Genomic DNA, 56,583 nt, shown 5'->3' with positions numbered 1-56,583 from the left:
TGAGCGCCGACCCGGAAGCAGACGGCAGATAAAACAAAAGCGGGCCGAAGCCCGCTTTTGCTCTGTGCTGCAGCCGATCACTGCCTGCCAGCCCTCGCGAGGGCTGAAAGAGCCTTAACGCGGCAGCGTGGTGGTGCCCATCAGGAACTGGTCAACTTCGCGCGCGCACTGACGGCCCTCGCGAATCGCCCACACCACCAGCGACTGACCGCGGCGCATGTCGCCGGCGGCGAACACCTTGGCGACATTGGTGGCGTAGCAGCCTTCACCGTCGGTGGTGGCCTTGGCGTTGCCGCGACCGTCCTTCTCGACGCCGAAGCTGTCGATGATGCTGGCGGCCGGGCTGACGAAGCCCATGGCGAGCAGCACGAGATCGGCCTTGAGCAGCTGCTCGGAGCCGGCCACTTCCTGCATGCGGCCGTCCTTCCACTCGACGCGCACGGTCTTCACCTGCGTGACCTTGCCGTTCTCGCCGATGAATTCCTTGGTGGCGATCGCCCAGTCACGCTCGCAGCCTTCTTCGTGGCTGGACGAGGTGCGCAGCTTGATCGGCCAGTACGGCCACACCAGCGGCTTGTTCTCGGCTTCCGGCGGCTGCGGCATCAGTTCGAACTGGACGACGCTGGCTGCGCCATGGCGGTTCGAGGTGCCGACGCAGTCGGAGCCGGTGTCGCCGCCACCGATCACGACCACGTGCTTGCCGGTGGCCATGATCTGGCCCGGCACGGCGTCGCCGGCGACCACGCGGTTCTGCTGCGGCAGGAAGTCCATCGCGAAATGCACGCCGGCCAGTTCGCGGCCCGGCACCGGCAGATCGCGCGGCTGTTCCGCGCCACCGGCCAGGATGACCGCGTCGAACTCGGCCTTCAGCTGGTCCGGGCTGACGACGGTGGTGCCGTCGCTGTGCACCGGCGAACCTTCGGGCAGCGGGCCGACCTGCACGCCGGTGCGGAAGGTGACGCCTTCGGCCTGCATCTGCTCGACACGACGGTCGATGTGCGACTTTTCCATCTTGAAGTCGGGGATGCCGTAGCGCAGCAGACCGCCGATGCGGCTGTTCTTCTCGAACACGGTCACGTCATGACCGGCGCGCGCCAGCTGCTGGGCGGCGGCCATGCCGGCCGGGCCGGAACCGACCACGGCCACCTTCTTGCCGGTCTTCTGCGCCGGCGGCTGCGGCACGACCCAGCCGTTTTCCCAGGCCTTGTCGATGATGGCGTGCTCGATCGACTTGATGCCCACCGCGTCGCTGTTGATGTTCAGCGTACAGGCGGCTTCACACGGCGCCGGACAGATGCGGCCGGTGAATTCCGGGAAGTTGTTGGTCGAGTGCAGCACATCGATCGCCTGCTTCCAGTCCTGGCGGAAAACCAGGTCGTTGAAGTCGGGAATGATGTTGTTGACCGGGCAGCCGTTGTTGCAGAACGGAATGCCGCAGTCCATGCAGCGCGCGCCCTGCACCTTCGCTTCTTCGTCGCTCAGGTGCAGCACGAACTCCTTGTAGTTGCGGACGCGCTCGGCGACCGGCAGCGACGCCTCGGACAGGCGCTGGAACTCAAGAAAACCGGTGGACTTTCCCATTTCGAATCGTTTCCTGTTACTTGGCCATCGCTGCGGCCGGCGCATCCGCCTTGGCAGCCATTTCGCGCAGCGCGCGGCGGTACTCGGTCGGCATCACCTTGACGAACTTGCCGCGAGCGTTGGCCCAGTCGGCAAGGATGTCGGCGGCGCGCTTCGAGCCGCTGAACGCGGCGTGACGCGCGATCAGGCGACGCAGGATGGCGTCGTCGCTCATCGTCAGGTGGTTGATCGCCACTTCGCCGATCACGTCGTCAGCCGACTCGTCGGCCAGATCACCGCTGACGGTGTCCAGCTCGACCATGGACATGTTGCAGCGCTTGCCGAAGCTGCCGTCCTCGTCATAGACGTAGGCCACGCCGCCCGACATGCCGGCGGCGAAGTTGCGGCCGGTCTGGCCGAGCACGACCACGGTACCGCCGGTCATGTATTCGCAGCCGTGATCGCCGGTGCCCTCGACCACCGCGATGGCGCCCGAGTTGCGCACCGCGAAGCGTTCGCCTGCCACGCCGCGGAAGTAGCACTCGCCTTCGGTCGCGCCGTACATGACGGTGTTGCCGACGATGATGTTCTTCTCCGAGGCGCCACGGAAGGCGTCCGACGGCTTGATCACGATGCGGCCGCCGGACAGGCCCTTGGCGACGTAGTCGTTGCCCTGGCCGGTCAGTTCAAGCGTGATGCCGCGGGCCAGGAAGGCGCCGAAGCTCTGGCCGGCGGTGCCCGCCAGCTTCACCATGATGGTGTTGTCCGGCAGGCCCTTGTGGCCGTAGCGGCGGGCGACTTCGTGCGACAGCATGGTGCCCGCGGTGCGGTTCACGTTGCTGACCGGCGACTCGATCACCACCGGCTTGCCGGTTTCCAGCGCGTCCTTGGCCTTGGCGATCAGGCTGTGGTCGAGCGCGCGGTCGATGCCGTGGTCCTGGGTTTCGCTGTGCACGCGCGACACGTCGGCCGGAACCGGCGGCATGTAGAAGATGCGCGAGAAGTCGAGGCCGCTCGCCTTCCAGTGTTCGATGCCGGCGCGCATGTCGAGCAGGTCGGAACGGCCGACCAGATCGTCGAACTTGCGGATGCCCATTTCGGCCATCAGCTCGCGCACTTCCTCGGCGACGAAGAAGAAGTAATTGACCACATGCTCCGGCTGGCCGGAGAACTTCTTGCGCAGCACCGGATCCTGGGTCGCGACGCCGACCGGGCAGGTGTTCAGGTGGCACTTGCGCATCATGATGCAGCCCTCGACCACCAGCGGTGCGGTGGCGAAGCCGAATTCGTCGGCGCCGAGCAGCGCGCCGATCAGCACGTCACGGCCGGTCTTCATCTGGCCGTCGGCCTGCACGCGGATGCGGCCGCGCAGGCGGTTCAGCACCAGGGTCTGCTGGGTTTCGGCCAGACCGAGTTCCCACGGCGTGCCGCAGTGCTTGATCGACGAAATCGGGCTGGCACCGGTGCCGCCGTCATGGCCGGCGATCACCAGGTGGTCGGCCTTGGCCTTGGATACGCCGGCCGCCACGGTGCCGACGCCGATTTCCGACACCAGCTTCACCGAGATCGACGCAGTCGGGTTCGAGTTCTTCAGATCGTGGATGAGCTGGGCCAGATCCTCGATCGAATAGATGTCGTGGTGCGGCGGCGGCGAAATGAGACCGACGCCCGGCACCGAGTGGCGCAGGAAGCCGATGTATTCCGACACCTTGTGGCCGGGCAGCTGACCGCCTTCGCCCGGCTTCGCGCCCTGGGCCATCTTGATCTGGATCTGGTCGGAGTTCGCCAGGTATTCAGCAGTGACGCCGAAACGGCCGGACGCGACCTGCTTGATCTTGGAGCGCAGCGAATCGCCCTTCTTCAGCGGCAGCGCGACCTCGACGCGCGACGAGCCGATGAGCTTGTCGAGCGTGGTGTCTTCGGTGACCGGGTTGAAGCGGATCGGATCCTCACCGCCTTCGCCGGTGTTCGACTTGCCGCCGATGCGGTTCATCGCGATCGCCAGCGTGGTGTGCGCTTCGGTCGAGATCGAGCCGAGCGACATGGCGCCGGTGGCGAAACGCTTGACGATGTCGGACGCGGGCTCGACTTCGGACAGCGGCACCGGCGGGCCGGCCGGCTTGATGTCGAACAGGCCGCGCAGCGTCATGTGACGGCGGGTCTGGTCGTTGATGATGCGCGCGTATTCCTTGTACGTGTCGTACTTGTTCGCGCGGGTCGAGTGCTGCAGCTTGGCGATCGCGTCCGGCGTCCACATGTGCTCTTCGCCGCGGATGCGGAAGGCGTACTCACCGCCCGCTTCCAGCGCGTTGGCCAGCACCGGGTCGTTGCTGAAAGCCTGCCCGTGGGTGCGCAGCGACTCTTCGGCCACCTCGACCAGACCGATGCCTTCGACCTGGGTGGCGGTGCCGGTGAAGTAACGGGCGACAAAGGCCGAGTTGAGGCCGATCGCTTCGAAAATCTGCGCGCCGCTGTAGGACTGGTAGGTCGAAATGCCCATCTTGGACATGACCTTGTTCAGGCCCTTGCCCACCGCCTTGATGAAGCGCTTGGACGCGTCCTTGGTCGACAGGCCGGACGGCAGCTCATTCGAGATTTCGGCGATGGTGTCGAAGGCCAGCCACGGACAGATCGCCTCGGCGCCGTAACCGGCGAGCAGCGCGAAGTGGTGGGTTTCACGCGCCGAACCGGTGTCGATCACCAGGCCGGTCAGCGTACGCAGGCCCTTGCGCACCAGGTGATGGTGCACCGAGGAGGTGGCCAGCAGCGCCGGGATGGCGACGCGCTCACGCGACACGGCACGGTCGGACAGAATGACGATGTTGTAGCCGTCGGCCACCGACTTCTCGGCCGCGTCCTGCAGGCGCTTGATGTGACCTTCGATCGCGGCGGCGCCATCGGCGGCCGGATAGGTGATGTCCAGCACCAGCGAACGGAATTTGCCGCCAGTCAGGCGCTCGATGTCACGCAGACGCAGCACGTCCTCGTTGGTGAGCACCGGCTGGGTCACTTCCAGACGCGGGGTCAGGCCGTCCTCGTTGTCGGCCACGCCCATCAGGTTGGGGCGCGGGCCGATGAAGGAGGCGAGCGACATCACGATCTCTTCACGGATCGGGTCGATCGGCGGGTTGGTGACCTGGGCGAACAGCTGCTTGAAGTAGGAATACAGCGGCTTGTTCTTGTCCGACAGCACCGGCAGCGGGCTGTCATTGCCCATGGAACCGATGGCCTCTTCGCCGCCGGCAGCCATCGGCGCCAGGATGAACTTGATGTCTTCCTGGGTGTAGCCGAAGGCCTGCTGGGTGTCGAGCAGCGACTCGGCGCGCGCGCTGGCGTACTTGATGTCTTCCAGCTCGGTCAGGAAGAAGCGTGAATCGTTGATCCACTTGTCGTACGGGTATTCGGTCGACAGTTCGTGCTTGAGCGCGCCGTCCTCGATGATCGCGCCCTTTTCCAGGTCGATCATGAACATCTTGCCCGGCTGCAGACGCCACTTCTGGACGATGCGATCGTCCGGAATCGGCAGCACGCCCATTTCGGAGGCCATCACGACCATGTCGTCGTCGGTGACCAAGAAGCGGGCCGGTCGCAGACCGTTGCGGTCCAGCGTGGCACCGATCTGGCGGCCGTCGGTAAAGGCCACGGCGGCCGGGCCGTCCCACGGTTCCATGATGGCGGCGTGGAATTCGTAGAACGCGCGGCGCTCTTCGTCCATCAGCGGATTGCCGGCCCAGGCTTCGGGGATGAGCATCATCATGGCGTGGGCCAGCGAGTAGCCGCCCATCACCAGCAGTTCGAGCGCGTTGTCGAACGAGGCCGAGTCGGAGCCGCCTTCGACGATGAGCGGCCACAGCTTGTCGAGGTCGGCACCCAGCGCGGCCGACTTCATCGACTTCTGACGCGCCTTCATCCAGTTGATGTTGCCGCGCACGGTGTTGATTTCACCGTTGTGGGCAATCATGCGGAAGGGGTGGGCCAGATCCCAGGTCGGGAAGGTGTTGGTCGAGAAGCGCTGATGCACCAGCGCCAGCGCGGACGCGGTGCGCGCATCGGCCAGATCGGAGAAGTACTCGCCGACCTGATGCGCCAGCAGCATGCCCTTGTAGACGATGGTGCGCGACGACAGCGACGGGATGTAGAACTGCTTCACGTCGGCCAGCTTCAGCGCGCGCACGGCGTGCTCGACACGCTTGCGCACGACGAACAGCTTGCGTTCGAAGGCGGTCTGGTCGGCCACCGAGTCCGGACGGGAAATGAACACCTGGCGCATCTGCGGCTCGATCGCGCGCGCGGCTTCGGCCAGGATGCTGCTGTCGCGCGGCACGTCGCGCCAGCCGAGGAAATTCAGGCCTTCTTCGTGAATGATGCGGGCCACCACCGATTCACAGGCGGCGCGGCCGTTCGACGACTGCGGCAGGAACACCATGCCACAGGCGTAATCGCCGGCAGCGGGCAGCGTGATGCCGATTTTCGCGGCTTCGTCGCGCAGCAGGGCGTCCGGCATCTGGAGCAGGATGCCTGCGCCGTCGCCAAGCAGCGGGTCGTAGCCGGTTGCACCGCGGTGGTCGAGGTTCTTCAGGATCTGCAGACCCTGTTCGATGATGTCGTGCGATTTGCGATTCTTGATGTTCGCAACGAAACCCACACCACATGCATCGCGCTCGTTTTCGGGGTCGTACAGACCCTGAGTATGGGGAAGACCCATTGCATTCGTCCTCGGAACTCGTTTGCCAACCGCGCGCGGCATCGCTCTGATCGCTCGCCACTGCGGGAAATCACACCGCCGCATCCGTGAAAAAGCCGGCTTCCGCAGTCACCTCCGTCATCGGGGGATCAGCGGGCACCGGCTCGGGTGGCCTTGCATCATTCGCGCGCGTCTGAAAATCGCACGCAAACCAAAGCACTTTTGGGGTGGACGGCGGAGTATAGGACTGTCGCAGTGCGCTTACAACATCATTTTTTATAGCACCAAAACGGTGCTTTTGCGCACCAAATCAGTGCATTAGCGCACTTATATTTCGCCCACTGCGAATAGGCGGCGGTGCTCCCGCATCGCGTACCGGTCGGTCATTCCGGCGATGTAATCGGCGATCGCACGCGGCTTGTCGTCGCGGGCCATCTGCTGATATTGCGGTGGCAGCAGACGCACATCGTCCATGAAGGCGCCGAACAGTTCGGCAATGATCCGGCGCGCCTTGGCAGTCATGCGCAGCACCTGGTAGTGGCGGTACAGGTTGTCACGCAGGAAGCGCTTGAGCTCCAGCTGTTCCGCCTTCATCGCCTCGCTGTAGGCCACCAGCACCGGGGCGGCGCGCACATCGTCTACGGTCAGAGGCGCGGCGGCATCGATGCGACCGCTTGTTTCCCTCACCAGATCAAGCACTTGCGCATTGATCATGCGCCGTATCGTTTCATGGATTAGGCGGCGGCCGGTGATGCCCGGATAGAGCGCCAGCACTTCGCGACGGAAGCGCGCAAACACGGGCACCTCTTCCAGCTGTTCGAGGGTGATCAGGCCGGAGCGCAGACCGTCATCCACATCGTGGTTGTTGTAGGCGATCTCATCGGCCAGATTGCAGATCTGCGCCTCGATGGTGGGCTGCGTGCGGTTCAGGAAACGCTCGCCCAGTTCGCCCAGCTCCCGCGCCTTGGCCGGCGAACAGTGCTTCAGGATGCCTTCGCGGGTTTCGAAGGTGAGGTTGAGGCCGTCGAAGGCGCCGTAGCGCTCTTCCAGCAGATCGACCGTACGCAGGCTCTGCAGGTTGTGCTCGAAACCGCCGTATTCGCGCATGCATTCGTTCAGCGCGTCCTGCCCGGCATGACCGAAGGGCGTGTGGCCCAGATCGTGGGCAATCGATACCGCTTCAGCCAGATCCTCGTTCACGTTCAGCGCACGGGCGATCGAGCGAGCGATCTGCGCCACCTCGATGCTGTGGGTCAGCCGGGTACGGAACAGGTCGCCTTCGTGATTCACGAACACCTGGGTCTTGTACTCCAGCCGGCGGAAAGCGGTGCTGTGTACGATGCGGTCGCGGTCGCGCTGGAACTGGCTGCGCCCGTGCGGCGAATCCTCGGGATGACGCCGGCCGCGCGAATTGGCGTCGCAGGCGGCGTAGGACGCGAGCTCAGGCATCGCCACAGCAGCGTTCGATGGAAGCCGCGATATCGGCAACCGGTGCGTCGCCGAACACCGTCGCCTCGCCGATCCGCTTAAGCAGCACCAGCCTGAGCTTGCCCGCCTCGACCTTCTTGTCGTGCGACATCAGTTCGAGATAGCGCTCCACGCCCATCTTCGGCCCGCGCAGCGCCAGACCGGCGGCGTCGTGGATGCGGCGGATGCGCGCCACGTCAGCGTCGTTCAGCCAGCCGAGCCGGCGTGACAGTTCCGCCGCCATCAGCGTGCCCGCGGCCACCGCCTCACCGTGCAGCCACTCGCCGTAGCCCAGCCCGGTTTCGATCGCGTGGCCGAAGGTGTGACCAAGATTGAGGTGAGCGCGCACGCCGGCTTCGGTTTCGTCCTCGATCACCACTTCCGCCTTGTTGCGGCAGGAGCGCTCGATGGCGAAGGCCAGCGCTTCGGTGTCGCGCGCCAGCAGGCGCGGCATGTTGATCTCGAGCCAGTCGAAGAACTCGCGGTCGCGGATCAGGCCGTACTTGATCACTTCGGCCAGCCCGGCCTTCAGTTCGCGGTCGGGCAGCGTGTCCAGCGTATCGATGTCGGCCAGCACCAGCTTCGGCTGATAGAAGGCACCGATCATGTTCTTGCCGAGCGGATGGTTGATCGCGGTCTTGCCGCCGACCGACGAATCGACCTGGGACAGCAGCGTGGTCGGCACCTGGATGAAGGGCACGCCGCGCTGATAGGTCGCCGCGGCGAAGCCGACCATGTCGCCGATGACGCCGCCACCGAGCGCGATCAGCGTGGTCGAACGTTCGACCCGGGCGCCGAGCAGGGCGTCGAAAATGAGGTTCAGCGTGGGCCAGTCCTTGTGGATCTCGCCGTCCGGCAGCACCACCAGCTGGTGCGCGACGCCGACCGAATCGAGCGCGGCCAGCACGCGCGACGCATACAGCGGTGCCACCACTTCGTTGCTGATCACCACTGCGCGCTTGCGCTTGAGTACCGAGGCGAACAGATCGCCTCGGTCTATCAGGCCGCGGCCGATGTGGATGTCGTAGGCGCGCTCGTCGAGCGCCACGTTCAGGCTGCGCATCGGTTCAGGTATTCCCGTTCAAGTTTCCGCACGATGGACAGCGGACTGCCCTGGCCGCTTTCGGCGATGTAATCGGCGACCTCACGGTACAGAGGGTCGCGCAGGCCGTGAAGTTCGCGCACGCGGGCGCGCGGATCCGCCACCTGCAGCAGCGGCCGGTTGCGGTCGCCCCGGGTGCGCGCCCACAGCACGTCGGGCGGCACGTCCAGATAGACCACCCAGCCGCCGGACTTCAGATGCGCCCGGCTGGCCGGATCGAGCACCGCACCACCGCCGGTGGCCAGCACCAGACCGGACTCCTGTGCCAGCGCTTCGATGGTGGCGGCCTCGCGTCGGCGAAAGCCCGCCTCACCCTCGATCTCGAAAATGGTCGGAATGCTCACGCCGGTGCGCGCCTCGATCTCGTGATCGCAATCGACGAAACGCTTGTGCAGCCGGCGGGCAAGCTGTCGCCCCACGGTCGTCTTGCCGGCGCCCATCATGCCGACCAGGAAAATGTTGTCGCTGTGTTCCACCGGCCGGATTCTAGCAGTGCAAAAACAAAGCGGCCCCGTCGCCGGGGCCGCCTCGATGGATGATTGCCGCGATCAGCGCAGCGTCAGGTTGTCGCTGACGATGCGCGGCGTAACGAAGATGAGCAGTTCGGCGCGGTTGTCGCGGGTTTCCGTGTTGCGGAACAGGAAACCGACATAGGGCAGATCGCCAAGGAAGGGCACCCTGCTCTGGGTACGGCGCTCTTCCTGGGTGTAGATGCCGCCGATCACTACGGTGCCGCCGTTCTCGACCAGTACGTCGGTCTTGACGTGCTTGGTGTCGATGGCCACACCGGCGCCGGTCGCCAGCTGGGTGTTCGGGGTGTCCTTGTTCACATCCAGCGCCATCTGAACCCGGCCATCAGGCGTGATCTGCGGCTTCACCTTCAGCGCGAGGTTGGCCTTGCGGAAGGAAATGCTGGTGGCACCCGAACTGGTGGCCTGCTGGTACGGAATTTCAACGCCCTGCTCGATCAGCGCCTCGTTCTGGTCCGAGGTCATGACGCGCGGGCTGGAAATCACCTTGCCCTTGCCGTCCTGCTCCAGCGCCGACAGTTCGAGGTTCAGGAAGCGGGTGGCGGCTGAATTGAACAGCACGAAGGACAGCTGACCCGGCGTACGACCACTGATGTTGGACGCCCGCAGGTTGGTGCTCATCGTGTCGGTCAGGAAGTTGGGCGTGGTCTGGACCTGCCCGGTGTTGAAGCCGGTGTCGCTGGCCGAACCGCCCAAGTTGAGGCCGGCGCGGCCCAGCTGCACGGAACCGGCCTGCGTCTGATTGATGCCGATGCGGGCACCGAGGTTCTTCGCGAAGTCCTCGTTCGCTTCGACGATGCGCGCCTCGATCAGCACCTGACGGGTCGGGATGTCCAGCTCGATCAGGATGCGGCGGATGTCCTCAAGCCGGCTCGCGATGTCGGTCACGATGAGCTTGTTGGTGCGGGTATCCATCACGATGGAACCGCGCTTGGACAGGAAACGCTTGTCCTTGTCGTCCGAGATCGCCTTATAGAGGATGTCGGCCTTGTGGTAGTTGAGCTGGAAGGTTTCGGTGCGCAGCGGCTCCAGCTCGCTCACCTGCTGCTGGCTTTCCAGCGCCAGCTTTTCCTTGGCCGACAATTCGTCGCGCGGGGCGATCCAGATCACGTTGCCGGTCTTGCGCTTGTCCAGGCCCTTGGCGTCGAGAATGATGTCCAGCGCCTGGTCCCAGGGCACGTCCTTCAGCCGCAGCGTGAGCGAACCGCCCACGGTGTCCGAGGTGATGATGTTGTTGTCGGTGAAGTCGGCAATCACCTGCAGCACCGAACGCACATCGATGTTCTGGAAGTTCAGCGACAGCTTCTCGCCCTGGTAGCCCGGCTTGCTGCCCTGCACCAGCTTGTTCGGGTCTTCGACCAGACGCTTCACTTCCAGGATGAACTGGTTCTCGCTCTGGTAAGCGTTGTGTTCCCACAGACCGTTCGGGGTGACGGTCAGTCGGGTGTTGGCGCCGGAGCGCACCACTTCCATCTGGGTCACCGGCGTGCCGAAGTCGGTCACGTCATAGCGCTTGATAAACTCTTCAGCCACCGAAGCTCGCAGGAAATCGACCACCAGCTTGGTGCCCTGCTGACGAATGTCGATGCCGGTATTCGGGTCGGACAGTTCGACCACGACGCGGCCTTCGCCGTCCTTGCCGCGACGGAAACCGACGTTGCGCAGGGTCTGCACCGCCTCGGTCGAGGCCGGCTCGGCGAAACGCGCGTTCTTGTCGTTCGGGGTGGTGGCCTCCGCGTTGGCGGGCGTGGCGAGGCTGATGTACAGATCGCGGCCGGACAGACGGGTATTGAAGGACGACAGCTTGTTCAGGTTGAGCACCAGGCGGGTGCGGTCGCCGACCTCCACCACGTTGTAGCTGCGCAGGTGGGCTTCATTCACCAGCTGCGACGAACGCCCGAGGCCATTGCTGGTCGCCGGGAAATCGAAGGCGACCCGCGCCGGCGCTGCCACGCTGAAGTTGGCGGGCACCGCCTTCAGCTCGGATCTGGTGGTGACCTTGACCAGCACCTCGCCGCCCTGCTGTGACACGAGCACGGCTTCGATGCTGTTCGGCTGGGTCTCCGCGAATGCCGCCGCCGGGACCAGCCCGAGCGCCAGCACGCTGAGCGCGGCAAAAATCTTGCGGACGAAATTCATTTCTTTGCCTCCTGCTCCTGCAACTGGAGCGTACTGGTACGTTCGACCCACTCGCCGTCCGCGTCCTGAACGATTTCTTTCAAGGTGATGCCGTCGCCGGTGATGCCGGTGATGACACCGAAGTTCTGCCCGAGGTAGTTGCCGACGCGCACCCGGTGCAGCGTGGCATCGGCCTTGACCAGCGCGTACACCGCGCGGCCCTGTTCGAGCACGCCGACCATGGCCAGCGTATCGAGCGGATACTGCTCGAGCGGCTCCTTGCGGCGGTCGAGATCCGGCATGAGACCGCTGCCGCCGCCCGCACCCTTCTTCCGCTCGGGCTCGATCTTCTGGGCACTGAACGGGTCGATCAGCGCACCGGTTTCATACGAAACGATGACCGAAGGCTTGATTTCGGGCAGCGGCTTGACCTGACCCTTCAGGCCCTGCGTGCTTTCTTCCATCCAGGCGCGCAGGTCGCCGTGATCCCCGGAATTGCAGCCGGCCAGCCCCCCGCATACCGCAGCGATCAACAGGACGCGCTTCATTTCTTCGCCCCCTTGGCCCGCTCGGCCTTCTCACGCTTGAGGCGCGCGATCTCCTCGTCGTCGAGGTAGCGGTAGGTGGTCGCGACCGCGTCCATCTTCAGACCTTCCTTGCCGGCATCCACCGTCATCGAACCCAGGGTCACGATGCGCGACAGCTTGGCCACATCACCCGCGAAATTGCCGAGGTCGTGATAGCTGCCGACGACGCGGATGGTGATCGGCATTTCGGCGTAGAAGTCCTTGACCGCCTCGGCGCCCGGCTTCCAGATTTCGAACTGCAGGCCACGGCTCAGGCCGGCCTGGCTGATATCGACCAGCAGCGACTCCATCTCCGCCCGGTTGGGCAGCTGCTTGAGCAGCGCACCGAAGGATTTGTCGATGTCGGCGAGCTGCTGCTGGTACTGCTCGAGATTCACCGCCTGGCGCTTCTTGTTCAGCCACTCTTCCTTCAGCGTGCTTTCTTCCTGACGCTTCTGTTCGAGCTCGACCCGCTGCGGGTCCCACATGAACCACCAGCCGGCTACCAGCGTGGCCACGAAGAAGCCGAGCAGCACCGCCGCCTTGGGCGCGGCCGCCCAGTTGCCGACATCCTTGGGATCGAGGTTGCGGAAATCGTCGGCGATGCGCGCGAGGTCGATCTTGGGCATCTGGATCTGCTTCATGTCTTCTGCCCCTTGACGGCGTCAGGGCTGTCTGCAGCACGCGTGATGTAGAGATCCAGGCTGAATTCGCTCATGCGGCGCTTGTCCACCGTGGCGCTCTTGATTTCGATCAGCACCGGGCGCTCCAGCAGCGGAGACGACTCCAGATTGCGCATCAGGCTGGATACGCGGGCGTTCGACTGCGCGTAACCCACCAGATTGATCTTGTTGCCCTGCTGCGCCACCTTCTTCAGATAGACGCCTTCGGGCACGTTCTTGGCCAGTTCGTTGAACAGGCCGACCGCCTCGGAGCGGTTACCCTGCAGCGACTCGATCACGCGCTTGCGCTGCAGCAGCGCGTCGGTCTGTTCGCGCAGGCGCTTGATTTCGTCAATCGACTTGTCCAGCACCGCAATTTCGGTCTTCAGAAAGGCGTTCTTTTCGTCCTGCGCCTACACGTAGCCACCGATGATGCCGTTCACCAGCACGACGATGAGGCCGCCCAGCACCAGCGCCAGGCCGGACAGCGCGTAGAACTGCTGGCGCCGCGCCTTGCGCTTCTCCTCGCTGTGAGGCAGAAGCTTGATGCGTATCATTCGTCGAACCTCCTGAGCGCGAGGCCGCAGCCCACCAGCAGCGACGGTGCGTCCTGACTGAGCCGCTTGGCGGTCACCGCCTGCGACAGCTGCATGTCGACGAAGGGATTGGCAACGCGGGTTTCGACCTGTGTCCGGTTGGCCACGACTTCGTCGAGGCCCGGAATGATGGAGCAGCCGCCGGCCAGCACGATGTGGTCCACGCTGTTGTACTGGGTCGAAGTGAAGAAGAACTGCAGGGCACGCGACACTTCCAGCGCCAGATTGTCCATGAAGGGTCTGAGCAGGTCGTTCTCGTAGTTTTCCGGCAGGGTGTTGGTGCGCTTGGCCGCTTCCGCCTCTTCAGGCGTCATGCCGTAGTTGCGCATGATGTCCTGCGTGAGCTGGTAGCCGCCGAAGGCCTGTTCGCGCGAGTACACCGGCTGATCGTTGCGCAGGATGATCACGTTCATCACGTTGGCGCCTACGTCCACCAGCACGATGTTGGTGTCCTTGCCGCCCTCGGGCAGCTGCTTCTCGACCAGTTCGAAAGCCGCCTGTGCCGCGTACGACTCGACATCCACCACCACCGCGCGCAGGCCGGCCGCTTCGGCCACCGCCACGCGGTCTTCCACTTTTTCCTTGCGCGAAGCGGCGATCAGCACCTCGACTTCGTCCGGATTGCCGGGCGCCGGTCCGACGACCTGGAAGTCGAGATTCACCTCATCAAGCTGGAAGGGGATGTACTGGTTGGCTTCCGACTCGACCAGCACTTCGAGCTCCTGCTCGCGCTGGTTGGCCGGAACGATGATCTTCTTGGTAATGACGGCTGCGGCCGGCAGCGCAAGCGCCACGTTGCGGGTGGAGGTGCCCATGCGCTTCCAGGCCCGACGGACCGCATCCGCCACGTCTTCGAGCTTGGCGATGTTGCCGTCCACGACCGAGTCGCGCGGCAGATTCTCGATCGCGTAGCGCTCAATGCGGTACTCGCCTTTCGCTGTCCGGGACAGCTCGACCAGCTTGACCGCCGAGGACGACACGTCCAGCCCTAAAAGGGGGCGCGCTCCTGGGTTGAATATCGACAGGTCGAAAGCCAAGCTTTTTCCTTTAAAGACAGTGAATTAGGCCCATTACTGACAAATTACATTAAGATGCTAGCAGCAAGGTATCGACAAGTAAACAAATTCTGGGTAAGCGTAACGAGAAGCTTCACACGGTGCGCCGGCTATAATTTGGCCTTCCAACCCGCTCCGGACACCCCTCCCTTTGCCTTCCAAATTCCGCTGGTTCGTCTATCCGCTGGCCGCATTTGCAGGTCTGGCAGCCATCGGCGCGGCCCTGGCGCTGATCGTCGTTCTGCTCGCCTACCCCCAGCTGCCTTCGCTGGACATCCTGACCGACTACCGCCCCAAGATCCCGCTGCGCGTGTTCAGCGCCGACGGCCACCTGATCGGCGAATTCGGCGAGGAAAGGCGTTCGGTCGTCCCGATCGAACAGGTGCCCGACTCCCTCAAGCACGCCATCATCGCCGCCGAGGACGAACGCTTCTACCAGCACTCCGGCATCGACTACATGGGCATCGCCCGCGCCGCCATCAGCAACCTGACCAGCGGAGGGCGCAGCCAGGGCGCCAGTACCATCACCATGCAGGTCGCGCGCAACTTCTTCCTGTCGAGCGAGCGGACCTTGCGACGGAAAGTGTATGAAGCGCTGATGGCGTTCAAAATCGAGAACAGCCTGACAAAAGACCAGATACTCCAGCTCTACATCAACCAGATCTATCTCGGTCAGCGCGCCTACGGTTTCGCCGCCGCATCCAGAGCCTATTTCGGCAAGAATCTGAAGGACATTAGCGTCGCGGAAGCGGCGATGCTGGCCGGGCTGCCCAAGGCACCCTCGAAATACAACCCGGTGGTGAATCCCAAGCGCGCCGCGCTGCGCCAGGCCTATGTGCTGAGGCGCATGGCCGAGCTGGGCTATATCGACGAAGCCACCCGCAAGGCCGCGGTGGATCAGCCGCTCGCCGTGAAGCGCGACAGCAGCCCGATCGCCGCCGGCCACCAACCGGCCGATTTCGTCGCCGAAATGGCGCGGCAGATGGCGGTCGAGCGCTTCGGCGACTCCGCCTACTCGCTCGGCCTGAGGGTGGTCACCACGATACGGCGCGACGATCAGGACGCCGCCATCCAGGCGGTACGGCGCGGTGTGTTCGACTACGACCGTCGACACGGTTATCGCGGCGCGGAAAGCTTCGTCGACATGAAGGACGTAAGCAGCGACGACGACGAAGTGCTGGACGACCTGCTGCAGGACGTGCCGGACGCCGCCGGCCTGCACGCCGCAGTGGTGCTGGCCGCCAGTCCGACCTCGCTGAAGGTCTACAAGCGCGGCGGCGAGGTGATTGCGCTGAGCGGCGACGCGATCAAGTTCGCCAAGGCCATGCTGGACGACAAGGCGCCGGCCGCCCGCAAGCTGCGCCGTGGCGCGGTGGTCCGGGTGATGCAGGATGCGAAACTGGGCTGGACCCTGGCGCAGATGCCCGAAGTGGAGGCCGCCCTGATCTCGATCGACAGCCAGGACGGCGCGGTGCGCGCGCTGGTCGGCGGCTTCGACTTCAACCGCAACAAGTTCAACCACGTCACCCAGGGCTGGCGCCAGCCGGGCTCCAGCTTCAAGCCCTTCATCTATTCCGCGGCGCTGGAAAAGGGCTACGGCCCGGCCACGGTGGAAGAAGACACGCCGCTGGTGGTGTCGGCCGGTGAAACCGGCAGCCAGAGCTGGCAGCCGAAGAACTACGACGGCAAGTACGACGGCCCGATCTCGCTGCGCACCGCGCTGGCAAAGTCGAAGAACATGGTGTCGATCCGGATGCTGCGCTCGATCGGTACCCGCTATGCGCAGGACTACGTCACCCGCTTCGGTTTCGACGCGGCGCGCCACCCGCCCTACCTGACGATGGCACTCGGCGCCGGTTCGGTCACGCCGTGGCAGATGGCCTCGGCGTATGCGGTTTTCGCCAATGGAGGCTTCCGGGTCGAGCCCTATGTGGTCAAGGAAATCACCGACAGCGAAGGCCGGGTGCTGGCCCGCTTCACGCCGCGTACGGCCGGCGACGACTCGCTGCGCGTGATCGACGCGCGCAACGCCTACCTGATGGATTCGATGATGCAGGACGTGGTGCGCCGCGGCACGGCCACCCGGGCGCTCACGCTCAAGCGCGGCGACCTGGCTGGCAAGACCGGCACCACCAACGACTACATTGACGCCTGGTTCTGCGGCTACCAGCCCTCGCTGGTGGCGATCGCCTGGATCGGTTTCGACACGCCGCGTTCGCTCGGTCGCGGAGAGACCGGCGGTTCGGCGGCGCTGCCGATGTGGGTAGAGTACATGCGGCAGGCACTCAAGGACGTGCCGGAAATGCAGCAGACCATGCCGGACGGCCTGATCAGCATCGATGCTGGCGTGGACAGCAAGGGCCATCCGCGCAGCGACCTGATGTACCAGGAGCATCTGCCGCCCGCGCCGTCCTCGCTGCCGGGCGAGCCGGAAGGCCCGGCTTCCGAAGGCGAACTGCAGCCGCCGGCACCGGCGCCCTCGCCCAGCGGCCACATCGTGCCGGGCGCCAGCCTGCCGCCGCCGCAGGGCGTCAGGCTGTCAGCTTCACCGGTTCGCCGGCCTGCTGGCTGAGAAGCTCTTCCAGTGCCTGCATCAGATCCTTGCCGTCGCGCGTGCCGATCCAGCGGCCGCCTTCGGCCCGGAAATGGAAACCGCCGGAGCGCGCCGCCACCCAGATTTCCTGCGCCACGCCGTGGCGGTTGATCACCATCTTGGAGCCGTCCTCGAACTCCAGTTCCAGCACACCGCCGGCCTGCAGTTCGTAATCGATGCCGGCGCCACTGGCCTCGATCGCGCTTTCGATCGCGGCCAGCGTCGCATCGGCCAATTTGTTAAATTCACTCTCGTTCATGTTCCGGCCATCCACCATGTTTTTCAGTCCTCTCGTGCGGACCGCCGCACTGACCCTGGTGCTCGCGGGCTGCGGCACCAAGGGGCCGCTGACCCTGCCGCCCAAGGCGGGCAGCCAGCCGGCCAGCGCCGCGCCGTCGTCCGCCCCTGCGACCCAAGATACTAACAAGGCCGTCAAGCAATGAAGCATTTCGAATCCCGCGACGGCGCGCTGTACGCCGAAGACGTTGCGCTTGAGCGCATCGCTGCCGAATACGGCACGCCCACCTTCGTGTACAGCCGTGCCGCACTGACCGAGGCGCACGCCGCCTATGCAGACGCACTGGCCGGCCGCGACGCCATGCTGTGCTACGCGGTGAAATCGAATTCCAACCTGGCGATCATGAACGTGTTCGCTCGGCTGGGCACCGGTTTCGACATCGTGTCCGGCGGCGAACTGGCGCGCGTGATCGCGGCCGGTGGAGACCCGGCCAAGGTGGTGTTCTCCGGCGTCGGCAAGACGCGCGACGAAATGCGCGCGGCGCTGACCCACGGCATCTACTGCTTCAACGTCGAATCGGAAGCCGAGCTGCACCGTCTGGCCGAAGTGGCGGCCAGCCTGGGCAAGCGCGCGCCGATCGCGCTGCGGGTGAATCCGGACGTGGATCCGAAAACCCACCCCTACATTTCTACCGGCCTGAAGTGCAACAAGTTCGGCGTACCGATCGCCGACGCGCACCGCATCTATCTTGAAGCCGCGAAGCTGCCGCAGCTGGAGATCCGCGGCATCGCCTGCCACATCGGCTCGCAGCTGCTGGACCCGGCGCCGGTGGCCGAAGCGGCCGGCAAGGTGGTGGCACTGGCCGAAGCGCTGAACCGCGACGGCATCGAACTGCGTCACCTTGACCTTGGCGGCGGCCTCGGCATCCGCTATGACGACGAGACGGTGCCAGCGACCCGCGACTATCTGGCGCCGCTGCTGGCCGTGCTGGCCGGCCGCAAGGAACGGCTGCTGCTCGAACCCGGCCGCTCGCTGGTCGGCAACGCCGGCGTGCTGCTGTCCAAGGTCGAGTACCTGAAGCGTGGCGAAGAACGCAATTTCGCCATCATCGACGCGGCGATGAACGACCTCGCGCGTCCGGCGCTGTACGACGCCTACCACCGCATCGCCGAAGTGCGTCCGCGCGGCAAGGCCGACATCTACGACGTGGTCGGCCCGGTGTGCGAGAGCGGCGACTTCCTTGGCCGTGCCCGAGAACTGGCGGTCGAACAGGAAGACCTGGTCGCCATCTTCTCTGCCGGCGCCTACGGCATGACCATGAGCTCGAACTACAACACCCGTGCGCGCGCTGCCGAGGTGATGGTGGATGGCGAATCGGTGCACCTGATCCGTGCCCGCGAGCGCATCGAGGACCTGTACGCCGGGGAACGCCTGCTGCCGTGAGCCGCAAGCCCGAACGCGAGGACGAGGATGAAGCCGGCGGCCGCCTGCGGCTGGACAAATGGCTGTGGGCGGCGCGCTTCTTCAAGACCCGCACGCTGGCGTCGGACGCGATCGACGCCGGCCGCATCCATCTGAACGACGCGCGCGCCAAGCCTTCGCGCGAAGTGCGGGTGGGCGACCGGCTGGACATCCAGACCGCCGAAGTGCGGTACAGCGTGGTGGTGCGGGCGCTGTCCGGCCGGCGCGGCCCGGCCGAGGAGGCGCGCACGCTGTATCAGGAGACCGAAGACAGCCTGCAGCGGCGCGAACGGGAGCGCGAACAGCGACGACTTGCTCCGGAACCGACACAGATGCTGCACGGACGGCCAACCAAGACCCAGCGGCGTGAAATAGATCGCATGCGCGCTAAACTCCGCGGCGGCTGAGCCACGCCGGACGGGCGCCCCGCGCGCCTCCCGCGTACGCCAACGAACTGAACACACTGCCAAAGGAAACAACATGTCCGAACGTATCGTGATGAAGGTCGGTGAAGCCACCGTCTTCGCCAAGGAAGGTCAATTCACCGACGCCATGCCGGAAATCGTCATCGGCTCGATCGATGGCCCGGTCGGCCAGGCCTTCGCCCAGATGATGGGTCAGACCGCCGGCCACACCCGCATGCTGGCCGTGCGTGACTGCAACCAGATGGCCAAGCCGGCCACCATGATGGTGCCCAAGGTCACGATCAAGAATTCGCGCACCGTCGAACTGCTCGGCGGCGTGGTGCAGTCGGCCACCGCCGACGCGGTGGTCGACAGCGTGGCCGAAGGCGTCATCCCGAAAGAACTGGTGGATGAACTGGTCATCATCGACCTGGTGTGGCTGGACCCGAATGCGGTCAAGGACCCCAACCTCGACATGAAGGATCTGTACCGCACCAACTACGAAGCAATGAAGCTCGCGATCAGCCGCGCGATGACCGGCAAGCCGACCGCCGACGAACTGATCGCCAACCGTCACAAGATCAAGCACTGCATGTACGACCCGGAAGCCTGATCCCCAGGTCGGTCAGCAGCACGGAAACCCCGCTTCGGCGGGGTTTTTCGTTTGTGGGACAGATACCCATGCGGCACGGCCTTGTCATGACCCGACGCGGCATCCAGAATAAATGAGGCTGTCGGATCGACGGCACAGGGAGGATGACCGATGGATACTCGGACTGACCTGACATCCGGGCCGGATGACGCCTCGATGCCGCAGATGAGCGACGATGCATTCCGTCGCGTCGTCGAGTACGCGCCCAGCGCCATGGTGCTGGTCGACGGACGAGGCATGATCGTGCTGGTGAACCAGCAGGCCGAACAGCTGTTCGGCTATCCCCGGTCCGCGCTGGTCGGCCGCTCGGTCGATCTGCTGGTGCCCTCCGCTGCCCGCGCCCACCACGCCGCCTTCCGCCACAGCTTCCTGACCTCGCCCAGCCCGCGGCCCATGGGCGCCGGACGGGACCTGTTCGCCTGCCGGGCCGACGGCAGCGAATTTCCGGTCGAGATCGGTCTGAACCCGATGGACACCGGACGCGGCATGCTGGTGCTGGCGTCCATTGTGGACATTACCGAGCGGCGGCGCGCGCAGCAGGTGCTCGAACAGGCCCTGCAGGAAAAGACGGTGCTGCTGAACGAGGTGCACCACCGGGTGAAGAACAATCTGCAGGTCATCACCAGCCTGCTGAATCTGCAGGCGAACAACGCCGAAGACCCACGGGTGCGCGACATCCTGAACGAAAGCCAGAACCGGGTGCGCGCGATGGCGCTGACCCACCAGCTGCTGTACGAACGCAAGGATTTCTCGCGCGTCGATCTGGGCGACTACATCAACCGGCTGTCGCAGCTGCTGCGCGGTACCTACCGCAGCGGATCGGACCGGGTCGAACTGCGGCTCGACCGGCCGGCCAGCCCGGTGTACCTCGACCTGGAACGCGCCGTGCCCTGCGGCCTGCTGGTCAACGAACTGGTCACCAACGCCTTCAAGCACGCCTTTCCGGAACCGCGCCAGGGCGACATCACGGTCGCGGTATCCAGCCGCGACGGACAGGTGACCCTCGTGGTGCGTGACAACGGCGTCGGCCTGCCGCCGGATTTCGATCTGGCCACGGTGAAGTCGCTCGGCCTGCAGCTGGTGCCGCTGCTGGTCGACCAGTTGCACGGCGCATTGCGTATAGAGCCGGACAGCGGTGCCCATTACCGCATCACCTTCCCCTCGGCGCCCACATCGCGAGGTACGCCATGAACGCTCCGCTGCCGATCAATCTCATGCTGGTCGAAGACGAACGGGTGATCGCCTTCGACCTGAAGAATCAGCTGCAGTCTTTCGGTTACCGGGTGGGCGCAGTGCTGGCCAGCGGCGAACAGGCGGTGCATCGAGTAGCCGAAGTGGCGCCCGATCTGGTGCTGATGGACATCCACCTGGAAGGCCCGCTGGACGGCATCGAAGCGGCGCTGCAGATACAGACCCGGCACCGGGTGCCAGTGGTGTTCCTGACCGCCTACGCCGAAGACGACACGCTGCGCCGGGCGCTCGACTGCCGCCCCTTCGGCTATCTGGTCAAGCCGTGCGAAGCGCGCGAACTGCACGCGACGATACAGATGGCGCTCGCCCGGCGCGCGGTCGAGGTCAGCGTCGAACGCAACGAGCAGCTGTTCAAGCAGGCGCTCGATGCCGCGTCACTGGGCGTGCTCGAATGGCGCGGCGATTCGATGGAGCTGCACGGCGAAGGCCACCTGACCGGGCTGTTTGGCGAACGCCCGGTGCCGCTGGACGAATCGTGGGACACCTTCCAGTCGCGGGTGGACGAGGCGGACCGCGGCCGGGTGGCCGACACCCTCAACGCGGCACTGGCGCACGGCGATCCGGTACGCATCGAGTTCCGCACCGTGGGCAACGGCGGCGCGCGCCGGCTGGAAGCGCATGCGCGCGCCTATGGCGGACCCAGCGGCGAACGGCGCATCGTCGGCATACTGCAGGACGTGACGCAGCGGCGCCGCGACGAGGACAGGCTGCGTCAGTCCAGCGTGGTATTCCACACCACCGCCGAAGCCATCGTGATCACTGACGCCCAGCGGCGCATCAGCGCGATCAACGCCGCCTGCACGCGCATCACCGGCCACCGCGAGACCGAGGTGCTGGGACTCGATCCGGATGCGGTGCTCGGTACCGGTCACAACGACGCGTTCTACGCCAGCCTGGCCGCCCCGTCGGGCAACGGCTACTGGCAGGGCGAGGTGCAGTGCCGGCGGGCATCCGGCGAGTACTTTCCGGCCTGGCAGAGCATCAGCGCGGTGCGCGGCGAGGACGGCCGGGTGACCCACTTCGTCGCTGCCTTTTCAGATTTCACCGCCATCCACAGAGCGGAAGAGAAGCTGAATCATCTGGCCCACCACGACGCGCTGACCGATCTGCCCAACCGGCTGCTGTTCGACGATCGCTTCGAACGCGCGATCGAGCAGGCCCGCCGTGCACAGCAGCGCTGCACCCTGCTTTTTCTCGACCTGGACAGCTTCAAGGTGGTCAACGACACGCTGGGGCACGCCATCGGCGATGACCTGCTGCGCGGCGTGGCGCAGCGGCTGCGCGCGTCGCTGCGTCGCAGTGACACGCTGGCCCGGCTCGGTGGGGACGAATTCGTCGTGCTCACCGGCGGTACCCAGCCGGAGGACGCTTCCCACCTCGCGATCAAGATACTGAGCGCGCTGCGCGAGCCCTTCGATCTGGGTGACGAACAGATCCGCATTTCGGCCAGCATCGGCATCGCAGTGTTCCCGGACCACGGCAGCGACCGCAACGTGCTGATGCGTGCCGCCGACATCGCGATGTATTCGGCCAAGTCACAGGGGCGCAACCGCTACCAGTTCTTCACCGAAGACATGTCGGAACGCACCCACGAACGCATGCAGATGGAACAGGGCCTGCGTCGTGCCATCGAGTCGGACGCGCTGGAGGTGCACTACCAGCCGCAGCTGCGGCTGAGCGACCGGCAGCGGGTCGGCGTCGAGGCACTGGTGCGCTGGCCGCATCCGGACCTGGGCATGGTGGCGCCAGCACGCTTCATTCCGGTGGCGGAAGAGAGCGGCATCATCGAGGCGCTGGGCCTGTGGGTGCTGCGCCGCGCCTGCCGCGACATCGTCGGCCTGCCGGACTGCGACGGCCGGCAGATGCGGCTGGCGGTGAATGTGTCGGTACGGCAGTTCCTGCGCGATGACTTCGTCACCCAGGTGCTCGAAGTGCTGACCGAAACCGGCTTTCCGGCCGAGGCGCTCGAGCTTGAAATCACCGAATCGACGGTGCAGGTGATCGAACGGAGTGCCGGCATCCTCGATGCACTGAAGCGACTGGGCGTGTCGATCAGCATCGACGACTTCGGTACCGGCTATTCGTCGCTGAGCGTGCTGCGCGGCCTGCCGATAGACCGCATCAAGATAGACCGCTCCTTTGTGCTCGACCTGACCGAGAACGACGACGCGCGCGCGATGATCGACGCCATGCTGGCGCTCGGTCGCTCGCTGCGCATGAAGACGATCGCGGAAGGCATCGAGCTGGCTGAACAGGCCGACCTGCTGACCCGGCTCGGCTGCGATGAAGGCCAGGGCTATCTGTTCGCGCGACCGATGCCGCTGGCCGATCTGCGGCTCAGCCTGACCCGCCGCTGAACCGGCTCAGACGGTGTCGACCGCGTCGGCCGGCAGACCGTCGAGATGGCGGCGCAGGATGCGGTAGTGGTCGTAATCGAAGCGCGGATCGGTCGCCGGCGGCAGGCTGCCCTCGGCATCGTCGTCGCTGCCGCCGACGCTGCCCAGATAGCACCAGTGCTGCAGCCAGTGCCGCTCGCTGCGGGCGGTGCCCGGTCGGCGCTCGCGCAGGGCCACCCGCCCGGCCCAGGGCCATTCCGGCATCCGCAGCCCGTCGAGCGCGCTCATCAGCCGCAGATCGTGCTGACGCGGATCCTCCCGCCCGCAGCACACGCCGCGGCAGCGCTTCACCTGCACGTTCACGCAGGCGGCGGTGCGTCGCTCGAAGCCCTGCAGACCGATGCGCTTGGGGCAGAGCTGCCAGGCGGTGGCCATGTCGCGCAATGCGGCCATGCAGTCGCGACGTGAACGGAAAGGGCCGTACAGGCCGGCCAGCTGCTGTGGCGCGACGCGGTCGAGCTCGACCAGCGTGAGCGCCGCCTCACCGGCGGCCACCTCGTTGCCCGGCCCGCCGCGCAGCACCAGCGCCACCGCCGGGCCTGAGGCCCGCAGCTGCTTGTTGTACAGCGGCTGCAACTGCTTCACCAGACGGGCTTCCAGCAGCAGCGCGCCCAGTTCGCCCGCGGTTTCGATCCAGTCCACGCGCCGGGTTTCGCGCACCATGCGCGCGGCCTGACCGCCCTTGTGCGAGCCGGTGAAGTGCGCCAGCACCCGCGAACGCAGGCTGCGGCTCTTGCCGACGTAGAGCGGGAGTTCGGCCGCAGCCGGCAGCAGGTCGGTACTGGCCGGCGGTTCGCCGTAGAACAGGTAGACGCCCGGCGCGTCCGGAATATCGTCGAGCGCGCCCGGTGCCAGCCCGGGCGGCGTAGCGGCGACGCGGCCGGCCTTGTCCATCGCTGCCTCGATCACCGCCGGCGGGAAATCGCGGACTGCGATGTCGAGAAAGTCGCGCACCACCCGCGCGTCGCCGATGGCGCGGTGGCGGGCATCGCAGCGCAGGTCGAAACGCGCCATCAGCGCGTCCAGCCCGTGCTTCGGAAACTGCGGATAGAGCGCACGCGACAGCCGGACCGTGCACAGCACCCGCGGTGAGAAATCCAGGCCGACGCGGGCAAACTCGTTGCGCAGGAAGCCGTGATCGAAGCGCGCGTTGTGCGCGATGAACAGCCGGCCGTGCAGCAGTGCCGCCAGCTCTTCGGCCAGATCGGCGAAGCGCGGCGCGCCCGCCACCATGTCGTCGGTAATACCGGTGAAGCGCTGTATAGACAGCGGAATGGGCAGGCCCGGATTGACCAGGCTGGACCATTCCCTTCGCACGCCGCCATCGATCAGCACCACGCCGACCTCGGTCACCCGGTCGGCGCGCGGGTCGCCACCGGTGGTTTCAAGGTCGACGATGGCCAGCGGCTGGTCGAACAGGCTCATGCGTGCAACACCGCCGGGCAGCGGTTCAGTGCGTATCGGACGGCGTCAGGTCGGTCTGGTAGGGGTAGGCCTTCTGCGCCACGCGCGCTTCGTTGAAGCGGCGCTGGGTTTCCAGGTCCTGCGGCTTGTCCCACCACAGCGCACGTCCGCGGCGCTGCTCGTCGACCTGTTCCGGGTGCTTTTCGAGGTACTCACGCATGAAGCGCGTGTGATCGGATTCGTAATCTGCCACGTGAAACTCCGTTTGAAGGTTGGAACGGCTCAGTTCGTCTTGCGGGCCTGGTCCGCGCCGTCACCTGCGCGGACACGCGCGATGCGGACCACCTCGGGTACGCGGCGCAGGCCCTTCATGATGCGTGCGAGGTGGACCCGGTCGGTCACCTGCAGCGTGAAGTGGATCTGGGTATAGAGGCTGCCGTCTTCCTCCATGCCCACATTCTGGATGTTGGCGCCGCACTCGGCGATCTCGAAGGCAACCTTGGCCAGCACGCCCGGCTTGTTGGCGGCGATCACGCGTATGCCCACCTCGAACACGCGGCTGCTGTCGCGCTCCCACTCGACGTCCACCCACTGGTCGCCGTCCTTGCGGTTGCGGCGCAGCGTGGGGCAGTCGTGCGCGTGGATCATCAGGCCGGAGCCGATCCGCAGCTGGCCGACGATGGGGTCACCCGGTATCGGCTGGCAGCAGCGCGCGATCTGTACCGCCATGCCCTCGGAACCGCGGATGAGCAGCGCGCTTTCCGGCGTATCCAGCGGCGTACCGCGCTGTTCGCTCGCGGTCTGCAGCTTGAGCAGGCTGCGCGCGACGAAGGTGGCCGAACTCTTGCCCTGTCCGATGTCGGCCAGCGCCTCCTTGCGGCTTTTCACTTCAGCCGTTTCCAGCCACTGCGCCCACGAGGCGTCGCCGATCTCGTCCGGCGTCACGCCGAACTGGCGCAGCGCCTGGGTGAGCAGCCGCTCGCCAAGCTGTGCCGATTCCTCGACCTGCATGGTCTTCAGGAAATGGCGGATCTGCGCGCGCGCCTTGCCGGTCTTCACGTAGCCCAGCCAGGCCGGGTTCGGATTCGGATGGGTGGCGGTGATGATTTCCACCTGATCGCCGCTGTTCAGCTCGCTGCGCAGCGGCATCAGTTCCTGATTGATGCGACAGGCGACACAGCAGTGACCGACGTCGGTATGCACCGCGTAGGCGAAATCGACCGCGGTCGCGCCGCGCGGCAGCGACATGATCTTGCCCTTCGGCGTGAACACATAGACCTCGCCCGGGAACAGGTCGATCTTCACGTGTTCGAGGAATTCCGCCGAATCCGGCGCCGAGCTCTGCAGTTCGAGCAGCGACTGCAGCCAGCGGTGAGTGTTGGCCTGCAGGTCGTCCAGCGACTGTTCGCTGTCCTTGTACAGCCAGTGCGACGCGACGCCGTTCTGCGCGATCTGGTGCATTTCGGCGGTGCGTATCTGCACTTCGACCGGTGTGCCGAAGGGGCCGATCAGCGTGGTGTGCAGCGACTGGTAGCCATTCGCCTTCGGAATGGCGATGTAGTCCTTGAACTTGCCCGGCACCGGCTTGTACAGCGCGTGCAGCGCGCCCAGCGCGAGATAGCAGTGCGGCACGTCGTTCACCACGACGCGAAAACCGTAGATGTCCAGCACCTGGGAGAAGGTGAGGTGCTTGTCGCGCATCTTGCGGAAGATGGAGTACAGGCTCTTCTCGCGACCGAACACGTCGGCTTCGATGCCACGCTCGGGCAGGCGGGTGCGGATGGCTTCGGTGATCTTGCCCACCACTTCGCGCCGGTTGCCGCGCGCCGCCTTCATCGCCCGTTCCAGCACCCGGTAGCGCATCGGATGCATGGCGTGGAAGGACAGGTCCTGCAGTTCGCGGTACACCGCGTGCAGGCCCAGCCGGTTGGCGATCGGCGCGTGGATTTCCAGCGTTTCGCGGGCGATGCGGCGCTGCTTGTCCGGCCGCATCGAACCCAGCGTGCGCATGTTGTGGGTGCGGTCGGCCAGCTTGATCAGGATGACGCGCACGTCGCGCGCCATCGCCATCAGCATCTTGCGGAAATTTTCCGCCTGCGCGTCTTCCTTGGACTGGAACTCGATCTTGTCCAGCTTGGACACGCCATCGACCAGTTCCGCCACCACCTTGCCGAAGCGCTCCGCGATCTCGGCCTTGGTGATGGCGGTGTCTTCCATCACGTCGTGCAGCAGCGCGGCGCACAGCGCCTGCGAATCGAGGTGCCAGCCGGACAGGATTTCAGCGACCGCGAGCGGGTGCGAGACATAGGGCTCGCCGCTCATGCGGAACTGGCCGGCATGGGCGGCCGCAGACAGCGCGTACGCATCGCGCACGCGCTGCACGTCTTCTTCGCGGAGATAGCCGGAAATGCCGGCGATCAGGCGTTCGAGATCAGCCAGCGTCGGACAGGGCGCCGGCGGCGTGCCGGCATCGGCGTCGTTGTCGGCGGTCGGTCCGAGACCGACCAGGGGCTGTGCAGGCGGGATGTGGGCGACCGGAGTGGGCATGATGAATTTATCCACCGGTCGGACGATCCACTCAGCGCTGACAGCCCGGCCTCATCAGGCCTGACCCCGGTTCAGGATTTCCAGACCGACCTTGCCGGCGGCGATTTCACGCAGCGCGACCACGGTCGGCTTGTCCTTGTCGCCATCGACCTGCGGCGTGCTGCCGGCGGACAGCTGACGGGCGCGGTAGGTGGCGGCCAGCGTGAGCTGAAAACGGTTCGGAATGCGCTTCAGACAGTCTTCGACGGTAATGCGTGCCATATCAATTCACACCCAGGGATTTGAAGAATTCGGGATTCCGGGACATCTGGCTCGAACGGAGCAGCCGCGCAGCGCGCGCGACAGCGACCATTTCGTCCAGCGCCTGGCTCAGTATGTTGTTGATTATAACGAAATCGAACTCCCTGAGATGACCGATCTCCTCGCGTGCCGCAGCCAGTCTGCGTTCTATGACCTCGGGCGCGTCAGAGCCGCGCCCGGTCAGGCGTTGCGCCAGGGCCTCGAAGGACGGCGGCAGCACGAAAAGGCTCACCGCCTCGGGGAATTGCGCACGCACCTGCTGCGCGCCCTGCCAGTCGATCTCCAGCAGCACGTCGTGGCCGGCGTTCAGCCGCTCGTCCAGCCAGCGGCGCGAGGTGCCGTAGAAATTGCCGTGCACATGCGCCCACTCCAGGAAGTCGCCGGCTTCACGCATCGCCTCGAAACGCTCGACGCTGATGAAGTGATAGGCCACACCGTCGACCTCACCCGGCCGCGGCGCGCGGGTGGTGTGCGAGATCGACAGCCCGATCTGCGGCTCGCGTTCGAGCAGGCCGCGCACCAGAGTGGTCTTGCCGGCACCGGACGGTGCGCTGACGATGAAAAGGACGCCGCGAGAATTCATGACTGCTGGACCTGAAGGACGTTTCCGGATACCAGTCCGCATGTCGCGGCCGGCGTGACCCATGGAGGCGGCGCACGCCTCACTCGATGTTCTGTACCTGCTCGCGCATCTGTTCGATCAGGATCTTGAGCTCCATCGCCACCCCGCTCACGTCGGCCGCAACCGATTTCGACGCCAGCGTGTTGGCTTCGCGGTTCAGTTCCTGCATCAGGAAATCGAGCCGCTTGCCGGCGCTGCCGCCCTTGGCGAGGATGCGCTCCACCTCGTCCAGATGGGTGCTCAGCCGGTTCAGTTCCTCGGCCACGTCGATGCGCACCGCGAACAGGCCGACTTCGGTGCGGATGCGCTCGTCGTCCGCGCTGCCGATGGCCTCCTGCAGCTTCTGCACCAGTTTCGCCTGGTAGTCGCGCACCACTTCGGGCACCCGCGGCGTGACCTGGGCCACCAGTTCGCGCATGCGCACCACGCGCTCCATCAGGATGGCCGCGAGCCGCACGCCCTCTCGGCCGCGCGAGGCGGTCAGGTCGGCGAGCGCCTGGCGGATGGCGCGGCCACCGGCTTCGGTCAGCGCTTCGGCCGGGATGGCGTCGTCGCCCAGCATGCCCGGCCAGCGCAGCACTTCGGCCACCGACAGCGGCGCCGCCTGCGGCAGCGCGGCGCGCACCGACGCGTCGAGCGACACCAGCTGGGCCAGCAGCTGAGGATTGAGCGCCAGTTCGCGGGTGGCCTCTCCACCCGCCTGCAGGCCAGCCCGGCAATCAACCTTGCCGCGCGCCAGCGCGCCGGTAATCTGTTCGCGCAGCAGCGGTTCGATCACCCGCAGCTCGTCCGGCAGCCTGAAATGCAGATCCAGGAAACGGGAATTGACCGTTCGCAGCTCAAGATTGAGCGTCGCCCCGCCGACACTGACTGCAACGGTCGCGAAACCGGTCATGCTGTGTATGCTGCCTGCCACCCGTATGTCCCCTGTCGATGAATCGTTCCGCCCGGAATGCTCCCCGGAACGCCTTGCCGGTGCCGGGAAGCGCGGGGAGGCCCGCTTTACAGCCCGTGGGCGAACGCCCAGAATCGCGCCGAAACAAGGATCATAGCGGCCCGCAGAATGCCCCCACAAGTCAATTGCGCCCTGCCGCCGGGCTTTGAACTCGATCATTACCGCATCCACAGCCAACTGAGCCTGGGCGGGTTTTCCATCGTCTATCTGGCGTACGACCGCGACAACACGCCGGTCGCGATCAAGGAATACCTGCCCAATGCGCTGGCGCTGCGGGAAGAGGGGCATATCAAGCCGAACATTCCCGAGGAGTTCCTGCCGGCCTTCCGCTACGGCATGAAGTGCTTCTTCGAGGAAGGCCGCACGCTGGCCGGGCTGAACCATCCGAACGTGGTGCGCGTGCTGAACTTCTTCCGCGCCAACGACACGGTCTACATGGTCATGCGCTACGAGCGCGGCCGCACGCTGCAGGACTACATCACGCGCCGGCGCGGCGAGATACGCGAAAGCTTCATCCGTTACGTGTTCACCCGCCTGCTCAACGGTCTGCGCGAGGTGCACGCGCACAAGCTGCTGCACCTCGACATCAAGCCGTCCAACATCTACCTGCGCAACAACGGCTCGCCGGTGCTGATCGATTTCGGCGCCGCACGCAACACGCTGATGGTCGATACGCCGATGCTGAAGCCGATGTACACGCCGGGCTTCGCCGCGCCGGAGCACTACCGCAACCGCGACCTGCTCGGGCCGTGGAGCGACATCTACAGCATCGGCGCCAGCATGTATGCCTGCCTCTCCGGCGGACCGCCGCAGGCGGCCGACCAGCGGATGGAGAACGACACGGTCATCCTCGCCTCCGAGCGCTGGATAGGCCAGTACTCGAAACAGCTGCTCGAAACCATAGACCTGTGCATGCAGCTCAATCACCTGAAGCGGCCGCAGAGCGTGTTCGCCCTGCAGAAGGCGCTCGCCACCTGGGACCGCGAACATGAAGAGGCCCTGGTGGCTCAGGCGGCCGCCGCGTCACACCGCAATGCCGACCACTGGCTCGACCGCGTGCGCGCGCAGTTCAGCCGCTTCAGCACCTGGATGAGCAAATGAGATTCACCATCTTTCAGGACAGCCGGGTCGGCAAGCGCAAGTCCAACCAGGACCGCATGGCCTACTCGTATTCGCGCGATGCGCTGCTGCTGGTGGTCGCCGACGGCATGGGCGGACATTTCCAGGGCGAGGTGGCGGCGCAGATCGCGGTGCAGTACCTGGTCGAATCCTTCCAGCGCGAAGCCAAGCCGCGGCTGAACGACCCCTTCCTGTTCCTGTCTCGCGGGCTCACCAACGCGCACTGCGCCATCCTCGACTACGCCGACGAGCGTGATCTCGAAGACGGCCCGCGCACCACCTGTGTCGCCTGCGTGATCCAGGATTCAGTCGCCTACTGGGCGCACGCCGGCGATTCGCGGCTGTACGTGCTGCGCGCCGGCCACGTGATGACGCAGACGCGCGACCACTCGCGCGTGCAGCGCATGATCGATCGCGGTCTGCTGGACGAGGACGGCGCCGCCACCCACCCGCACCGCAACCGCATCTACAGCTGTCTCGGCGGCCCGATCGCGCCGCAGATCGAATACTCGCGCAAGACGCCGCTGCTGGCCGGCGACACCGTACTGCTGTGCAGCGACGGCGTATGGGGCCCGCTGGGCAACGAGGCGCTGCTGAAGGCTTTCGACAATCCGGACGTGATGACCGCGGTCCCGCGTCTGATGGATCTGGCCGAAGCCGCCGGTGGCGAAACCGCCGACAACCTGACCACGGTGGCCCTGAACTGGCACGACAGCTACGCCGACGCCGACGAGCCGCGCGGCGCGGTCACCACCAAGACGCTGCCGCTCGACCGCCACACCACGGTGATCGAAAGCTTCGGCGACCGGGCATCGATGCGCGAAGAGTGGGACGAATCGGCGATCGAATCCGCGATCGCGGAAATCAATTCCGCGATCAACAAATACTCGAAGGGACAATGACGTGACACGACCCAGCGGCCGCCGGCCCGACCAGGCGCGCGACCTGCGCATCACCCGCAATTTCACCTGCCACGCCGAAGGATCGGTGCTGATCGAGGTGGGCAACACCCGCGTACTGTGCACCGCCAGCGTGGAAGAAAGCGTACCGCCCTTTCTGCGTGGCAAGGGTCAGGGCTGGGTGACCGCCGAATACGGCATGCTGCCGCGCTCCACCCACACCCGCAGCGCACGCGAGGCGGCCAAGGGCAAGCAGAGTGGCCGCACCCAGGAAATCCAGCGCCTGATCGGCCGCAGCCTGCGCTCGGTCACCGACCTCGCCGCACTCGGCGAGCGCCAGATCACGCTGGACTGCGACGTGCTGCAGGCCGACGGCGGCACACGCTGCGCGTCCATCACCGGCGCCTGCGTCGCGCTGCATGACGCACTAACCGGTCTGGTGAAGAAAGGGCTGCTGCCGGCCAACCCGCTGCGCGAACTCGTGGCCGCGGTGTCGGTCGGTATCCATGAAGGCCGTCCGGTACTCGATCTCGACTACGATGAAGATTCGAACTGCGACACCGACATGAATGTGGTGATGACAGCGTCCGGCGGCCTGTGCGAGGTGCAGGGCACGGCCGAAGGCGTGCCCTTCACCCGCAGCGAACTGAATGCGCTGATGGATCTGGCCGAAAGCGGCATCAACGGCCTGATCGCCGCCCAGCGCCGCGCCCTGGAGCTCTGACCCTCATGACCATCGAACGCCTGGTACTCGCAAGCAACAACGCCGGCAAGCTGCGCGAACTGTCGGCCATGCTGGCGCCGCTGGGCATCGAAGTGGTGACCCAGGGCTCGCTCGGTGTCAGCGAGGCGGAAGAACCGCACCCCACCTTCGTCGAGAACGCGCTGGCCAAGGCACGGCACGCCGCACGCGAGACCGGGCTGCCGGCGCTGGCCGACGATTCCGGCCTGTGCGTGAGCGCGCTCGGCGGCAAGCCGGGCGTGCTGTCTGCGCGCTACGCCGGAGAACCGAAATCCGACCTCGCCAATAACGCCAAGCTGATCGCCGACCTGCACGGCGTGGATGACCGCCGCGCCCACTTCTACTCGGTCATCGTGCTGGTACGGTCGGCCGACGACCCGCAGCCGCTGATCGCCGACGGCGAATGGCATGGCGAAATCATCGCGCAGGCGCGCGGTGAGGGCGGCTTCGGTTACGACCCGCACTTCTTCGTACCTTCGCTCGAACAGACCGCGGCCGAACTGGCGCCGGAACTGAAGAACACGCTGTCGCACCGCGCGGCGGCGATGCGCCACCTGCTCGACCGGCTCAAGACCCCGTCATGAGTCGCGTCATCCCGCTGAAGCCGGCGCGCGCCGCGCAGCCGGTGGCGGCGGGCGCGCCATCAGCCGCCTCCTCGGAAGCGCCGGCCTTCACCGTATCGCCGCCGCTGTCTCTGTACATCCACTTCCCCTGGTGCGTGCGCAAGTGTCCGTACTGCGACTTCAACTCGCACACGGTGCGCGACGGCATTCCCGAAGCGGCCTACATTGATGCGCTGATCGCCGATCTGGAATCTTCGCTGCCCGACATCTGGGGCCGCCGGGTACAGACGATCTTTTTCGGCGGCGGCACGCCCAGCCTGATGACGCCGGAGGCGCTCGACCGACTGCTCACCGCGGTGCGCGCGCGCGTGAATCTGTCGCCGGAAGCCGAAATCACGCTGGAGGCGAATCCGGGTACGGTCGAAGCCGACCGCTTCAAGGGCTTCCGCGACGCCGGCGTGAACCGGCTGTCGATCGGCGTGCAGAGCTTCGACGACCGCCAGCTCGCCGCGCTCGGCCGCATCCACGACACCCGCGAGGCGCGGCGCGCGATCGAACTCGCGCTGCGCACCTTCGAGCGGGTGAACATCGACCTGATGTACGCGCTGCCTCAGCAGACGCTGGCCGAGGCGCTGACCGACCTCGACACCGCGATCGCCACCGGCGTGAGCCATCTTTCCTGCTACCACCTGACGCTGGAGCCGAACACGCCCTTCGCCGCGCAGCCGCCCGAACTGCCGGACGATGACGTGTCGGCCGACATGCAGGAGGCGATCGAGGCACGCCTCGCCGGCGCCGGCTTCGTGCACTACGAAACCTCGGCCTTCGCAAAGCCGGGCCAGCAGTGCCTGCACAACATGAATTACTGGCAGTTCGGCGACTACCTCGGCATCGGCGCCGGCGCGCACGGCAAGCTGAGCTTCCACGACCGCGTCCGCCGCGACATGCGGCACAAGCACCCGAACGCCTATCTCGAAGGCGCGGCGCGCGGCGACTTCGTGCAGGACATGCGCGCGGTCGGCGTCGACGAACTGCCCTTCGAATTCATGATGAATGCAGCGCGGCTGAACGATGGCTTCCACATCGACCTGTTCGCCCGCCACACCGGCCTCACGCTGGACCGGCTGATGCCGCGCCTGCTCGAAGCGCGCGAAGCCGGTCTGCTGGAACTGGACAGCGGCCGGGTGAAACCGACACTGCAGGGACGCCGTTTCCTGAACGAACTGCTGCAGCGCTTTCTCGACTGAGGATGCCTGAGGGCGGACGCACCGCCCGCCGCAGAAGACGCTTCAGCCCTTGCGCCGGAATATCACGTCCCACACGCCGTGGCCCAGCCTGAGGCCGCGTGCTTCGAACTTGGTCAGCGGGCGGTAGTCCGGACGCGGTGCGAAACCGTCGACGGTGTTTTCCAGCAGTGGCTCGGCCGACAGCACGTCCAGCATCTGCTGGCCGTAATCCTCGATGTCGGTCGCGCAGTGCAGATAGCCGCCGGGCGCGAGCTTGGCGGCGAGCTGGGCGACCAGCGGGGCCTGGATCAGCCGGCGCTTCAGGTGACGCTTCTTCGGCCACGGATCGGGGAAATACACATGCACGCCGGCCAGCGAGCCATCGGGAATCATGTCGCGCAGCACCTCGACCGCGTCGTGCTGGATGACGCGGATGTTGGCGAGCTGCTGTTCGGCGATCAGCTTGAACATGTTGCCGACGCCCGGCCCATGCACCTCGATGCCAATGAAGTCGGTGTCCGGCCGCGCGGTGGCGATTTCGGCGGTGGTGAAACCCATGCCGAAGCCGATTTCCAGCACCACCGGTGCGCGGCGGCCAAAGGTGGCCGCGTAATCGATGGCTTGCGGCGCGTATTCGATGCCCCAGCGCGGCATGCCTTCTTCGATGTTGCGGATCTGGCCCGGCGACATGCGGCCCTGGCGCAGCACATAGCTGCGGATGTGGCGCTGGGGGCGCGCGTCATCGGCGCCTTCCGAGTTGTCCGGCGTGTTGTCGTCGTTCATGCGAAAAATCCTGCTGCGCGACGCATCGGGCGCCGCGCGAAGTGGGTTCAGCCGGTGATCAGGCCGCTGGTCGGCGAGCTGGGCGCGCCGCTGTAGAGCTTGCGCGGCATGCGGCCGGCGAGGAAGGCTTCGCGGCCGGCCTCGACGCCCTTCTTCATCGCGCTGGCCATCAGCACCGGGTTCTGCGCCCTGGCGATGGCGGTATTCATCAGCACGCCGTCGCAGCCCAGCTCCATCGCGATCGCCGCGTCCGACGCGGTGCCGACGCCGGCATCGACGATGACCGGGACCCTGGCGTTGTCGATGATGAGCCGCAGATTCCACGGATTCAGGATGCCCATGCCGGAGCCGATCAGGCTGGCCAGCGGCATCACCGCGACGCAGCCCACCTCTTCCAGCCGCTTGGCCATGATGGGATCGTCCGAGCAGTAGACCATCACGTCGAAGCCGTCCTTGACCAGGGTTTCGGCCGCGGCCAGCGTCTGCGTCATGTCCGGGAACAGCGTGTCGGCGTCACCGAGCACTTCCAGCTTCACCAGGTTGTGGCCGTCGAGCAGTTCGCGCGCCAGCCGCAGCGTGCGCACCGCGTCGTCGGCGGTATAGCAGCCGGCGGTATTGGGCAGCAGCGTGTAGCGGTCCGGCGGCAGCACGTCGAGCAGGCTGGGCTGGCCCGGCTCCTGACCGATATTGGTGCGGCGGATGGCGACGGTGATGATTTCGGCGCCGGAGGCTTCGACCGCTTCGCGCGTTTCGTCGAAGTCGCGGTACTTGCCGGTGCCGACCAGCAGCCGCGACGAGAACTCGCGCGCGCCGATCTTCAGTATGTCCTTGCTCATGGGAATGGTCCGGTTTCAGCCGCCGCCGACAGCGACGACGATTTCGATGCGGTCGCCCTCGACCAGCACGGCGTGAGGATGTGTGGCACGCGGCACGATTTCGCCATTGCGCTCGACCGCCAGCCGTTTGCCGGCCAGATCGAGGGACTGCAGCAGCGCACCGACCGTGATGCCGGCGTCCAGCGCGCGCGGCTCGCCATTCACCGTGACGGTGATGGATGCATTCGGGGGAGTCATGGGGCGAAAGTCTACAGCGAAGCGCCCACCCTGTCAGACCGCAGACCGGAAGAAAAATGGGCCGCCCCGAAGGGCGGCCCGAAATCGCACGAGAGGAACGTGCGCGATCAGAAGCTGTAACGGATGCCGGCGAACACCTGCCGTTCGCGGCCGGCGAACTTGCCATCGACCCGGCTGACCAGATATTCGCGGTCGGTCAGGTTGTAGGCACTCAGGAAGTAGCTGGTTTTCGAGCCGGTCGGCCGGAAGTTCACCGAAGCGTTGAACAGCGTGTAGGACGGGATGGTGCCTTCGGTGCCTTCCAGGTTTTCCACCGTGGTGTTGGCGCCGTCGACATACTGTTCGCTGACGTGATCGGCGCCGATACGCGCGTCGAAGCCGACCGGGTGCTGATAGCCGATGGCGGCCGACAGCAGATGCTTCGGCGCGTACGGCAGCCGGTTGCCGGCGACGATGCCCTCGGACGCCACGTCCTTCTTGAATTTGGCAGTAAACAGGTGGGTGTAGGCCGCGCTCAGGTACACGTTGTGCGCAGTCCTGAAAATGCGGCCGAAGTCCACGCGCCCGCCCAGTTCCAGCCCCGCCTGTTTCGACTCTCCACCGTTGAAGAAGCGGCCGTTGTCCTGGATCACGATGTCGTCGAAATCGGTCTGGAACAGCGTCGCTTCGATGCCGACGCCGGTGAAGTAGCGCGAGCGCACGCCCAGTTCCCAGTTGGTGCTCTGCTCGGGCCGGGTCTTGCTCACCACCGCGGTGTTGGCGCCGCCCGGCGCATCGATGTCACGGTCGGGCCGCGGCGGCGCGAAGCCCTTGTGCACGCCGGCGAAGACGGTGGTGCCGGCAAGGCCGTTCCAGGCGACACCAAAGCCCGGCAGCAGCTTGGACTGATTGTTGGTGAGATTGGATTCCGGATTGTTCTGCGGCTGGCCTTCGGCACGCATCACATCGGTCTTGATGCGGATGTCCTCGTAGCGCACACCGGGCGTGAGCGACCAGTCGCCGACGTAGAAGGTGTTCTGCGCGTAGTAGGACTTCGCCTCGACCTGGATGTCGATCTGTTCGCGGTGGCCGGTACCGCCATTCACGTTCTGGAAGCTCTGCGCATAGCTCAGGCTCTGGAAGCGCGGATCGGCGCCCCGGAACTGGTTACGCATGATGTCTTCCTCGTGGTAGCGGAAGCCGATCACCGCATCGCTGGGCACGCCGAACGCGTCGTGCCTGAAGTCGAGGCGCGGCTCGATGCCCCAGTAGGTGTAGTCGCGCGGGCGCCAGCGGCCGCCGCAGTTGCGCGAGTTGGCCTCGGTGGCGACGACGCCCGGGCAGCGGTCCATTTCCGACCGGCCGCCCAGCGTGCCCGGCTCGTTGATCTGCCGGAAGGACGCACGCTGCGCATCGACGTAGTAGGCCTGGGTCGCCAGCTTCACGTCGTCATTGATCTGGAAGATGTGCTGCAGCTGAACGCTCTTGCGCGTGTGCTCGAAACGGTCCTGACGCGCGGTCGGTGCCTGCAGCCGGTCTTCTGCGTACTCCACCGCACCGAGGCCGGTTTCGGTGATGTGCGAATCCTCTTCGTAGTAGCCCACCTTGCCCAGCAGGGTGTGCTGCGGGTTGATGTTCAGCTGGCCCTTCAGGGTGGCTTCGCGCACGTCGAAATCGTGGCCGCGGCGTACGCCGTCTCCGCTCTTCTGCAGCAGGTCCAGCATGACGCCGCCACGCTCGCCACCGGCACCGACATTCGCATGCCAGCCGCGGAAGTCGTTGTTGCCCACGGTGGCGCTGACGCTGCCTTCGACGCCCTTTTTCGGCACCGGCCGGGTAACGAAATTGATCATGCCGCCCACGGTCTGCGGGCCGTACAGCACCTGGCCGGATCCTTTCACCACTTCGATGCGCTGCACGCGGTCCAGCGGCGTCGAGTAATGGGCGGACGGATCGCCGTACGGCGCGAGGAACAGCGGCATGCCGTCCTCGAGCAGCAGCGTGCGCGAAGTGCGGCGCGGATCCAGACCGCGGATGCCGATGTTCAGACCGAGCCCGAAGCTGTCCTCATCCACCGTGTGCACGCCCGGCACGCTGCGCAGCGCCTCCTTGACCGTGAACGGACGCTGCGCCTCGAGCGCCTGCTCATCGATGACCGCGGTCGATCCCGGGACATGCTCCATGCGCGAAGGCAGGATGCTGCTGGTGATGTCGACCGCATCGAGCACCACGCCGGGCGCGGCCTCGGCCGTCTGGGCACGGGCTGCGGACGGCAGCACGAAGCCGGCCGCCAGGGCGGCGGCCAGCAGGGTCAGTCTGGACATGGGGAAATCTCCTCGGATGGAAGTTTTTTATTTGTGTGCTAATTGTTAGCGCGGCGCCGAATATAGAGAGCGCCTGCAACCGATCACAGGGAAAAACTCCCGTACCTTCCGCCGCCCCACCGGAGAACTTCGATGAAACCTTGCCACCTGATGCCGAATGCATCTTCACGGATACCCCCGACTTCCGCACCTCACCGGCGCGCAACCCGCTTGCAGCGCCTGTTCGGCCTGTGCGCGCTGCTGTTCGCGCTGCCTGCCGCGCAGGCGGCCGGCGACCTCACGCGCCAGGAGCCGCTGGTCATCACGCTGCAGGTGGCCTGCGACGCCACGCCGCCACGCTTCTCGCCGGACACGCTGACGCTGGAAAGCGGCCGGCTGTACGCGCTGCGCCTGATGAACGGCGGCAGCAAGCCCTGCTACTTCGGTTCGCAGGCGCTGGCCGACGCGGTCTACAGCCGCAAGGTGGTGGCGCTGGATGCCACCGGACGGACGGTGGCCGAAGTGTATGGGCCGATACGCCGCATCGAGGTCGCGGCCGGCCATGCGGTCGAATGGTGGTTCCTGCCGGTGCGTATCGGCCGCTTCGACGACGTCATGTCCACCCGGGCGCTGGCAGAGGCCGGCATGAAGGCGGTGATCGAGGTGAAGTGAGCGCCGGCAGCGCGCACCGCGGCACGCCTTGCGCGGTCGCGGTGCGCGCGTACAATCCGCGCTGCGCGGGTGTAGTTCAATGGTAGAACGGCAGCTTCCCAAGCTGCATACGTGGGTTCGATTCCCATCACCCGCTCCATTCCGACCGGCGCTCCGGCGCACCTGCAGCGGCCGTTTCGAGCTTCCCTTCCTGTCGTCCTACAGCCTTCGCGGCATGCGCCCGGTATTCAGGTCGCCTGACCTGTTCCGCTTCACCTCGCAGCATCCCCTTCCCGCAGTCGGCCCGACGCCGCGCCGGCACTTCGCCCATCGATCCGGGAGACTTCCATGCATTGGCCACGATGGCGGCGCACGCCGCTCCGACATTTCCTTTCCATCGCCGCGCTGTGCGCCGCGGCAGCCGCGCAGGCCGACGAAATACGGCTGGCCAACGGCGACCGCATCACCGGTCGCATCGTGAGCAAGGCGGGCAACGATCTGGTGATCGACACCGACTATGCCGGCCGGCTGACGCTGCGCTGGGACCAGATCGCCTCACTGCGCACCGACGACACCGTCACCGTCATGACACGCGACGGCGAACTGAACAACGACGCCCGGCTCGACAGCCGCAACGACGAATCGCTGGACATCGACGGCGGTGAAAGCAGCCGCAACGTGCGGCCGGAAGACATCGCATTCATCAATCCGACGCCTGAACAGTCGGGCCGGGGCGCGACCTACCGCGGCCACGCCAACGTGTCGGCGTCGCTGGTACGCGGCAACAGTGAGAACGAGCGCATCTATGGCGACGCCGGCTTCAACGCCCGGGCACGCGATTACGCGTGGGGGCTGGGCATCAAGGTCGACCGGCGCGAGGAACGGGGCATACGCACTGCGCAACAGCTGCTGGTCGACGGCAACTACGACCGCTTCATCGACGAACGCCACTTCCTGTACGCGCGTTCGTCTTTCGAGCAGGACCGGTTCAAGGACATCCGGCTGCGCACCACGATGGGTGCCGGTTACGGCTGGCAGCTGTACGACGACGACCGCACCCGGCTGTCACTGCGTACCGGTCTGGACTACGTGACGCTGGACCGCCGGGTGGGCATGGACGAGGACTATCCTGCACTGGGCTGGGGTGTGCGCGCCAGCCGCAAGGTGTTCGCACGCGGCGCCGAACTGTTCCACGACCAGGACGGCTTCCTCAGCCTGTCCGACCCGGATTTCCTGACCATACGCACGCGCTCGGGCGTGCGCCTGCCGATTGCCGGCGGCATGACCGCATCGGCCCAGCTCAATGCGGACTGGGAACGCACGCCGGCCCCCGGCCGCAAGCCGACCGACACCACGGTCGTGCTGGGACTGGGCTACGTCTGGTGAGCAGCGCGGACGTGCGTCAGGGCTGACGGATGCCGCGGTAGCCGCCGCCGAAATACAGCAGCGGCTCGCCGGCGCCGCGCTCGAAACGCTCGACCCGGCCGACGAAGATGAGATGGTCGCCGCCCGGATACTGCAGGTCGTTGCGGCATTCGAAACGCGCCAGACAGCCGTCGATCAGCGGCGCCCCGCCCAGGCCATCCGCGCACTGCAGACCGGCGAAGCGCTGTTCACGGCTGCCGGCGAACTGCCGGGACAGCGCCTGCTGACCTTCACCGAGCACGTGGATCGCATAGTGCGAACACGCGCGGAACGGCGCCTCGCTCGGCGAGCCCAGCGACAGGCTCCACAGCACCAGCGGCGGTTCCAGCGACACCGAATTGAATGAATTGACGGTCAGGCCCACCGGTTCGCCATCCGGCGTACGTGCGGTCACCACGGTAATGCCGGTCGCGAACAGGCCCAGCGCGTCGCGAAAGGCGCGGCTGTCGTGCGCGGGGTTGCTCATCGTGCCGCTCCATGCGAACGAACGGAGGCGGGCACCGCGGACAGCGGGCGCAGGACACGGGCGGAGCGAAGCTTCATCGGACAGACAGTTTGAGCGTAAGCCCGGATTATCGCCGCTTTTGCGTCACGCCCTACAATCGCGCCCCATGAATACTCCCTCAGAGGTAGCCGCCAGCGACGATTTCGCCGCCACGCTGGTGCGCTGGCAGCGGCAGCACGGCCGGCACGACCTGCCCTGGCAGACTGGTCAAGCCTACGGCGTGTGGGTGTCGGAAATCATGCTGCAGCAGACCCAGGTGCAGACCGTGATCGGCTACTACGCCCGCTTCATGCAGCGCTTCCCGACACTGGCCGCACTCGCCGCGGCCGACGAGGCAGCGGTGATGGAAAGCTGGAGCGGCCTCGGCTATTACGCCCGCGCCCGCAACCTGCATCGCGCCGCGCGCGAGGTGATGAGCCGCTTTGGCGGCGATTTTCCGCGCACGGTGGACGACATCGAAAGCCTGCCGGGCATCGGCCGCTCCACCGCCTCCGCCATCGCCACCTTCTGTTTCGGCGCCCGTGCGCCCATCCTGGACGGCAACGTGAAGCGGGTGTTCGCCCGCGTGTTCGGCATCGACGGCTTTCCCGGCACCCGCGCGGTCGAGCAGCGCATGTGGGCGCTCGCGCACAAGCTGATGCCGGACCAGGACGGTGCCGCCTACACCCAGGCGCTGATGGACCTCGGCGCCACCGTATGCACCCGCAACCGGCCGCGATGCGACGCCTGTCCGGTCGCCGGGCGCTGCGTCGCCCGGGCACAGGGGCGGCAGCGCGAACTGCCGGCGCCGCGGCCGGCCCGGGTACGGCCACTGCGGCTGGTGCATGCGCTGCTGCTGCGCACGCCGGACGCGGTGCTGCTCGAGCGCCGGCCCGGACAGGGCATCTGGGGCGGCCTGCTCAGCCTGCCCGAACTGGCCGCGCAGAGCGAAGCCGAGGCGCTGGCCGAGGCACAGCGCTGGCTGGCGGTGCGCGGCCTCGCGGCGCACCAGGTGCAGGTGCTGCCCGCAGTCAGCCATGGCTTCACCCACTTCGAACTGCGGCTGGTGCCGCTGCTCGCCCATCTCGCGATGGCGACGCCATTCGCCGCCGACAGCACGCTGCACTGGCAGCCGCTCGGCACGCTGGCCACCGCCGCACTGCCGGCGCCGGTGCGCCGCCTGCTCGACACACTGGTCCCGACCGGCCATGACTGAAGCGCACGCCTGCCGCGAAGGCTGTGCCGCCTGCTGCATTGCGCCGTCGATCAGCAGCCCGATACCGGGCATGCCGCACGGCAAGCCGGCGGGCGTGCCCTGCGTACAGCTGGACGCGCAGCTGCGCTGCCGCATTTTCGGCCAGCCGGAACGCCCGGCCTGCTGCAGCGGTCTGCAACCGTCGACCGACATGTGCGGCGACCGCCGCGAGCACGCGCTGGTCTGGCTCGCGCGGCTGGAGCGCGACACCGCACCCTGAGCCGCCGCAGCCACTGCCGTCGCAACTACCCCCTTCGAGTGATTGCGGCCGGCCGCTGCGCCATCGACACTCGCGCTCACCTCAGGCATTCCGATGGCAGACCTCATGACCCACGCTGAAGACACCCGCGATCCGGCCCGCCCCGGACCCACGCTTTACCCCCGCACGCCGCTGCGCCCGACCCCCGACGTGATGGCGCGCTGGATCACCCACCCGGCGCCGGAAGGCTGGACCGAACCGGTGCTGATGGAGTGGGCGCTGACCGGCGAATACTGGCTGGACGAGCACGCCCACACCGAATACGCCTACGTCCTCGAAGGCTGCCTGCACGTCGAGGTCGACGGCGTCACCGTCGTGGCACAGGCCGGCGACACCGTATGCGTGCCGGCCGGCAGTGTCGGCCGCTACTACGCGCCGGAGCACGCGCGGATGCTGGGCGTGTACGGCCCGAATACGGACGGACGGCCGGTGCGACTGCTCGGCTTCGGCAAGCTGGAAGAAGAAGGCAGCCGCTGAGCGGCGGCGCGGTCAAAGCCGGGAATGCGGGCCAATGCCCGCGCTAATCAGTGACTTTGTGCACAGCGGCTGGTCTACTGTAGGGAGGTCAGCTTCCCGCACGCCTGCCATGCATCTGTTCCGCGCCCTCGCCATACAGTTCGTGTCCTGGATCGTCGCGCTGTTCGCGCTGCGCTACACGGTGTCGCCGCCGGCAGGCCTGGCCGCGGTGGTCATCATGCAGGCCGGCGTAGCCGCGGCGCTCGCGCTGGCCCTGCGCGCGCCGCGCTGGTGGGTGGTCATACACCTGCTGTTCTCACCGCTGGTGGTGGCCGCCCGTACGCTGGACATCGCCCCGACCTGGTATCTGTTTGCCTTTCTCGCGCTGTCGGCGGTGTTCTGGTCCACCTTCCGCAGCCGGGTGCCGCTGTTTCTGACCAATCAGGCCACCGCGCGCGCGCTGCTGCAGGCGCTGCCGAAGAACCGCGCACTCCATCTGGTCGATCTCGGCTGCGGCACCGGCGAGCTGCTTCGCCGGCTCGCCATGTCGCGACCTGACTGCCGCTTCACCGGCGTCGAGAACGCGCCGCTGCCCTGGCTGATCGCGCGTCTGCGCAACCGCAACCTGCCCAATGTGACGGTGCGCCGCGACGACCTGTGGTCGCTCGAACTGGGCGACTACGACGTGATCTACGCCTTCCTGTCGCCAGTGCCCATGCCCCAGCTCGGTCGCAAGGCATCGGTGGAAATGAAGCCGGACGCGATGCTGATCGCCAACAGTTTCGAAATCCCCGGCGTGAAGGCGGACCGCGTCATCGACAGCGACCCGGCAGCGCGTGCGCTATATGTGTACACATTTGCCGGACGGCGCGGCAAAAACGGCCGCCCGGTCCGGGAAATGGCCCCGGTTTCCGCAGCAGTTCCCGCCGATGCCCCGCATTTGATCGCGGAATAATGTCTGCTCGAACCCGGTAGGTGGAGAACACGAAATGGCTGAAATCATCTGCGTGATCGGCAACAAGGGCGGCACCGGCAAGACCACGCTGTCGCACATGCTGTGTCAGGGCCTGGGCCTGCTGAACCAGCGCTCGGTGTGCGTGCTGACCGACCTCGGGCGCGAGCCGCTGGACCCGGAAGGCCGTCGCTACCTGACCGCCGATGCCCGTTCGCGCGATGCACTGGCCAAGGTGGTGGACAAGATCCGCGGCCTGAACAAGTGGATGGGCGTGATCGACGGCGGCGCCAACCGCAGCGAGATGGACCGCCATCTGTACGGCCTCGCCCATCTGGTGCTGCTGCCCTTCCGCGATTCGCACGAAGACATCCGCACTGTGATGCAGGATCTGGAAACCTTCCCGCGCGCGCTGGCGATTCCGACCCAGTGGCCGACCAACCCGTGGGCACGCGAGGCGGCGGACAAGCTGGTTGAAAGCCAGCTTGGCCAGTATCGCAACCGCATTCTGGAGCCGGTGTTCGCGATTTCGTCGTCCAAACTGCTGCTGCAGAAGCGCATTCCGGACAGCCTGCCGTCGCCGCTGGCCAACGCCTGCCGCCGGGTGGCTTCACCGGTGCTGGACATCCTGCGCATCGACCACGAAGAGGTGGATATCGACGCCGAGGACACGATGGAACATGCGGTGCCGGCTCACGCCCACCCGCAGGCGGACAGCGAACAGGTGATCGGCACCACCCACTGAACGACGTCGGCGGCACGACCGGCACGCCGGTTCCCCGCGTTCAGCCGCCGTCCTTGCGGAATCCGCTCTGCGCGAGGGCGATCAGCGCCTGCGCGCGCGAGGTCACCTTCATCGCGCGGAAAATGCGGGTCAGATGCACCTTGACCGTCCCTTCGGCCAGTCCGAGCGATTCCGCGATTTCCCGGTTCGTGCGCCCTTCGGCCAGCATCTGCAGCACCCGGGTCTGGGCCTGGGTGAGCCCGAAGCCGTCGGCACCGGCGGGGCGGATGGGCGGCGTCGCGCGACCGGCCCGCGCGGCCGGCACACGACGGTCCGGCGGCGTGTACAGGCCGCCATCGAGCACGGTGCGCACCGCCAGCACCAGCTGGTCACCGGAATCGCCCTTGGACACGAAACCCGAAGCGCCCTGACGCATCGCACGCGCCACCGTGGCCTTGTCCGACAGCGCGGACACCACTATGACCGGCAGCGACGGGTCGCGCTCGCGCAGCGTGGCCAGCAGCGACAGCCCGTTCATGCCCGGCAGCATGATGTCGGTGAGCACCAGATCGATGTCGGCGCCGTCGTCGAGCAGCGCCAGCGCATGCGCCGCGTCAGGCGCCTCGATCACGCACCAGTCGGCCCCCAGCCGCGACAGCGTCTGCGCCATGCCTTCGCGCACCAGCGCGTGATCCTCGACGATGAGCACACAACCCAAGAAACAGTCTCCGCTCGGCCAGATGATGGATGCGTCCGCCCTGCTGCGGACGTGTGCGGCCGAGTGTACTGGCTGAATGCGCACTTTGCCGGTGCATTTCATCCAAGCGGACTAAGACGAAAGTAATAATCCGGATTCCGGCACAATCCGGGTTTCCGCCATCATTGCGGTCTTCCCCGGCACCCGCCGCGCCCGGCAGACCGATCCGCACCTCCATGAAAATACTGATCGTCGACGATCACCCGCTGATACGCGAAGCGCTGCGCCACGTGCTGCCCGGGCTGGCTGCCGACATCCAGCTGCTGGACGCGGCCGACTGCGAGACCGGCCTGAAGCTCGCGGACGTGCATCCGGATCTCGATCTGGCCCTGCTCGACCTCACGCTGCCCGGCTGCCGCGGCATGAGCGCGCTGCAAACTTTCCGCGGTGCGCATCCGGCGCTGCCCATCGTCGTGCTGTCCGGATTCGACGATTCCGAAACCGTGCTGGCCGCGCTCGACCAGGGCGCCATGGGCTTCATTCCGAAATCGAGCACAAACGAAGTGCTGCTCGGCGCGCTGCGGCTGGTGCTGTCCGGCGGTGTCTACGTGCCGCGCCAGGCCATCGTCGGCGAACTCGGTCTCGGCGCACCGGCGCCGCGCGCGGACGACACGCCACGCCGGCCGCAGACCGCCTCCGACATCGGCCTGACCGAGCGCCAGGCCGAAGTGCTGACGCTGATGGTGCAGGGCAAGCCGAACAAGGAAATCTGCCGGGAACTGAATCTGGCCGAGGGCACGGTGAAGGTGCACATCACCGCCATCCTGAAAGCGCTGGGCGCCTCGAACCGCACGCAGGCGGTGCTGGCGGCCAGCCGCATCGGGCTAAAGCTGGGCAGCCCGGGCGGTCATTCATGAGCGCCCTGCCGCCGCCGGTCGTGCTGTCCGAAGACACGACGATCGAATCGCTGACGCGGGAGCGCGGCGACGCCGCAGCGCGCCTGGCACCGGCCGAACAGGCGGAACTCGACCGCGAGGTGGTGGCCACCCAGATCCAGATGCTGTACGCGAATCTGGGCACTGCCTTCGGCGGCCAGATCCTGGGCACGCTGCTGGTGGCGTGGACCGTGTACGACGCGGCGCCGCTGTGGACGGTCGTGCTGTGGTTCGTCGCGTCGATCGCCAACCAGCTGTCGCGCCTGACGCTGCTGCGCAGCTACCGCCGCACCGCACCGGACGCCGCCAGCGCGCCGCGCTGGGGCACCTACTGGCTGATCGGCGCCGCCATTTCCGGTGTGCTGTGGAGCTCGACGCTGTGGCTGTTCTTCAGCCCGGAAGCGCCGGAGCAGCAGATCGTGCTGATGTCGCTGCTGGTGTCGGTGTGCGGCGTGGCCGCCGCGCTCACCTCGATGCACCTGCCCAGCTACTACACCTTCCTCGGCGCCACGCTGCTGCCGGTGATCGCGCGCTACATCTGGGAAGGCAGCCGGCACGACCTGCTGGTGGCCTTCATCGTGTCGGTGCTGATGATCGCGCTATGGCGGGTGGGCAAGAACTTCAATGCGCTGATCGAGCGTGCGCTGCGCAGCCGCTATGCCAACGAGGTGCTGAGCCGTCGGCTGGAATCGCAGAATGTGGAGCTGTCGGAAGCACGCGACCGCGCCGACCAGGCCAGCCGCGCCAAGAGCCAGTTCTTTGCCGCCGCCAGCCACGACCTGCGGCAGCCGCTGCACGCGATGGGGCTGTTCGCGGCCGCGCTGTCGGCCAAGGCGCACGAACCGGAGGTGGCCAATCTGGTCACCAGCATCAGCAGTTCGGTCGAGGCGCTGGAAGGGCTGTTCAACGAACTCCTCGACATTTCCAAGATCGACGCCGGCAAGGTGAAGCCGGAAGTGACCGACGTATCGGTCAGCGCACTGTTCGACCGGCTGCGCATGGATTTCGAGCCGGAAGCTTTCGAACGCGGCCTGAGCTTCCGCATCCGTTCGCGCGCGGCCTGGGTACGCAGCGACCCGGTGCTGCTGGAACGCATCCTGCGCAACCTGATTTCGAACGCGATGCGCTACACGCCGGCCGGCGGCGTACTGGTGAGCACCCGCATGCGCGGCGGGCGACTGCGCTTCGAGGTCTGGGACACCGGCATGGGCATCGCGCCGGAAGACCAGACCCGCATTTTCGAGGAGTTCGTGCAGCTGGCGAACGCCGAGCGCGACCGCCGCAAGGGTCTGGGGCTAGGCCTGTCCATCGTGCAACGCCTGTCCGGTCTGCTCGCGCATCCGGTCAATCTGGCGTCGCGCCCCGGGCGCGGCACCGTGTTCCGGATCGACGTGCCGATGGGCCGCGCACCGGTGGTGCGCGCCACCGCAACCCGCAGCGAGCGCGCACAGGCCGATCTGGGCGACCGCTGCATCCTGGTGATCGACGACGAAGCCAGCATCGTCGATGGCATGGCCGCACTGCTGGGCAGCTGGGGCGCGCATCCGCTGATTGCCGGCAGCATGGCGCAGGCGATGCAGGCGGTCGAGGAGCACGGCGCGCCGCCCGATCTCATCATCGCCGACTACCAGCTGCGCGACGGCGAGGTCGGCCCGGAAGTGGTGGCCGCGGTCAGGCGCCATTTCGGCCGCGACATTCCGGCCATCCTGGTCACCGGCAGCGCCACACCGGAGCGGCTGGAAGAAGCCAAGGACCTCGGCCACCACCTGCTGCTCAAGCCGGTCATGCCAGCCAAGCTGCGCACGCTGATCCAGTTCAAGCTGAAAGAACAGGCCACCTGAATGCGCCGCCTCAGCGGACGCGCCGTTCGGTTGTAAGCCGAACGGACGATTGCTGGTGAACGGTGCGACAAACAAGAATGAAGGCGTTGTGCACGTTGTGTCTCCCTTCACGCGGCCCCAGAGGCCGCGTTTTCTTTGTGCCCTTCCCCCCCGCTGTCCGTCACCCTTGCCGCCCGGCAGGCGTGAGGCTTTTCAGGCGAGAACGGCCACACCCGGCAGCCGGCGCGCTATGCTTGGTCTGTACAGTCCATAAAGGGTGATGTCATGGCCGGCGAATCATCGCAGTACGATCCGATGGAATTCCTGCGTTCGGTGTGGGGCCAGATGCCGTTTCCGGTGCCCGGCTTCGTGACGCCGACGCTGGACGTCGGCGAGCTGGACAAGCGCATCGCAGACCTCAAGGCGGTGGAGGGCTGGCTGCGCATGAACATGGGCATGCTCCAGACCAGCATCCAAGGGCTGGAAGTGCAGCGTGCGACGCTGGCCACCATGCAGGCCATGGCGGCCAGCGCAGCCGGTCAGCCGGCCCCCGCAGCAGCCGGCCACGACGCAGCCAATCCGATGAACGCGTTCGGCAATGCGGCGATGTGGCCGTGGACGCTGATGCAGAACGCCGCCGGCCACCCGCCGGGCGGTTCCGCGCCCGGCGGTGACGCGCCGCCCGCGGGCGGCAGCTGAGGCCGGACCATGGGGCGTTTCGCGGCAAGCACGGCCTTCCACGAGGACTGGCCGGTCGCGATGGACAAGGCGCTCGCTGCGCTCGACATGCCGGCGGACGCCAATCTGGGTTTCGTCTACCTGACCGACCACTACGGTGCCGACGTGCAGGATCTGGTGGAACGTCTGGGCAGCCTCACCGGCATCCGCAACTGGGTCGGCACCAGTTCGGTGGGCGTGATCGGCCGTGCGATCGCCAGCCAGGAACAGCCCGGCCTGTCGCTGATGGTGGGCCGGCTGCCCGAAGGCAGCTTCCGCGTGTTTTCCGGCCGCGATCGCCTGCCCGGCGCGGACACCGACGCCATCGACCCGCCCTACTTCGCAGTGGTACACGCCGATCCCGCCACGCCCGACATGCCTGACCTCGTGGCTGACATGGCGACCAAGGTGTCCAGCGGCTTCGTCACCGGCGGTCTCGCGATCGCGCGCGGTCAGGCGCCGATGATCGCCAACGGCGCACTGCACGGCGGCATCAGCGGCGTCGCCTTCACCGAACGGGTGGCCATTGCCACCCGGCTCACCCAGGGCTGCTGCGCGGTGGGCGAAGTGCGCACCATCACCGCCTGCGAAAACAACATCATTTCCGAAATCGACGGCCGGCCGGCGCTGGACGCCTTTCTCGATGCCGCCGGCACCTCGCTCGGCCAGGATCTCCGGCGCGCCGCGCGCTACATCCTGCCCGGCCTCGGCGTACCCGGGCGCGACGATGCCGAATTCAGGGTGCGCAACCTCATCGGACTGGATCCGGACAACGGCCTGATTGCGATCAACGACGCGGTGGAACCGGGCCAGCGGCTGCGCTTCTTCCGGCGCGACGCCGATTGCGCCCGCGCCGACATGCGCCGCATGCTGGCCGAACTGCGCGATTCGCTGGAACAGGCACCGAGCGGCGCGCTCTACGTGGCCTGCGCGGCGCGCGGCGCCCACATGTTCGGCGACGACAATGTGGAGGCAGCCATGCTGGAAGAAGCCTTCCCCGGCCTGCCGGTGGCCGGTTTCTTCGCCGGCGGCGAAATTTCGCACGACCAGCTCTACGGCTACACCGGCGTGCTCACGCTTTTCCTCTGATCCCGGCCAACCGAAGTCCGATGCCCGCACGCCGTCCGTCGCCGCATACGCTGCCCGAAGTGGCGGGCGGCGGGCTGCTCGACCGCCGGCTCTTCCTGCGCCGCGGTCTGGTGCTCGCCACCGCCACTGCGGCTGCGCACACAGCCTCCGCAACGCCGGATGACGACCTGCCCTGGCTGCACGAACCGGGTGCGCCGTTCACGCCCTACGGCCAGCCATCGCCGCACGAGCGCCTGACCGCGCGTCGCATCGGCGCCAACCGGGCGGTGCCCGGCAACGGCGTGTCCTTCACGCCGCTGGAAGAGCTGGAAGGCATCATCACGCCCAACGGCCTGCACTTCGAACGCCACCACAACGGCGTCCCGCAGATCGATCCGGCGCGGCATACGCTGACGCTGCACGGCCGGGTGAAACAGCCCCTGGTGTTCGACGTCAAATCGCTGCTGCGCTACCCGATGCGCTCGCAGCTGCTGTTCATCGAATGCGGCGGCAACAGCAATGCCGGCTGGCACCAGTCGCCGATACAGCGGCCGGCCGGTTCGGTGCACGGCCTGATTTCCTGCGCCGAGTGGACCGGCGTTCCGCTTTCGGTGCTGCTGGACGAAGCCGGCGTCGAACCGGACGCACGCTGGGTGATCGCCGAAGGGGCGGACGCCGGCGCGATGAACATGAGCATTCCCCTCGCCAAGATGCGCGAGGACTGCCTGATCGGGCTGTACCAGAACGGCGAGCGGCTGCGCCCGGAACAGGGCTATCCGATGCGCCTCATCGTGCCCGGCTGGGAAGGCGTGCTGCACGTGAAGTGGCTGCAGCGGCTCGAACTGTCGGCGCAGCCGGTCATGTCACGCAACGAGACCGCGAAGTACACCGAGCTGCTGCCCTCCGGCAAGGCACGCCAGTTCACCTTCACGATGGACTGCAAGTCGCTGATCACCTCGCCCTCGCACGGCCAGTCGCTGAAGCAGCCGGACATCTATCAGGTGAGCGGACTGGCCTGGAGCGGCCACGGCCGCATCCGCAGGGTCGAGGTATCGGCGGACGGCGGCCGCAGCTGGGCCGACGCCGCGCTCGACGGACCGGTACTGCCACGCTGCCTCACCCGCTTCCGCATTCCCTGGCGCTGGAACGGTCAGCCTGCGGTGCTCAAGAGCCGCGCCATCGACGAACGGGGCAACCGGCAGCCGGAGCGTGCCGCGCTGGTGGCCGAACGCGGTCGCGCCGGCTATTTCCACTACAACGGGATTGTCGCCTGGGCAATCGATGACGATGGCAGGGTCAGCCATACCTACTGAAGTACGGATCGGAGCGTGCGCGCTGCTGGCTGCACTGGTGGCCGGCATGAGCGGCTGCGCCGCGCCGTCGCTCACGCCGCAGGAAAACGCGCCGCACCTCGGCCGCCCGGCCGATCCGCAGGTGCTGGCCCGCCAGCGCCTGAACGTGTTTCCGGACGGCAGCGGCCTCCCGACCGGACGCGGCACGGTGGCCGAGGGCGGCGCGCTGTATGCCCGCCATTGCGCCGCCTGCCACGGACGCGATGCGCGCGGCGGCAGCGCGGAAGAGCTGGCCGGCGCGGTACGTCCGCTGAACGACCCGGACGCCGACAGGACCATAGGCAGTTACTGGCCGCACGCGACCACGCTGTTCGATTTCATCCGCCGCGCGAAGCCCATGGGCGCGCCGGGCACGTTGAGCGCGGACGAGGTCTACGCGCTGTGCGCCTGGCTGCTGCACGCCAACGGCGTGGTACCGGCCGACGCCGTCATGGATGCGCAGTCGCTGCCGGCGGTACGCATGCCCAACCGCGACGGCTTCATCCGCATCGAGGCGGACTGAGCGTCAGCGCGGACGCGCGCGCAGCGCCATGCCGCCGAGCAGCACAGCCGCCAGCGCGAGCGCCGGCCCCGGCGCGGGATCGCCCAGCAGTTCGGCAAAGGGATAGGCGTCGCGCCAGGCACTGCCGCACTCGGTACGTGCGGCGTCGGCCGCATCGGCAGGCGCGCGTACGGCAGCGCAGTCTGCAGCGCTTGCGGCCACCGCGAGATGGGTGAATGACAGCAGCAGAAGAGGAACGATGTTGCGCCGCATGATGCACCTCCGGGGCGATAACACATAGTCATGATGCATCATGCAACATCCAGGCCCGCGCTCAAATTCTTATTAGTTGTTTGTATTTCAAGGAATATCAGGAAATCTCGCGCTGACGAGTGCGCACTGCAAGCGTGCCGAATACCCGCAGAACACTCTTGCAGTGCAGCATGTACTCGTTTCAGTGGCCGAAGCCGCTGATGAGCTCGACCAGCGCATCGCCGTAGCGTTCGACCTTGCGCGCGCCGAAGCCGGGAATGTCGGCCAGGCCCTCCAGATCATCCGGGCGCTGGCGCGCCAGTTCGACCAGCGTGCTGTCGTGCAGGATGACGTAGGCCGGCACCGACTGGGTACGGGCCTCGTCCAGCCGCCAGGCCTTCAGCGCAGCCAGCAGGCCGGCATCCACGCCGTCCATCGAAACCGGCGATGCGCTGCGCGCACGTCGCGCGGCCTCCCGGACGCGTTCCGGAATCCGCCGCATCATGACCGTCCGCTCGCCGCGCAGCACCGGCCGCGCGGCTTCGGTCAGCACCAGCGCGCCATAGGATTCGTGATCGACCCGGGCCAGGCCCAGCGCTACCAGCTGACGGAACACGCTGCGCCAGTGATGTTCGTCCTCCGCCTTGCCGATGCCATAGACACTGAGCTGGTCGTGCGCCCACTGGCGGATGCGCTCGCCATCCTTGCCGCGCAGCACGTCGATCAGATGGCCGGCACCGAAACGCTGGCCGGTGCGGTAGATGGCCGACAGCGCCTTCTGGCTGGCCACCGAGGCGTCCCAGGTTTCCGGCGGATTCAGGCAGTTGTCGCAGTTGCCGCAGGGCACGCCTTCTTCCCCGAAGTAGGCCAGCAGATGGACGCGACGGCACTGCGCGGTTTCGCACAGGCCGAGCAGCGCGTCCAGCTTGCTGCCTGAAATGCGACGGAAGGCTTCGCTGCCCTCCGACTGGTCGATGAAGCGGCGCTGCTGCACCACGTCGGCCAGTCCGTAGGCCATCCACGCGTCCGCCGCCCCGCCATCGCGGCCGGCCCGTCCGGTTTCCTGGTAATACCCTTCGATCGAACGCGGCAGATCGAGGTGGGCGACGAAACGCACGTCGGGCTTGTCGATGCCCATGCCGAAGGCGATGGTGGCGACCACGATCAGCCCCTCTTCGCGCTGGAAGCGGGCCTGGTGCGCGGCGCGCGTCGCCGCGTCCATCCCGGCGTGGTAGGGCAGCGCCTTCAGACCCTGCGCCACCAGCCATTCCGCGGTTTCATCGACCTTCTTGCGCGACAGGCAGTAGACGATGCCGGCGTCCTCCGGATGTTCGGTGCGGATGAAGCGCAGCAGCTGCTTGCGGGCGTCGTCCTTGTCGACGATGGTGTAGCGGATGTTGGGGCGGTCGAAACTCGACACGAACACGCGCGCGTCGTGCAGCGCGAGCCGGTCGATGATTTCGTCGCGGGTGGCCGGATCGGCGGTCGCGGTGAGCGCAATGCGCGGAACGTCAGGAAAGCGCTCGTGCAGCACCGACAGCTGCAGGTATTCCGGCCGGAAGTCGTGTCCCCACTGCGCCACGCAGTGCGCTTCGTCGATCGCGAACAGCGCCGGCCGAATGTGGCTCAGAAGATCGAGGCAGCGCGGCGTGTTCAGCCGCTCAGGCGCGACGTAGAGCAGGTCCAGCGTGCCGTCCAACAGGCTGCGCTCGACTTCGCGTACCTGGTCCAGATCGAGCGTTGAATTGAGGAAGGCAGCGCGCACGCCCAGCTGGGTCATCGCGGCCACCTGGTCCTGCATCAGCGCGATCAGCGGCGACACCACTACCGCGGTGCCGCTGCGCAGCAGCGCCGGCACCTGGTAGCACAGCGACTTGCCGCCGCCGGTCGGCATCAGCACCAGGGCGTCGCCGCCACTCGCCACATGCTGGACGATGTCCGCCTGCGCGCCGCGGAAACCGGCGTGGCCGAACACCTCCTTCAGTACCTTTAGAGCGGCTTCGCTCATGCTTCAGTGCGCAGATTCAGTGCAGACGGTGACCGGCAGTGCTCAGCGCTGACCACCTCGGTTGCGCGACGAGAACAGCGCCGGCTGCTGCGGACGGCGGGCGCCGTCAGTACGCGCCATCACATTGCCATTGACCTCGCGCGGGCGCGCAACCGGCTGAATGCGGTTGCCGCGGTTGTCGTCCTCTTCGTCCTCGCGCGGCGGCGGCAGAGCCCGGTTGCCATTGACTTCTCGATTGCCGGTGCGGCCGCCGTCCCGGCGCCCGCCCTGCGGCGACGCGTTGCGGCCCTGCGGACGCCCGCCACCGTTCTTGCTGCCCGGCTGCGCGGGCGCACCGGCCCGCGGTGCCTGCCGCGGCTGTGCGCTGCGCGCCGGCCGCTCTTCGCTGGTGCGCGGCTGTCGCGGCTGCGCCGGCTTCGACTGCGCGGATCGGCCACCGGCTTCGCCACGGCCGCCACGACCGGGCGGGCGCGGACCGCGATCGGCTTCTTCGGTGGCACCGGCGACCGGCACGAACCCTTCCGCAGTCGCGCGCGGAATGGACTGCCGGGTCACCTTCTCGATGGCGGTCAGCAGCTTGGCCTCCTCGCGGTCGACCAGAGAGATCGCCGCGCCGCTGGCACCGGCGCGGCCGGTACGGCCGATGCGGTGCACATAGTCTTCCGGCACGTTGGGCAGTTCAAAGTTGACCACATGGGGCAGCTGGTCGATGTCCAGACCGCGCGCGGCGATATCGGTCGCGACCAGCACGCGCAGCGTGTTGCTCTTGAAATCGGCCAGCGCGCGGGTGCGCGCGTTCTGGCTCTTGTTGCCGTGGATGGCTGCCGCGGTGATGCCCTGCTTGTCCAGCTGTTCGGCCAGCCTGTTGGCGCCGTGCTTGGTGCGGGTGAAGACGAGCACCTGGGACCATGCGCCCTGATTGATCAGGTGGGCCAGCAGGTGGCGCTTCTGCTTCTGCTCCACCATGTAGACCTCCTGCGCGACGCGCTCGGCCGTGGTGTTGCGCGGCGCCACCTCGACCTCGGCCGGGTCGTTGAGCAGGCCGTGGGCCAGTTCGCGGATTTCCGGCGAGAAGGTGGCCGAATACAGCAGGGTCTGGCGCACCTTGGGCAGCACGGCGATCACCTTGCGGATGTCGCGGATGAAACCCATGTCCAGCATGCGATCCGCTTCGTCCAGCACGAATATCTCGACGCCGGACAGATCCAGCGACTTTTCGCCGACGTGATCAAGAAGGCGACCGGGGGTGGCCACCAGAATGTCCACGCGCTGCTTCAGCGCCTGCAGCTGCGGATTCATGCCCACACCGCCGAACATGACCATGGAACGCATCTTTGCGTGGCGGCCGTAGGTGCGCACCGACTCCTCAACCTGGGCGGCCAGTTCGCGGGTCGGCGTCAGCACGAGCACGCGGGGGCGCCCGGCCGGAATGCTGGCCGGACGGTTCAGCAGGGTGTGCAGGATGGGCAGCGTGAAACCGGCGGTCTTGCCGGTGCCGGTCTGGGCGGCGGCGAGCAGGTCGCGACCGGCGATCACCAGCGGAATGGCTTTCTGCTGGATCGGCGTGGGGTGCGTATAGCCTTCTTCGGAAATGGCGCGCAGCAGGGGCTCGGCCAGGCCCAGCCCGGCGAAATCGACTTCAGTGTTCAAACAGTTCTCCAGCGACGGCCCGTCGCTCAACTGAGTGACACCAATACAGGCAGACAGGGGTGGATTCCGGAAGGGAGGCGGGTGCCTCCTCTTGTCAGGCAGACAAGGGAAAGCGCCTATTGGCACGGCGCGCCCGCAGTGTAGCGCATTTGTGGCCGCGAACCGCGATCAGCCGCGAGGCGCGCTTGTGAGTAGATGTTCGATCGCGCGGGAAGCGAGCGCAAAGCCGAAACCGGCCGTGACGCATACGCTGGATCCGTAACCGGCACAGTTCAGCCCCTGAAGCGCGGTGCGCTCGGCATCACAGCTTGCGGCCTCCGGGCGGCGCATCGGCTCGGCGGAGTACACCGCCTGTATGCCGAAGTGCTCCTTGCGCTCGCAGCGCACGCGGCCGTTCTTGCGGATCAGGCTGCGTACCCGGGCAAGCAGCGCGTCGCCCTGGGTTGCGCCCAGATCGGCATGGCGGATACGGGTCGGATCGGTGCGTCCGCCGGCCGCGCCCGCCATGAACAGCGCGATGCCCGCCGGATGACAGTATTCGGCCATCGCCACCTTGGCGGACGTCTGATCGGTGCAGTCGATCACCGCGTCCGGCGCTCTTGCCAGCAGGAACGCGACATTGTCCGGTGTCAGGAAATCCTCGATGCGCGTGATCTGGCAGCGCGGATTGATCTGTGCGATGCGCTCGCCCAGCGCATCCACCTTGGCCATGCCCAGCGTGGGCTCAAGGGCCTGCAGCTGCCGGTTGATATTGGACTCCGCCACATTGTCCATATCGACCAGCACGATCTGTCCAACGCCGTGCCGGGCAATGGCCTCAACCGCCCACGAGCCGACGCCGCCGACGCCGACCACCATGACGCAGGCCCCGGCGAGCCGCGTGTGCGCGCCCTGGCCATACAGCCGGTCAACCCCGGAAAACGCACGAGGCACGGGTTTCGAAGTGTCGGAGATATCGTCCATGAATGAAGCGCTGACCGTGTCCTGATGGCGGGACACAACCTGCCCGCACCCGCGAAATGTACCGCGTGGAGGGGCGCCTGGAGGGCGCCTGAGGCAAAGGATCAGGCCAATAAGGCCAAATCATCGCAAAGTGCGGGAGTGTCCCCGCGCGCCGCTTTTGTGGCGTACAAACACGAACGCCCGGTCACTGATGTGTGATCGGGCGTTGTGTTGAAGGGTAGCCTGGCGCTGACCTACTTTCGCGAGCGGATTGCTCACTATCATTGGCGCGGCTGCGTTTCACGGTCCTGTTCGGGATGGGAAGGGGTGGTTCCACAGCGCTATGGGCACCAGGCTGAAGCTTGTCATGCAGGCTCGAGGTGCATCGTGCCTGCATGTGGAAGAAGTAAAGGATATGGGGTGATTGTGTGCGCGAGGCACTTTTGATCACCGGTGCAGATTCAACGTTTTGTTGAGCACACGGTTATAGGGTCAAGCCGCACGGGCAATTAGTACTGGTTAGCTTAATGCATTACTGCACTTCCACACCCAGCCTATCAACGTGGTGGTCTTCCACGACCCTTCAGGGGGATCGAGTCCCCGGG

At 66.6% G+C, this 56,583-nt stretch carries 52 protein-coding genes, 1 tRNA gene, 2 rRNA genes and 1 pseudogene (1 of these 56 only partly in view); 27 read left to right on the top strand and 29 right to left on the bottom strand.

Features of this window, described 5'->3' with window-relative positions; all coding sequences use genetic code 11:
* On the top strand, positions 1-3 hold the 3' portion of the coding sequence (locus METUNV1_RS09505; protein WP_008061160.1) for a DUF4124 domain-containing protein. The gene continues 522 nt to the left of window position 1, outside the view; the window shows 3 of its 525 coding nt (coding positions 523-525); the start codon falls outside the window, past its left edge; the stop codon is at positions 1-3.
* 111 nt (positions 4-114) lie between these two features.
* Here METUNV1_RS09505 and METUNV1_RS09500 read toward each other — a convergent pair whose 3' ends face one another.
* From METUNV1_RS09500 to METUNV1_RS09455, 10 genes and pseudogenes are all read right to left on the bottom strand, one after another.
* The gene (locus METUNV1_RS09500; protein WP_008061159.1) at positions 115-1,581 is read right to left on the bottom strand and encodes a glutamate synthase subunit beta; all 1,467 of its coding nucleotides are present in this window, start codon (positions 1,579-1,581) and stop codon (positions 115-117) included.
* Between the two features lie 16 nt (positions 1,582-1,597).
* A complete protein-coding gene (gene gltB / locus METUNV1_RS09495; RefSeq protein WP_008061158.1) occupies positions 1,598-6,265 on the bottom strand; it encodes a glutamate synthase large subunit in 4,668 nt (1,555 codons plus the stop codon).
* A 306-nt stretch (positions 6,266-6,571) separates the two neighbouring features.
* Positions 6,572-7,693: a deoxyguanosinetriphosphate triphosphohydrolase gene (locus METUNV1_RS09490; RefSeq protein ID WP_008061157.1), complete on the bottom strand. Its 1,122-nt coding sequence runs from the start codon at positions 7,691-7,693 to the stop codon at positions 6,572-6,574.
* Positions 7,686-8,774 carry a 3-dehydroquinate synthase gene (aroB, locus tag METUNV1_RS09485; protein WP_008061156.1) on the bottom strand — a complete coding sequence of 363 codons (1,089 nt, stop codon included), beginning with the start codon at positions 8,772-8,774 and terminating at the stop codon, positions 7,686-7,688. The genes METUNV1_RS09490 and aroB overlap by 8 nt, the downstream gene beginning before the upstream one ends.
* The gene (locus tag METUNV1_RS09480; protein WP_008061155.1) at positions 8,762-9,289 is read right to left on the bottom strand and encodes a shikimate kinase; all 528 of its coding nucleotides are present in this window, start codon (positions 9,287-9,289) and stop codon (positions 8,762-8,764) included. Before METUNV1_RS09480 ends, aroB begins: the two co-directional genes overlap by 13 nt.
* A gap of 72 nt (positions 9,290-9,361) precedes the next feature.
* Positions 9,362-11,482 carry a type IV pilus secretin PilQ gene (locus METUNV1_RS09475; RefSeq protein WP_043359595.1) on the bottom strand — a complete coding sequence of 707 codons (2,121 nt, stop codon included), beginning with the start codon at positions 11,480-11,482 and terminating at the stop codon, positions 9,362-9,364.
* Positions 11,479-12,009: a pilus assembly protein PilP gene (locus METUNV1_RS09470; protein ID WP_008061153.1), complete on the bottom strand. Its 531-nt coding sequence runs from the start codon at positions 12,007-12,009 to the stop codon at positions 11,479-11,481. Before METUNV1_RS09470 ends, METUNV1_RS09475 begins: the two co-directional genes overlap by 4 nt.
* Positions 12,006-12,671: a type IV pilus inner membrane component PilO gene (locus METUNV1_RS09465; protein ID WP_008061152.1), complete on the bottom strand. Its 666-nt coding sequence runs from the start codon at positions 12,669-12,671 to the stop codon at positions 12,006-12,008. The genes METUNV1_RS09470 and METUNV1_RS09465 overlap by 4 nt, the downstream gene beginning before the upstream one ends.
* Positions 12,668-13,246: pseudogene (locus tag METUNV1_RS09460) on the bottom strand (PilN domain-containing protein). The gene METUNV1_RS09465 and the pseudogene METUNV1_RS09460 overlap by 4 nt, the downstream one beginning before the upstream one ends.
* Positions 13,243-14,322: a pilus assembly protein PilM gene (locus METUNV1_RS09455; protein WP_162829704.1), complete on the bottom strand. Its 1,080-nt coding sequence runs from the start codon at positions 14,320-14,322 to the stop codon at positions 13,243-13,245. Before METUNV1_RS09455 ends, METUNV1_RS09460 begins: the two are co-directional and overlap by 4 nt.
* A gap of 169 nt (positions 14,323-14,491) precedes the next feature.
* Here METUNV1_RS09455 and METUNV1_RS09450 point away from each other — a divergent pair, with 169 nt between their 5' ends.
* Complete coding sequence (locus tag METUNV1_RS09450; RefSeq protein WP_008061145.1) at positions 14,492-16,912, top strand: penicillin-binding protein 1A; 2,421 nt, start codon at positions 14,492-14,494, stop codon at positions 16,910-16,912.
* Here the strand turns inward: METUNV1_RS09450 and cyaY are convergent.
* Positions 16,872-17,192 carry an iron donor protein CyaY gene (cyaY, locus tag METUNV1_RS09445; RefSeq protein ID WP_043359623.1) on the bottom strand — a complete coding sequence of 107 codons (321 nt, stop codon included), beginning with the start codon at positions 17,190-17,192 and terminating at the stop codon, positions 16,872-16,874. The two genes, METUNV1_RS09450 and cyaY, sit on opposite strands and share 41 nt — an antisense overlap.
* Positions 17,193-17,208: 16 nt before the next feature.
* Here cyaY and lptM point away from each other — a divergent pair, with 16 nt between their 5' ends.
* The 6 genes from lptM to METUNV1_RS09420 all read left to right on the top strand — a co-directional run bounded on the left by lptM (position 17,209) and on the right by METUNV1_RS09420 (position 23,296).
* Positions 17,209-17,376: an LPS translocon maturation chaperone LptM gene (lptM, locus tag METUNV1_RS19885; RefSeq protein WP_008061141.1), complete on the top strand. Its 168-nt coding sequence runs from the start codon at positions 17,209-17,211 to the stop codon at positions 17,374-17,376.
* On the top strand, positions 17,373-18,614 hold the full coding sequence (gene lysA, locus METUNV1_RS09440) for a diaminopimelate decarboxylase (protein ID WP_008061139.1): 1,242 nt from the start codon (positions 17,373-17,375) through the stop codon (positions 18,612-18,614). Before lptM ends, lysA begins: the two co-directional genes overlap by 4 nt.
* Positions 18,611-19,039: an RNA-binding S4 domain-containing protein gene (locus METUNV1_RS09435; RefSeq protein ID WP_008061137.1), complete on the top strand. Its 429-nt coding sequence runs from the start codon at positions 18,611-18,613 to the stop codon at positions 19,037-19,039. The genes lysA and METUNV1_RS09435 overlap by 4 nt, the downstream gene beginning before the upstream one ends.
* A 73-nt stretch (positions 19,040-19,112) precedes the next feature.
* The gene (gene fae / locus METUNV1_RS09430) at positions 19,113-19,649 is read left to right on the top strand and encodes a formaldehyde-activating enzyme (protein ID WP_008061134.1); all 537 of its coding nucleotides are present in this window, start codon (positions 19,113-19,115) and stop codon (positions 19,647-19,649) included.
* 150 nt (positions 19,650-19,799) lie between these two features.
* Positions 19,800-20,879, top strand: coding sequence for a sensor histidine kinase (locus METUNV1_RS09425; protein ID WP_232416319.1), 1,080 nt, complete (start codon positions 19,800-19,802; stop codon positions 20,877-20,879).
* A complete protein-coding gene (locus METUNV1_RS09420; protein WP_008061130.1) occupies positions 20,876-23,296 on the top strand; it encodes a two-component system response regulator in 2,421 nt (806 codons plus the stop codon). Before METUNV1_RS09425 ends, METUNV1_RS09420 begins: the two co-directional genes overlap by 4 nt.
* 6 nt (positions 23,297-23,302) lie before the next feature.
* Here the strand turns inward: METUNV1_RS09420 and METUNV1_RS09415 are convergent, their stop codons facing one another.
* The 6 genes from METUNV1_RS09415 to METUNV1_RS09390 form a co-directional block, all read right to left on the bottom strand.
* The gene (locus METUNV1_RS09415) at positions 23,303-24,760 is read right to left on the bottom strand and encodes an exonuclease domain-containing protein (RefSeq protein WP_008061128.1); all 1,458 of its coding nucleotides are present in this window, start codon (positions 24,758-24,760) and stop codon (positions 23,303-23,305) included.
* A 25-nt stretch (positions 24,761-24,785) separates the two neighbouring features.
* Entirely contained in the window at positions 24,786-24,992 is a 207-nt protein-coding gene (locus METUNV1_RS09410; protein WP_008061127.1) for a DUF3460 family protein, read from the bottom strand.
* A gap of 29 nt (positions 24,993-25,021) precedes the next feature.
* A complete protein-coding gene (locus METUNV1_RS09405) occupies positions 25,022-27,286 on the bottom strand; it encodes a RelA/SpoT family protein (RefSeq protein ID WP_008061125.1) in 2,265 nt (754 codons plus the stop codon).
* Between the two features lie 54 nt (positions 27,287-27,340).
* Positions 27,341-27,547, bottom strand: coding sequence for a DNA-directed RNA polymerase subunit omega (gene rpoZ, locus METUNV1_RS09400; RefSeq protein WP_008061123.1), 207 nt, complete (start codon positions 27,545-27,547; stop codon positions 27,341-27,343).
* A 1-nt stretch (position 27,548) separates the two neighbouring features.
* Positions 27,549-28,169: a guanylate kinase gene (gene gmk, locus METUNV1_RS09395; protein ID WP_008061122.1), complete on the bottom strand. Its 621-nt coding sequence runs from the start codon at positions 28,167-28,169 to the stop codon at positions 27,549-27,551.
* A gap of 79 nt (positions 28,170-28,248) precedes the next feature.
* On the bottom strand, positions 28,249-29,103 hold the full coding sequence (locus tag METUNV1_RS09390) for a YicC/YloC family endoribonuclease (RefSeq protein WP_008061121.1): 855 nt from the start codon (positions 29,101-29,103) through the stop codon (positions 28,249-28,251).
* A 168-nt stretch (positions 29,104-29,271) separates the two neighbouring features.
* On the opposite strand from METUNV1_RS09390, the gene METUNV1_RS09385 reads away from it, so the two are divergent.
* Genes METUNV1_RS09385 through hemW form a run of 5 tightly spaced genes read left to right on the top strand, consistent with a single transcriptional unit; the run spans position 29,272 to position 33,733 of the window.
* The gene (locus METUNV1_RS09385) at positions 29,272-30,264 is read left to right on the top strand and encodes a serine/threonine protein kinase (protein WP_008061120.1); all 993 of its coding nucleotides are present in this window, start codon (positions 29,272-29,274) and stop codon (positions 30,262-30,264) included.
* Positions 30,261-31,184: a PP2C family protein-serine/threonine phosphatase gene (locus tag METUNV1_RS09380; RefSeq protein ID WP_008061119.1), complete on the top strand. Its 924-nt coding sequence runs from the start codon at positions 30,261-30,263 to the stop codon at positions 31,182-31,184. Before METUNV1_RS09385 ends, METUNV1_RS09380 begins: the two co-directional genes overlap by 4 nt.
* 1 nt (position 31,185) lies before the next feature.
* Entirely contained in the window at positions 31,186-31,905 is a 720-nt protein-coding gene (gene rph / locus METUNV1_RS09375) for a ribonuclease PH (protein ID WP_008061118.1), read from the top strand.
* Between the two features lie 5 nt (positions 31,906-31,910).
* The gene (gene rdgB, locus METUNV1_RS09370; protein ID WP_008061117.1) at positions 31,911-32,507 is read left to right on the top strand and encodes an RdgB/HAM1 family non-canonical purine NTP pyrophosphatase; all 597 of its coding nucleotides are present in this window, start codon (positions 31,911-31,913) and stop codon (positions 32,505-32,507) included.
* The gene (hemW, locus tag METUNV1_RS09365) at positions 32,504-33,733 is read left to right on the top strand and encodes a radical SAM family heme chaperone HemW (protein WP_008061116.1); all 1,230 of its coding nucleotides are present in this window, start codon (positions 32,504-32,506) and stop codon (positions 33,731-33,733) included. Before rdgB ends, hemW begins: the two co-directional genes overlap by 4 nt.
* A 42-nt stretch (positions 33,734-33,775) precedes the next feature.
* Here hemW and trmB read toward each other — a convergent pair whose 3' ends face one another.
* The 4 genes from trmB to METUNV1_RS09345 all read right to left on the bottom strand — a co-directional run bounded on the left by trmB (position 33,776) and on the right by METUNV1_RS09345 (position 37,871).
* A complete protein-coding gene (trmB, locus tag METUNV1_RS09360) occupies positions 33,776-34,495 on the bottom strand; it encodes a tRNA (guanosine(46)-N7)-methyltransferase TrmB (protein WP_008061115.1) in 720 nt (239 codons plus the stop codon).
* 47 nt (positions 34,496-34,542) lie between these two features.
* Positions 34,543-35,331, bottom strand: a complete 789-nt coding sequence (locus tag METUNV1_RS09355) for a thiazole synthase (protein ID WP_008061114.1) — start codon at positions 35,329-35,331, stop codon at positions 34,543-34,545.
* A 15-nt stretch (positions 35,332-35,346) separates the two neighbouring features.
* Entirely contained in the window at positions 35,347-35,568 is a 222-nt protein-coding gene (gene thiS, locus METUNV1_RS09350; protein WP_008061113.1) for a sulfur carrier protein ThiS, read from the bottom strand.
* Between the two features lie 107 nt (positions 35,569-35,675).
* On the bottom strand, positions 35,676-37,871 hold the full coding sequence (locus tag METUNV1_RS09345) for a TonB-dependent receptor family protein (protein WP_008061111.1): 2,196 nt from the start codon (positions 37,869-37,871) through the stop codon (positions 35,676-35,678).
* Between the two features lie 210 nt (positions 37,872-38,081).
* Here METUNV1_RS09345 and METUNV1_RS09340 point away from each other — a divergent pair, with 210 nt between their 5' ends.
* The 3 genes from METUNV1_RS09340 (at position 38,082) to METUNV1_RS09330 (ending at position 39,887) form a co-directional block, all read left to right on the top strand.
* The gene (locus tag METUNV1_RS09340) at positions 38,082-38,522 is read left to right on the top strand and encodes a cupredoxin domain-containing protein (RefSeq protein WP_008061109.1); all 441 of its coding nucleotides are present in this window, start codon (positions 38,082-38,084) and stop codon (positions 38,520-38,522) included.
* 65 nt (positions 38,523-38,587) lie between these two features.
* Positions 38,588-38,661 (top strand) — tRNA-Gly (locus METUNV1_RS09335).
* A 188-nt stretch (positions 38,662-38,849) separates the two neighbouring features.
* The gene (locus METUNV1_RS09330) at positions 38,850-39,887 is read left to right on the top strand and encodes a DUF481 domain-containing protein (RefSeq protein ID WP_008061107.1); all 1,038 of its coding nucleotides are present in this window, start codon (positions 38,850-38,852) and stop codon (positions 39,885-39,887) included.
* Between the two features lie 16 nt (positions 39,888-39,903).
* Here the strand turns inward: METUNV1_RS09330 and METUNV1_RS09325 are convergent, their stop codons facing one another.
* Positions 39,904-40,392 (bottom strand): flavin reductase family protein, encoded by a 489-nt coding sequence (locus tag METUNV1_RS09325; protein WP_008061105.1) that lies wholly within the window; start codon positions 40,390-40,392, stop codon positions 39,904-39,906.
* A 145-nt stretch (positions 40,393-40,537) separates the two neighbouring features.
* Between METUNV1_RS09325 and mutY the strand changes: the two genes are divergently transcribed.
* The 5 genes from mutY (at position 40,538) to METUNV1_RS09300 (ending at position 44,077) form a co-directional block, all read left to right on the top strand.
* Positions 40,538-41,626, top strand: coding sequence for an A/G-specific adenine glycosylase (gene mutY / locus METUNV1_RS09320; RefSeq protein WP_008061102.1), 1,089 nt, complete (start codon positions 40,538-40,540; stop codon positions 41,624-41,626).
* Positions 41,619-41,885 (top strand): YkgJ family cysteine cluster protein, encoded by a 267-nt coding sequence (locus METUNV1_RS09315; RefSeq protein ID WP_008061099.1) that lies wholly within the window; start codon positions 41,619-41,621, stop codon positions 41,883-41,885. Before mutY ends, METUNV1_RS09315 begins: the two co-directional genes overlap by 8 nt.
* A gap of 105 nt (positions 41,886-41,990) precedes the next feature.
* Entirely contained in the window at positions 41,991-42,401 is a 411-nt protein-coding gene (locus METUNV1_RS09310) for a cupin domain-containing protein (protein WP_008061098.1), read from the top strand.
* A 109-nt stretch (positions 42,402-42,510) separates the two neighbouring features.
* Entirely contained in the window at positions 42,511-43,335 is an 825-nt protein-coding gene (locus METUNV1_RS09305) for a class I SAM-dependent methyltransferase (protein ID WP_008061096.1), read from the top strand.
* Between the two features lie 34 nt (positions 43,336-43,369).
* Positions 43,370-44,077 (top strand): P-loop NTPase family protein, encoded by a 708-nt coding sequence (locus tag METUNV1_RS09300; protein WP_008061093.1) that lies wholly within the window; start codon positions 43,370-43,372, stop codon positions 44,075-44,077.
* A 40-nt stretch (positions 44,078-44,117) separates the two neighbouring features.
* Here the strand turns inward: METUNV1_RS09300 and METUNV1_RS09295 are convergent, their stop codons facing one another.
* The gene (locus tag METUNV1_RS09295; protein ID WP_008061091.1) at positions 44,118-44,765 is read right to left on the bottom strand and encodes a response regulator transcription factor; all 648 of its coding nucleotides are present in this window, start codon (positions 44,763-44,765) and stop codon (positions 44,118-44,120) included.
* Positions 44,766-44,989: 224 nt separating this feature from the next.
* On the opposite strand from METUNV1_RS09295, the gene METUNV1_RS09290 reads away from it, so the two are divergent.
* The 6 genes from METUNV1_RS09290 to METUNV1_RS09265 all read left to right on the top strand — a co-directional run bounded on the left by METUNV1_RS09290 (position 44,990) and on the right by METUNV1_RS09265 (position 51,147).
* Entirely contained in the window at positions 44,990-45,670 is a 681-nt protein-coding gene (locus tag METUNV1_RS09290; RefSeq protein ID WP_008061089.1) for a response regulator, read from the top strand.
* Entirely contained in the window at positions 45,667-47,529 is a 1,863-nt protein-coding gene (locus tag METUNV1_RS09285) for an ATP-binding response regulator (RefSeq protein WP_008061087.1), read from the top strand. Before METUNV1_RS09290 ends, METUNV1_RS09285 begins: the two co-directional genes overlap by 4 nt.
* A gap of 264 nt (positions 47,530-47,793) precedes the next feature.
* Positions 47,794-48,207 (top strand): PhaM family polyhydroxyalkanoate granule multifunctional regulatory protein, encoded by a 414-nt coding sequence (locus tag METUNV1_RS09280; protein ID WP_008061086.1) that lies wholly within the window; start codon positions 47,794-47,796, stop codon positions 48,205-48,207.
* A gap of 9 nt (positions 48,208-48,216) precedes the next feature.
* Entirely contained in the window at positions 48,217-49,314 is a 1,098-nt protein-coding gene (locus tag METUNV1_RS09275; RefSeq protein ID WP_008061085.1) for an FIST signal transduction protein, read from the top strand.
* A 20-nt stretch (positions 49,315-49,334) separates the two neighbouring features.
* A complete protein-coding gene (gene soxC / locus METUNV1_RS09270) occupies positions 49,335-50,606 on the top strand; it encodes a sulfite dehydrogenase (protein ID WP_008061084.1) in 1,272 nt (423 codons plus the stop codon).
* Between the two features lie 46 nt (positions 50,607-50,652).
* Positions 50,653-51,147: a c-type cytochrome gene (locus METUNV1_RS09265; protein WP_139026338.1), complete on the top strand. Its 495-nt coding sequence runs from the start codon at positions 50,653-50,655 to the stop codon at positions 51,145-51,147.
* A gap of 3 nt (positions 51,148-51,150) precedes the next feature.
* On the opposite strand, the gene METUNV1_RS09260 is transcribed toward METUNV1_RS09265, so the two are convergent.
* The 6 genes from METUNV1_RS09260 to METUNV1_RS09235 all read right to left on the bottom strand — a co-directional run.
* Positions 51,151-51,399: a hypothetical protein gene (locus tag METUNV1_RS09260; protein WP_008061082.1), complete on the bottom strand. Its 249-nt coding sequence runs from the start codon at positions 51,397-51,399 to the stop codon at positions 51,151-51,153.
* 181 nt (positions 51,400-51,580) lie between these two features.
* The gene (recQ, locus tag METUNV1_RS09255; protein ID WP_008061081.1) at positions 51,581-53,386 is read right to left on the bottom strand and encodes a DNA helicase RecQ; all 1,806 of its coding nucleotides are present in this window, start codon (positions 53,384-53,386) and stop codon (positions 51,581-51,583) included.
* A 42-nt stretch (positions 53,387-53,428) separates the two neighbouring features.
* Positions 53,429-55,036 carry a DEAD/DEAH box helicase gene (locus METUNV1_RS09250; RefSeq protein ID WP_008061079.1) on the bottom strand — a complete coding sequence of 536 codons (1,608 nt, stop codon included), beginning with the start codon at positions 55,034-55,036 and terminating at the stop codon, positions 53,429-53,431.
* Between the two features lie 168 nt (positions 55,037-55,204).
* On the bottom strand, positions 55,205-55,999 hold the full coding sequence (locus METUNV1_RS09245; RefSeq protein ID WP_051165338.1) for a tRNA threonylcarbamoyladenosine dehydratase: 795 nt from the start codon (positions 55,997-55,999) through the stop codon (positions 55,205-55,207).
* A gap of 220 nt (positions 56,000-56,219) precedes the next feature.
* Positions 56,220-56,333, bottom strand: a 5S ribosomal RNA gene (rrf, locus tag METUNV1_RS09240).
* A gap of 133 nt (positions 56,334-56,466) precedes the next feature.
* A 23S ribosomal RNA gene (locus tag METUNV1_RS09235) occupies positions 56,467-56,583 on the bottom strand; the annotation flags it as partial.

Origin of the sequence: Methyloversatilis universalis FAM5 (genome assembly GCF_000214035.2) — a bacterium.
Classification (GTDB): Bacteria; Pseudomonadota; Gammaproteobacteria; order Burkholderiales; family Rhodocyclaceae; genus Methyloversatilis; species Methyloversatilis universalis.
This window is presented reverse-complemented; position numbering and strand designations above follow the sequence as displayed.

Coding starts and splice junctions, on each gene's coding strand:
- METUNV1_RS09415 (WP_008061128.1), bottom strand. CDS start 24,760: ATGAGCCTGTTCGACCAGCCGCTGGCCATCGTCGACCTTGAAACCACC.
- lysA (WP_008061139.1), top strand. CDS start 17,373: ATGAAGCATTTCGAATCCCGCGACGGCGCGCTGTACGCCGAAGACGTT.
- METUNV1_RS09245 (WP_051165338.1), bottom strand. CDS start 55,999: ATGGACGATATCTCCGACACTTCGAAACCCGTGCCTCGTGCGTTTTCC.
- METUNV1_RS09325 (WP_008061105.1), bottom strand. CDS start 40,392: ATGAGCAACCCCGCGCACGACAGCCGCGCCTTTCGCGACGCGCTGGGC.
- METUNV1_RS09390 (WP_008061121.1), bottom strand. CDS start 29,103: ATGACCGGTTTCGCGACCGTTGCAGTCAGTGTCGGCGGGGCGACGCTC.
- thiS (WP_008061113.1), bottom strand. CDS start 35,568: ATGACTCCCCCGAATGCATCCATCACCGTCACGGTGAATGGCGAGCCG.
- METUNV1_RS09475 (WP_043359595.1), bottom strand. CDS start 11,482: ATGAATTTCGTCCGCAAGATTTTTGCCGCGCTCAGCGTGCTGGCGCTC.
- METUNV1_RS09330 (WP_008061107.1), top strand. CDS start 38,850: ATGCATTGGCCACGATGGCGGCGCACGCCGCTCCGACATTTCCTTTCC.
- METUNV1_RS09425 (WP_232416319.1), top strand. CDS start 19,800: ATGGATACTCGGACTGACCTGACATCCGGGCCGGATGACGCCTCGATG.
- METUNV1_RS09290 (WP_008061089.1), top strand. CDS start 44,990: ATGAAAATACTGATCGTCGACGATCACCCGCTGATACGCGAAGCGCTG.
- METUNV1_RS09260 (WP_008061082.1), bottom strand. CDS start 51,399: ATGCGGCGCAACATCGTTCCTCTTCTGCTGCTGTCATTCACCCATCTC.
- METUNV1_RS09380 (WP_008061119.1), top strand. CDS start 30,261: ATGAGATTCACCATCTTTCAGGACAGCCGGGTCGGCAAGCGCAAGTCC.
- soxC (WP_008061084.1), top strand. CDS start 49,335: ATGCCCGCACGCCGTCCGTCGCCGCATACGCTGCCCGAAGTGGCGGGC.
- METUNV1_RS09280 (WP_008061086.1), top strand. CDS start 47,794: ATGGCCGGCGAATCATCGCAGTACGATCCGATGGAATTCCTGCGTTCG.
- METUNV1_RS09265 (WP_139026338.1), top strand. CDS start 50,653: ATGAGCGGCTGCGCCGCGCCGTCGCTCACGCCGCAGGAAAACGCGCCG.
- METUNV1_RS09405 (WP_008061125.1), bottom strand. CDS start 27,286: ATGCCCACTCCGGTCGCCCACATCCCGCCTGCACAGCCCCTGGTCGGT.
- recQ (WP_008061081.1), bottom strand. CDS start 53,386: ATGAGCGAAGCCGCTCTAAAGGTACTGAAGGAGGTGTTCGGCCACGCC.
- aroB (WP_008061156.1), bottom strand. CDS start 8,774: ATGCGCAGCCTGAACGTGGCGCTCGACGAGCGCGCCTACGACATCCAC.
- mutY (WP_008061102.1), top strand. CDS start 40,538: ATGAATACTCCCTCAGAGGTAGCCGCCAGCGACGATTTCGCCGCCACG.
- hemW (WP_008061116.1), top strand. CDS start 32,504: ATGAGTCGCGTCATCCCGCTGAAGCCGGCGCGCGCCGCGCAGCCGGTG.
- METUNV1_RS09275 (WP_008061085.1), top strand. CDS start 48,217: ATGGGGCGTTTCGCGGCAAGCACGGCCTTCCACGAGGACTGGCCGGTC.
- METUNV1_RS09300 (WP_008061093.1), top strand. CDS start 43,370: ATGGCTGAAATCATCTGCGTGATCGGCAACAAGGGCGGCACCGGCAAG.
- METUNV1_RS09305 (WP_008061096.1), top strand. CDS start 42,511: ATGCATCTGTTCCGCGCCCTCGCCATACAGTTCGTGTCCTGGATCGTC.
- cyaY (WP_043359623.1), bottom strand. CDS start 17,192: ATGAACGAGAGTGAATTTAACAAATTGGCCGATGCGACGCTGGCCGCG.
- gltB (WP_008061158.1), bottom strand. CDS start 6,265: ATGGGTCTTCCCCATACTCAGGGTCTGTACGACCCCGAAAACGAGCGC.
- METUNV1_RS09310 (WP_008061098.1), top strand. CDS start 41,991: ATGACCCACGCTGAAGACACCCGCGATCCGGCCCGCCCCGGACCCACG.
- METUNV1_RS09355 (WP_008061114.1), bottom strand. CDS start 35,331: ATGAGCAAGGACATACTGAAGATCGGCGCGCGCGAGTTCTCGTCGCGG.
- METUNV1_RS09315 (WP_008061099.1), top strand. CDS start 41,619: ATGACTGAAGCGCACGCCTGCCGCGAAGGCTGTGCCGCCTGCTGCATT.
- METUNV1_RS09345 (WP_008061111.1), bottom strand. CDS start 37,871: ATGTCCAGACTGACCCTGCTGGCCGCCGCCCTGGCGGCCGGCTTCGTG.
- rpoZ (WP_008061123.1), bottom strand. CDS start 27,547: ATGGCACGCATTACCGTCGAAGACTGTCTGAAGCGCATTCCGAACCGT.
- METUNV1_RS09420 (WP_008061130.1), top strand. CDS start 20,876: ATGAACGCTCCGCTGCCGATCAATCTCATGCTGGTCGAAGACGAACGG.
- fae (WP_008061134.1), top strand. CDS start 19,113: ATGTCCGAACGTATCGTGATGAAGGTCGGTGAAGCCACCGTCTTCGCC.
- METUNV1_RS09285 (WP_008061087.1), top strand. CDS start 45,667: ATGAGCGCCCTGCCGCCGCCGGTCGTGCTGTCCGAAGACACGACGATC.
- METUNV1_RS09490 (WP_008061157.1), bottom strand. CDS start 7,693: ATGCCTGAGCTCGCGTCCTACGCCGCCTGCGACGCCAATTCGCGCGGC.
- trmB (WP_008061115.1), bottom strand. CDS start 34,495: ATGAACGACGACAACACGCCGGACAACTCGGAAGGCGCCGATGACGCG.
- METUNV1_RS09470 (WP_008061153.1), bottom strand. CDS start 12,009: ATGAAGCGCGTCCTGTTGATCGCTGCGGTATGCGGGGGGCTGGCCGGC.
- rdgB (WP_008061117.1), top strand. CDS start 31,911: ATGACCATCGAACGCCTGGTACTCGCAAGCAACAACGCCGGCAAGCTG.
- lptM (WP_008061141.1), top strand. CDS start 17,209: ATGTTTTTCAGTCCTCTCGTGCGGACCGCCGCACTGACCCTGGTGCTC.
- gmk (WP_008061122.1), bottom strand. CDS start 28,169: ATGAATTCTCGCGGCGTCCTTTTCATCGTCAGCGCACCGTCCGGTGCC.
- METUNV1_RS09465 (WP_008061152.1), bottom strand. CDS start 12,671: ATGAAGCAGATCCAGATGCCCAAGATCGACCTCGCGCGCATCGCCGAC.
- METUNV1_RS09500 (WP_008061159.1), bottom strand. CDS start 1,581: ATGGGAAAGTCCACCGGTTTTCTTGAGTTCCAGCGCCTGTCCGAGGCG.
- METUNV1_RS09385 (WP_008061120.1), top strand. CDS start 29,272: ATGCCCCCACAAGTCAATTGCGCCCTGCCGCCGGGCTTTGAACTCGAT.